Origin of the sequence: Acinetobacter sp. YQ_14 (assembly GCF_043102985.1) — a bacterium.
GTDB lineage: Bacteria > Pseudomonadota > Gammaproteobacteria > Pseudomonadales > Moraxellaceae > Acinetobacter > Acinetobacter venetianus.
The window spans coordinates 1-57,671 of sequence record NZ_JBICJJ010000004.1 but is presented as its reverse complement, the minus strand read 5'-3'; the positions used below and the strand labels follow the sequence as shown (position 1 = coordinate 57,671).

Below are 57,671 nucleotides of genomic sequence, written 5' to 3'. Positions count from 1 at the left end.
ATAATAGTCCCTAAACTTGATGCTGGTGCGCCTGCTACTGCCCCTTTATAACTCACATCCGCATTAGCAAACTCTGCCGTACCCAATGATGCATGACCACCTTGTGATTGGCCGATCGACATCCACTCACCTTTCAACTGCGTGCCATAATGATCTTTTACAGCTTTAACCGCAGCAAGTGCAGACTTCGCCTCACTAGATAAGTTTAAATATGGGTGAACCCCAGATGTCCCTAAACCCTCATAATCAGGAGCAACAATCACATAACCCGCCGCCAACAAACTATCTGCTAGGATTCTAAATCGAGGATTAATTAGATTATTACTTGGTGCACAGCTATCACCCACCCCAACCGTTCCATGCTCCCAAACAACAACTCTATAACCATCTTTCGGTTGGATCGCTTTTGGAAATATCACCATTGCCGTAGCTTCTGCTGTTTTCCCTTGAACATTCGTCATATTGTAGGTCATGACTTTAATCGAAGAAGCATTATCTATACTGTCCTTAGCATAGTTACTTTCATACAAATATGTCTTGTCGGAATCAGCACGCTTATTGTCATCTCCATTATCATTACATGCTGATAAAAACAGTGCTGAAATTGAGAACGTCATTGCCAATGCAATTTTTGACCGTTTCATAAAATATCCTTTTAGTCTTTGTCTTTTTTTTAAGCATGAAACTACATGCACTGTTATTAATACATAAAAAAAGTGCCCTTGTATAGGACACTTTTCAACTATTCAGTCAGATTAAGATATTAATTCTAAAAAAATTCCCGCAAAAATAATCATTCCAACCCATCGATTGTGACGGAATGCCCAAAAACAGATTTGTGGATCACGTTCTTTGGTTTTTATTGCTTGATAAATAAAATCCAATCCTACGAATATCAATGCGATTAACCCAAATGGCAGCAAAAGATTTTCTAAATATAGCGCAGTACCTATTAAGCCTAAACTAACAATTTGCAGCAATCCTATAATTTGAATATCAAATCGCCCAAACAAAATTGCGGTAGATTTCACACCAATTTTTAAATCGTATTCACGATCAGTAATTGCATATTGAGTATCGTAGGCAACAGTCCACGCTAAATTACCAAAATATAATAACCAACATGTCAAATCAGGCGTTTGCCCTACTGCTGCATAAGCCATAGGGATTGACCACGAAAATGCCGCACCTAAAAACACTTGTGGCAGATTCGTATAGCGTTTCATAAATGGATAAATAAAGGCTAAAAATAGCGCCCCAAATGACCAATAAAACGTTTCAATCGGCAAGAAAAATAATAAGCATGCGCTTGCTATAACTAAGCCCAAAAATACGAATACTGCTTCTTTTGCCTTAATCACACCTGTCGCTAAAGGGCGATTCTTAGTCCGTTCAACATGTGCATCAACTTTTCGATCAGCGAAATCATTAATCGCACAACCAGCCGCTCTCATAAAAAAACAGCCTAAAACCATGATTACAAGTACTTTTAAATCAGGAATACTCTTTGAAGCAATCCATAATGCCCACATTGTCGGCCACAAAACCAGTTCTGTACCAATTGGTTTATCAAAACGACATAAATAGTAATAGGCTTCTAAACGCTGCCGCCAAGAGATATGTTGCACTGTTTCCATGAAGAATCCTTAGAGTCAATGCTGTCGAATAAACTGTTCAAAAGCAGGCAAGAATGTTTCTTGCACAATAAATTTACAACCGTGCCACGTATAACAACTTTGCCTAGTCCAACCCTCTGCAAGATAGATCACACGTCGCTCACACTTAGGGTCTGTGCGCTGAAATAAGAACCACCCAATCGGTTTGTTCCCGATATGCTTAAATATACGCGCTTTTTTTTGCAAACTTAGAATCGGAAAAATACTTTTGGCTTTTACCCAAGCTTCGGACTCACTACCATAAAGATTGGTTTCTCTTACCCATGCGATATGCTGATAAGGCATCCGCATCCACTGGCTGTCCGTAAAAGTTAGACGTTGATAATGTTCTTTTATTCGCTCTACATGAAACTCACCATCACCTAGATCGGTGAGCTGCTGTGTTAGTGAACCTGATGCATACAACCATTTTTTTAATTCAGCTGGGATCTCTTTGCCCTTTATTCTGTTTGGTCGTAAATTTCGCATGCGTTGCTCACTAAAAACATCGCGTTTAGTTTACATGAATTTTTCAGTAAATATGTACAATCTTCCAATCTATTAATGACATAAAAAAAGCTCGCCGAAGCGAGCTTTTCTGAATAACAATGTATTACAAGCTATAGTACATGTCGAATTCAACTGGGTGAGTAGTCGTGTTAAGACGACGTACATCTTCAGTTTTAAGTTCGATATATGCTTCAAGCATTTCTTTAGTGAACACGCCACCTTTTAACAAGAACTCATGATCAGCTTGAAGTGCTTCAATCGCCATTTCCAAGTTGTGAGCAACTGTTGGGATTTTTGCTTCTTCTTCAGGAGGAAGATCGTACAAGTTCTTGTCAGCCGCTTCACCTGGGTGGATCTTGTTCTGGATACCATCAAGACCAGCCATCAACAATGCAGCAAAACCTAAGTATGGGTTCATCATTGGATCTGGGAAACGAGCTTCGATACGCTTGCCTTTAGGGCTAGAAACATATGGAATACGGATTGACGCAGAACGGTTACGCGCTGAGTAAGCAAGCATAATTGGCGCTTCATAGTGAGGAACCAAACGCTTATAAGAGTTCGTAGATGGGTTCGTAATCGCATTTAATGCACGCGCGTGCTTGATCACACCACCAATGAAGAACAATGCCATTTCAGATAAACCAGCATATTCATCACCAGCAAACAAGTTCTTGCCATCTTTAGAGATAGACATGTGAACATGCATACCTGAACCGTTATCACCTACCATTGGCTTAGGCATGAATGTCGCAGTTTTGCCGTATTGGTGAGCAACGTTCCAAACAGCATATTTGAACTGTTGTACTTCGTCAGCTTTGCGAACCATTGTATTGAAGCTCACACCAATTTCTAATTGGCAAGAAGCAACTTCATGGTGATGTACTTCTACGCGGCCAGGGCCCATGATGTCTTCGATACGAGCACACATTTCAGCACGCATATCTTGGTGAGAATCAACTGGAGGAACTGGGAAGTAACCACCTTTAACACGTGGACGGTGGCCTGAGTTACCAGCTTCGTAATCTTTACCAGTAGACCAAGCAGCTTCTTCAGCGATTAATGTATGGCGAGCGCCAGACATATCGATGTCCCATTTTACTTCGTCAAATACGAAAAATTCTGGTTCTGGACCAAAGAATGCAGTATCACCAATACCTGTAGATTTTAAATATTCTTCAGCACGACGAGCAATCGAACGTGGGTCACGCTCGTAACCTTGACCAGTAGATGGCTCAATTACGTCACAAGTTACAACAACTGTAGGCTCAGCAAAGAACGGGTCAAGAAAACCTGTTTCAGCATCTGGACGTAAGATCATGTCAGAAGCTTCAATGCCTTTCCAACCAGCGATTGAAGAACCATCAAACATTTTACCGTCTTCAAATGTGTCTTCATCAATCGTGTCAGCTGGGTAAGTTACGTGTTGCTCTTTACCCTTAGTATCAGTAAAGCGAAAATCGACCCATTTTGCGCCACTTTCTTTGATGAGTTGAAGGACCTTGTTCGCCATGCTCATTTGCTCCAATGAAATTTATATGCACTTGTTAAGTGCGTGTTAGTTGTTGGGATATAATTAGCAATTATCATACCAACAATTATAAAGCATACCTAAAACATTGAAATTCTTTACAGAAAAAATGCTTTAAGCTCCATATCCTATGTCCACTATAATGTTTATATTCGCAAATGCACCATATTCACACATTTCTATTTTAGCGCGTCCCCAAAAAAGACATTATGAACCAAAATAGTGCAGAACATATGATAAAGAACCAATGTAGTGCCAATTACGCCATCATTTGTTAGCATAAATTGGCTTTTTATATCATTCTTTTCAGCTTGATTCCAATCAATTCATTTAGACTTTAGATTCACTTTGTGTTTATTTTATCAAGTCTTTCAATTACAAAACTTTATTCTTCATTTTTTGTCGTTTTTTTGCTGAACAAAGTTTATAAACATTCAGACTCATTCTTGCGATTTCACTCACATTGATTCTTTGTTTTTGTTATGATGACTCTCCTCTATGATTCTATCATTTCTTGTTTTTTCAAATTTTAGAATTTAGAGTGAATCCACAAAGTCGAAAACACAATTAAAGTGTATATTTTCAAAAGGTTATAATCATGCTTCTAATGATTGACAATTATGACTCATTTACTTACAACATCGTTCAATATTTTGGCGAGTTAAATCAAGAAGTAAAAGTTGTTCGTAATGATCAAGTTACATTAGAGGACATCGAACGATGGCAGCCCAAATACCTTGTGATTGGCCCTGGCCCTTGTTCTCCAACTGAAGCTGGTATCTCAATTCCTGCAATTAATCATTTCGCAGGTAAAATTCCTCTACTCGGCGTATGTTTAGGGCATCAGTCTATTGGCCAAGCTTTTGGTGGCAATATTATTCGCGCCAAAACTGTGATGCATGGTCGATTATCAGATATGTACCATAGCGATAAAGGTATTTTCAGTAATTTACCATCACCTTTTTCTGCCACACGCTATCATTCACTTGTAATTGAACAAGAGACTCTTCCTGATTGTCTAGAAGTCACCTGTTGGACCAATCAAGCAGATGGAACAATTGAAGAAATTATGGGTGTAAAACATAAAACTCTTCCTGTGGAAGGTGTTCAGTTCCACCCTGAATCAATTCTCAGTGAACATGGGCATCGAATCTTTAAAAATTTCTTAGAAATTTATGCATAAGTCAGTTTAGATTTAAAATATACAGCCCTCTAAACGATGGGCTGTTATTATTTTGAGCATCTAAAAGTTGCTTTTCAAATCTATTTCTCCAAATGATTAAATGGATAGAAAAATATATAATCCACATAAATTTTAAATAATGATTCAATTTCAACAACTAAAAGATCTTTCAACTAATTAAAGTAATGTAAAACACTTACACGAAGCTTCTTTTTAGTTTTTATGATTAAGCTTATGAGTAGGAATGATTAATCCAAAAACTGCTTAAATGCTAGAATTTATAACTTAAATAACTCTCCCTCCTCCCTGAGCCATCTATCAGGACATTTATTGTGAATGCTCTCGTATTATTGAATATTCTCGTTTTTATTTTGCTTTTAGCAGGATTATTTTTTAGTTATCGCCAAGACTGGAGCCTCTCAAAGAAAGTTTTGATTGGTATGGTTGTCGGTATCGTTTTTGGGCTTGCATTAAAAACCATTTACGGTGATAACCCCATCATCGAACAATCTATTGCATGGTTTAATATTGTCGGAAATGGCTATGTTCAGCTCTTACAAATGGTGATCATGCCACTTATTTTTATCTCGATTTTAAGTGCTGTTGTAAAGTTACATCAAACAACTTCTCTTGGTAAAATAAGTGTATTCACCATTGGAATCTTGCTATTCACCACCGCAATTGCTGCCATAGTCGGGATTAGCGTGACCAATCTATTCGGCTTAACTGCTGAAGGTCTTGTTCAAGGAACCAAAGAAGCCGCTCGCCTCGCCACAATTGAAAGCCAATATATCGGTCAAGTTTCTGATCTCAATATTCCACAATTATTGCTGTCACTTTTTCCACAAAATCCTTTTGCGGATCTAACAGGCATTCGCCCAACAGCGATTATTAGCGTCGTTATTTTCTCTGCTTTCTTAGGCGTTGCAGCATTACAGCTTATGGCAAAAGATGCTGTAAATGGTGAAAGAATCAGACAAGGAATTGAGGCATTACAAGCACTCATTATCAGTTTAGTTCGATTAGTGATGCAGTTTACACCTTATGGTGTACTGGCATTAATGACGAAAATGGTCGCAAGCGCAAACCTAGCTGATATTGTGAAATTAGGTGAATTCGTTGCAGCATCCTATTTAGGGCTTGCAATCATGTTTATCGTTCATGGACTGATTTTATTATTTGTTCGTGTTAATCCGATCGACTTTTTCAAGAAAGTATTTCCAGTTTTAACCTTTGCTTTTACCAGTCGTTCCAGTGCAGCAAGTATTCCATTAAACATCGAAACACAAAGCAAACAGCTTGGCGTACCTGAAGGAATCGCAAGCTTCTCAGCTTCGTTTGGTGCAACGATCGGTCAAAATGGTTGTGCTGGTTTATATCCAGCGATGCTTGCTGTAATGGTCGCACCTACTGTTGGAATCAATCCTTTAGAGCCACTTTGGATTGCGCAACTGGTTGTGATTGTAACGCTCAGTTCTATTGGTGTTGCTGGTGTCGGCGGTGGTGCAACCTTTGCCGCTCTCATCGTACTCCCGGCTATGGGGCTTCCTGTGACTTTGGTGGCTTTACTCATATCAATTGAACCGCTAATCGACATGGGACGTACTGCACTTAACGTCAATGGTTCAATGACGGCGGGTACGGCAACAAGTCAATTATTAGGTGTTAGAAATCCAGACCATGAGATAACTTAACCAAACGAGTTTCCATATACAAAAGCCAATTCATTGAAATGAATTGGCTTTTCATAAAAACTAAGAATTAAACTCAACGAATAATTTTTACATCCTGCCCAATTGTAATATACCCTTCTCCACGGTGTAATGCATTCTGCCCCATCATGACTTTAGTGCCCTGTTTTCTATATTTGAGCATTGCTTGCATGATTTCAGGTTGCTTTTGACTCGTTTTCAAATCAATTGTTGGAATCACACATCGAGAACACTGTTTAACAAGATCAAAGACAATATCTCCAATTTGTATCTGTCTCCATTGATCCTCAGCAAATGCATCACACCCCGACACCACAATATTGGGTCTAAAACGCTGTACATCCAGCGGATAACCTACTTTCTCAGCTAGAAACTCAACAGATGCTTCACTAATAATCAAGAATGGAAAGCCATCCGCAAATCCTACGCGATCACCTAACTGTGCGTACTCTAAATCTACTTGGCGAACTGTCTCTTGTGGCATATAAATCAACTGTACCTCTCGTCCAAGTTTTTGGCTTAACCAAGCATTAACAGGATGATGGATACGATTCCCAGAAAGTTTATCCTGCCAGACAGTCACTAAGCGCTCATCTTTCTGACCTTGCGCTTCGATCATACTGAGCTCGATCTTCTCTGACTGATAATCAAAACATACGCGATCAGATGAAACCGTAACACCAATTTGTCCCATTTCTGCGACTTGCCTTTGGGTGATAAACCGCCCATCAGGATCAACAATCATCCAACGTCGATCCCATTTAGGACCAAAACCATCAATTTCCATTGTCGAAAGTCTATTTCCTTTACAGGACTTCACTGGATAATTAAAAAGCTGGCTGATCTGCATATTCTTGTTTCCATAAAGACAGAATTATATATTGATGAAATTATTTATTCGCTGATTATAATAGTTGAAAAATATAGCAATATGTCTAATTTTGAAGCACAAGATAGTTTTTATTTAAAGCGTATAAAATCTACATTATTTTCTGATAACATAACTCGCTAGCTTTTAGATCATGTATCACAGTCAAGTCATACCGAACCAATTGCGATCAATCTATTTATTTCTCAATTTTTTAATTAATCATAATGCTGTAACTCATGACTATGAATATCCAACAGGCTCTCAATCACATTACTAAAAACATTCATCTTACCCAACCCCAAATGGAAGATGTAATGCGCAGTATTATGCAAGGTGAAGCGACAGATGCTCAAATCGGCGCGCTGATGATGGGTCTGCGTATGAAAGGTGAAAGCATAGATGAAATTACTGCTGCTGCACGGATCATGCGTGAATTTGCAATTAAGATTGATGTTAGCGACATTCCACACCTCGTCGATATCGTCGGAACGGGTGGTGATGGACAAAATTTATTTAATGTTTCAACTGCCTCAAGTTTTGTGATCGCCGCTGCTGGTGCAACAATTGCAAAACATGGTAATCGTGGCGTTTCAAGCAAATCTGGCTCTTCTGATGTGCTTGAGCAAATGGGTATCCAACTTGATCTCGATATGAAGCAAACTGAACGTTGCATCCGTGAAATTGGTGTAGGTTTTCTATTTGCACCTAATCACCACAAAGCAATGAAATATGCGGTTGCACCACGTCGTGAGTTAGGTATTCGTAGTATTTTTAATTTATTAGGACCACTCACCAATCCTGCTGGCGTGAACCGTTTTGTCATTGGTGTATTCTCAGATGAACTTTGCCGCCCAATTGCAGAAGTACTGAAACAACTTGGTGCAGAGCATGTACTGGTTGTTCATTCTAAAGATGGTTTAGATGAAATTAGTCTTGCTGCACCGACGGCAGTCGCTGAACTAAAGAATGGCGAAATTACGGAATGGACATTAAGTCCAGATGATGTTGGTATTCAATCTCAAACTCTATCAGGTCTAACAGTCAATAGTTCTGAAGAAAGCTTAAAACTGATTAAAGATGCACTCGGTCGAGATAAATCAGAGATTGGCGAAAAAGCTGCCAATATGATTGCACTGAACGCAGGTGCAGGCATCTATGTTGCAGGAATTACTAGCACCTACAAACAAGCTGTTGAACTTGCTCAAGATATTCTTTATGGCGGTCAAGCCACTGAAAAAATGAGTATCCTGGCTGAATTCACCAAAACATTGAAACAATATCAAGCAGACTAAGGACTTCTCATGATCAATATTCAAAATACCATTTTAGGTAAAATTGTTGACCGCAAACATGAGGAACTTGCAGCACGTTTAAAACAACGTAACCTGCATGATGTTGAAGAATGGGCAAAAGCAGCGACACCTGTACGTGGTTTCGCCAATGCCTTACAACACAAACGTCCTGCTGTGATTGCTGAAATTAAAAAAGCCTCTCCATCTAAAGGCGTGATTCGTGCAGACTTTAATCCTGCTGAAATTGCTCAACAGTACGAACAAGCTGGTGCAGCGTGTCTTTCTGTTCTAACAGATGTAGATTTCTTCCAAGGTACAGATGAAAATATTGCCATTGCACGTCAACATTGTGCCTTACCTGCTTTGCGTAAAGATTTCTTAGTTGATCCTTACAATGTTGTCGAAGCACGTGCATTACAAGCAGATTGTATTTTATTAATCGTGGCTTGCTTGTCCGATCAACAATTAGAAGAAATGTCTAAAACCGCATTTGAACATCAATTAGATGTATTGGTTGAAGTACATGATGAATATGAATTAGAACGTGCTTTAAAACTTTCTGAACAATGTATTTTAGGCGTAAACAACCGTAATCTTAAAACCTTTGATGTTGATTTAGAGACATCCATTCGTTTGAAGAAATTACTCCCTGCATCTCGCTTGTTAGTCACTGAAAGTGGTATTGCCACACCTGACGATGTTGCAATGATGCAAGCCAATGATATTCATACGTTCCTTGTTGGCGAGAGCTTTATGAAACAGCCTAGGCCTGATGTGGCATTTGGTGAATTGTTTGGTCAGCCAAAACAGGTTTAAATTCAAAATAGATGAAAAGCCCAATTCTTTATCATTGGGCTTTTTTTATGCCTCATTTATTTTATTGAAAAAATAATATGGGCTTCGAATCAGTTACTATTTTACTCCCTCCAACAAGAAAAAATTTAAAAGGAATTTATTTATGGGAATTTCAATTAGAGGGTGAAGTTATATTGAGTGGTGAACGTTCTATAAAATATAGACTATATAAGCCATCAATATAAACTATGATTTTTATTTTAGAAAATGAATTGTTATTTATCGCTAATTATTCACCCCTCCTATCAAAGATCGCACGAATGCAATTCAGTTCAAATCATCACGGATTCAGACTATAATTTTACACTTCTCTCGTATCTTGCCTATTTTTCTAACATTATGAGTAAACATGATTCTTCGCTTTCTAAAGATCAGTTTAATTTACTGAAAGCCTTTAAAAAGCAAATCTCTAATCCACAATCCAGCGCGATTGCGAAGCAAGCCGAATCAAAAAAGGCGCAAGCTGCCGCTGAAGAATTGGAAGATACAGAACTTTTTAAAAAAGCCCTTCTTGGGGTCAAACCGATCGACAATAAAAATATTGCCGATACCAAAGTTATGCGTAGTAAAAAAGTCGATGCCCAAACTTTAGCAAAGCGCGCTGCTGCAGAAGGTGGTGCTGAGCAAGAACTTACTGAAATTTCAGATACGCAAGCCATTTTAAATCCTGTTGCCAGTCAAGCAGCATTGAGCTATCGCATTGCGACCCTACAACACAAAGTATTTGAAGATTTGAAAGCGGGTAAAATTCGTTGGTTCGAAGCAGTCGATTTGCATGGTTGTACAGTTGAACAAGCGCGCGCTGCAGTTTTACAAATCATTCAAATGGCCAAAGATGAAAATCAAAACGTCATTAAAATTGTTCATGGTAAAGGCCCAGAAGCAATTTTAAAAACCTATGTAAATGGCTGGCTCAGACAACATCGCGATGTTCTTGCTTTTGTCAGTGCGCCTGAAAATCAAGGCGGCACTGGTGCTGTTTTAGTCCTATTAAAACGAGCAGAAAAGAATCCAAAGTACAAACAATAATCGGCATTTGACTCAAAAGTAAGTTTTTGAATCGTTTTCTGATACAATTCCCGTTTTGTTCAACCCACCTAAGTGAACATTGTTATGTCTATGCAGCAATCGTACGCAAACATCTTAACTGCCGTTGGTGAAGATTTGAATCGCCCAGGCCTCAAAGATACGCCTATGCGTGCGGCTAAAGCTTTTTCTTTTTTAACTTCTGGTTATAGTAAAACGCTTGAAGAAGTTACAAATAGTGCGGTTTTCCCATCCGATAACCATGAAATGGTATTGGTTAAAAATATTGAATTTTATTCACTTTGTGAACACCACCTGCTCCCTTTTTATGGTCGTGTACACATTGCTTATTTACCAGAAGGTCAAGTTTTAGGTCTATCTAAATTTGCCCGTATTACAGAAATGTTTGCTCGCCGCTTGCAGATTCAAGAAAATCTAACCCAGCAAATTGCCGAAGCTGTTGCTGATGTAACGAAAGCACGTGGTGTTGCAGTGGTGATTGATTCAGCGCATATGTGCATGATGATGCGAGGCGTAGGTAAACAAGAATCTACGACTCGTACCGTTTCTTTTGTTGGTGATTTTAAGACTGATAAAGATGCACGTCGTGAATTTTTAAGTGCTGTACCAGAAAGCTACTAAGTAATATGGCTCTTAAAGCCTCAATTCAATTGAGGCTTTTTTATTTCTAATTTTTCTTAATCAAATTCATTTTGTCATTTTAGTAAGCTTAACTTAGACGTATAAAGATGCTTTATAATTAGCTTAATTTAAGCACACCCATCATGAAATATGACAGCTACAGCATTATTACTCGATCCATCTAGTTTAGAGCAGACGAATGCAGCGATAGACTATCCTCGACCACATCGACTTGTAAAAGGTAATCCGCAACGTTTGACACACAGCCTCTATGAACATCCCAATATGAGTTGTGGCATTTGGCAATGTGAAGTGGGTGCGTGGAATATTGTATTTGCTGACAACAAACAAGAGTTTTTCCAAGTCATCGAAGGAATTGTTCGCTTGCATGATACTGACAACAAGTCTTTTGTTGAAATATCAGCAGGTCAAGCGGGTATCATTCCGCCATCTTTTGTCGGTACATTTGAAGTCGTTGAGGCTGTAAAGAAATATTATGTCGTGGTTGAGGCATAGTATTAGTATTCTCTTTTATTCAAATAGATTATGACTAGACTTCTTTACCATAGAGGAACACAGTCCATTAGAAACGATGAACTCTCTAAGAGAAGTCTAAGATCTAGAAAAAACGAATATAACCTAAACCGACTTTATTCCACTCCTTATGATCTTGTTGTTCAAAATCCCAATTCAATCGCATGGCATTATTTGAGTCAAAACTATATTGAAATTGAGAACCCAGTTTCAGATTCCACTGATTTTGATCTTGCCAATACGGCAATTCAACTTGTAAGACACTATTGATTCGATCCGTCCATCGATTCATACAACCCACCGTTGGCCCAGCGCCAACACGCCAACCTTTATCTAAGTTTTTTCCACCTTGCACATGCCCTTGTAATTGGGCATAACATAGATGACGTCGATCATAATCTGCCAAACTATAGCCCGCCTGCATGTTTAAGTTCATTACACCATGCTGCTGATCTTCACTAAATTGTCCATCATAGACTGCTTCTTGCTTCCAGCCAAAATTAAAGCCCCAGCTGATTGGTGATTTAAAGGGTTGAATCGGATTATAAGAATTCACCGAAAGTAAATCCAAATGCTCAAGTTTGAGCTGATCATCTCGATATTGAACACTTCCATCTAAAAACAAAAGCTGTGTACCTAGGCGATAGCCACCTTGAGGATCAATCAAATCATGGTAGGCTTGGCGATGTCCTAACTCAACAAACGCCTTGCCTTGTGACTCTCCTCCATTGACTGAGATATTACGCGCATAGTGTCCTTCAACAGGTTGCATCTTCGGGCGAGTCGGTGCTTGACGTTGTTTATCAACTTCTATTTGACTACGCAATGCTAATAATTGTCGTAATCGCGGTTGAGCAATTTCTGTTTCAACAACGCGACTGACAAATTGCAAATATAAGTCGTCGTATGCCATCTCTAAAATTTTAGCTTGATCTTGAATGTTATAAGCACTTAGAACAGCTTGAATTTGATCTGATGGTAGTAAAGCAACTTTGTGCGCAACTTTAGCCAAATGTGTCCCATGCTGCTTCGCCTGTGAAAGCAATTGAGTTTCAAGTGCTGGACGATAAACGACATCTTTCACTAAGTTCTGATCATCAACCGCTTTTAATGTCTCAATTGGAATCGCAGCATAATTAAACTGTTTTTTTAAATTTAGCTCTGGCCGAACCAAATCAATCAGTCCTAACAAACGATAAGCACAGTTATCACTGACAAAATAATAAGGGAAACTCACATGCTGCATTTCCCAAATATGTTCCACCAAGAAGCGTGTTTCCTCAGGAGTTAAGTTGAGTTCATATTCCCACAAATCACGACTTTCAAAATCACCATATTCTTTGACTTTACGATAATAAGGCATTAAGGAATATTCACCAGGATATTGCCCTGTTAGCCCTTTCCAAGCATATGACCAGTTATCTTGACCATTTACAGTAGCAGCATAATTCACAGCATAAGAAACTAAATTAAGTTGTTTCTGATCTTTGGGGTCTAATCGCAAAAGTGTATGCCCAAACATCGAACTTGGATTACCCATAAAGTCTGTTGCATAAATCAAGGTCGCTTTATATGGCTTGATCTGATTAATCCATGCTTCAAACTCATCGCAGTTCACATTTGGAAGTTGTTGAGCTGGGATTTGCAACTGCTCGATCAACCAACGGCTACGCGCAGGAAATTTACAGCGAATAGACTGATTATTTTCGGTTTGTTGAAACAAAGTTTGAATATCTGCATGAAGCTCATTTTTTATATTGGTTTTACCATCAATCGCATAAAAATAGCCGTCATAATTCACCTCACTGGTTTGTGACTGATCAGCATACATCAATCGTTGCCAAGTCATGTCTTGATCCAATTTTTTTTGTTCAGCTAGATTTATATAGTTTTGAATATCAGATGGAGCTACAGCATAAGCAGCTTGACATAATATAGAAGCGACAATACAAGTAACAAATTTCATTCAGCAACAAACATTTTTAAGAATTATCAATCTGACAACAAATCACGTCTCTCATCCATCAGCTTTTTATTGCGAACCAATAAAATGATCGAAGCAATCTATCGAATATAAGAAAACCCTGCCAAATGACAGGGTTCCAAAGTATCAAAGATTAGACATAAGCTTTCAATACAGCATCTTTTGCCATAACGCTTTGTAAAGAGTCTAAAACTTGAAGTGTATTTTGATTTTTGCTTGAGTAAATTTCAGCAAAGTTCGCTTTTGAAACTGCGAAGAAACGTGCTTTATCTTGAGCTTTAATCTGCATAAGCTCAGCAAGAACATTCAAGCTTTCACCTTGACCAACAGCCATATCACGTGCCAGAGCTTCCGCATTTTCATTAGTAAATGTCACCACTTGAGCAGTCACTGTACCACCTTGACGGCATCCTAAAGTACCAAAAGTGATCCCTAATAATTGGTTTGTAAAAATACCGTTAGTTGTTGCAGCAAGAATTTTAGGTGCAACACCCTTTTTACCTGCCCAAACTTGTGTACCAACACCACAACCAACATCATTATCTGCCATTGCTACAGTTGAACCAGCTGCCAATAGAGCGGCCAATGCAATTTTTTTTAACATAGGAAAGATCTCCAGTATCAATTATTTTAACTATTCTTTATCACTATTTTAATGTGCAAAATTTTTACACAAGAATTAAAATAACGAGGTTATTCCTTTTTAGCAAATAGATTTTGAAATAAAGTTGAAATATTTATAAACCGAGCTTTGTAATCACCATATTCATCTAAAAATACAGTTTATTTTAACTGCCACTTTCCACTTCCATTGCGATTACCTAGAATTTTAAGTACCAATACCAGACTTAATAGTAATAATAAATACCATGAACCTAACTTGCCCCATCCCACCATATGCCATGCATCAACTTGGCTTGGATACAACCATATTTTATAAAATGTACTAATATTTTCTGCGATCCAAATCAAGAAGGCCAATAATAATAAAACAGGTAACATTGGAATTTTAAAATGCTTCTGCTGAAGCTGAAAATGTAGTTTTGTTTTCCAAAAAATGATGATACTCCAAATAAATAATGCAATACGAATATCTGCAATAAAAAACTTAGTCATGAAATTTAAATAAGATAAAACAGCGAGGCACAACATATTGCTGAATCTTGGTAAGTTCTCAAATGCAACTTGGTATAATCTAAGAGATCTCGCAAAAAAGCTACCTACAGCCGAATACATAAATCCAGCAAAAAGTGGCACTGTAAGTAATTTAAATACAGCAGGTTGCGGATACTGCCAAGAAGCAATTGCTGGATGTGTGAGAAAAATCTCCATCCCCATCGCTATGATATGAAACAAAGCAATGACTTTTGCTTCTGCCCATGACTCGAGCTTCAAATAGATCAGGCAAGCTTGAATGATCAAAGCATAAAAAAGCAGATAATCATAACGGAAGAAACCAAAATACTCATTGCTTCCCATCGGTGCTGTTAATGCAAAAGCAATTAAAAGTAATAATCCAAATAAGGCAGCCGAAGCTGCCTTAGCGATAAAATGTAGCGGTAAAACAATCAACTGCACAAGATTGATCCTAACATCAGATATTGATTAGAGATTTAAAATCAACCTAAATATTTCGCACTATATTCATGAACAGTATCGACAAAGATTTTCGGCTGAGCAGGATCAACCCATTGCGTAATACCATGCCCTAAGTTAGCAACATAACCTGTTTTTTCGCCATTCGCATAAGCATCATCGAGCATTGCTTTTACTGATTTTTCAATGGATGCTGCTGAACCATACAGTACTGCTGGATCGAGATTGCCTTGTAATGCTGCGCGACCAGCAATCACATCTCTCGCTGTATATAATGGCGTGGTCCAATCCACCCCAAAAGCATCTGCACCAGTACCCACCATCGCTTCTAGCCATTGTCCACCACCTTTGGTAAAGACAATAATTGGAATACGACGACCATCTTTTTCACGTTGAAGACCTGCAATAATTTTCTTCATATAATTGAGTGAAAATTCAACATATTCTCGATGTGCTAATGCACCACCCCAGCTATCAAAAATTTGGATTGCTTGTGCACCAGCATCAATTTGTGCATTCAGATAATCAATAACGGAATCTGCAAGATGATCTAATAACGCATGCAATACTTCTGGCTGTGCATACATCATATTCTTCGTAAAACGGAACTCTTTACTTGAACCACCTTCAACCATATATGTTGCAAGTGTCCAAGGGCTACCAGAAAAACCAATTAAAGGGACTTGGCCATTTAAAGCAGATCGAATGGTTGTAACAGCATTCATGACATATGCTAGATCCGACTTCGCATTTAACTTAGGCAAATTTGCAACATCTTGTTCAGTACGGACTGTTTTATGGAACTTTGGCCCTTCGCCTGTTTCAAAATACAAACCTAAACCTAAAGCATCAGGAACTGTTAAAATATCTGAAAAAAGAATTGCGGCATCAAGTTCATAACGGCGTAATGGCTGTAAAGTCACTTCGCAAGCAAAATCAGTATTTTTACACAAAGAAAGGAAATCACCTGCTTGAGCACGAGTTTCACGATATTCTGGTAAATAACGACCTGCCTGACGCATCATCCACACGGGAGTTGTATCAACAGGTTCACGTAATAAAGCTCGTAAAAAACGATCATTTTTCAACGTTGTCATTACCAATCTCTAAATTCTTTCATGTAGCGCGCATGATAGCAAAGTTAGCCTAGAAATTATAATTCCATACAAAAAATCTGCCTTGGGCTAAAAATTTCGCTTTGACACAAAACAGCTACTGCAACTCAGCTTATTTTCTGTAATACTTGCAACATCTTATATCTCAATATGAATAATTCTTAAGGTTGAATTACATGTTTGTTCGCTCATTACTCGCTATGAGTTTAAGTTGTATTATTGCTAATGTTGCTTTCGCTGCTCCAACAACTGAGCAACCTTTAAATCCAAAAATAATCTCAGCACCAATCCAAGATCCAATAGATCCTTTGGCAATTGATCGTGCAGCATCAAGTGTTGTAGCTCAACCAGCTTCACAACCTGTCATAAATACAAGCCCAGCTTCTGCTGTTGTGGCTCAACCAGCTTCACAGCCGCAAGTAAATACTGCATCTGTCGTATCTAAAAACTTAGACAAAGCTCCAGATACTACAACAGCAGCTTTACCACCAGAAATTCCAACGTCATGGAAAATGGATGCGATTAATAATGCAGAATGGCCTGAAGGCTTACCAAGAGGTAAGCACCCAGCCTATGCCCGCGCCCATGTTATGCTAAATAATGCGCACGCTTCACCAGGTGCGATTGATGGTTCAAGTGGTAAAAACACCTTAAAAGCGATTGCTTCATTCCAACAAATGAATGGAATTACACCAACAGGTGAATTGACCAAAGAAACATGGGATGCATTGGTCGCAAAACAGACCAAACCTGCTTATGTTGAGTACACCATCACTGAAGATGACCTAAAAGGGCCATATGCAGATTCAATTCCTTCTGACTATGCTTTACAAGCAAAAATGAAAGGGCTTTATTACACTCGCGTAACAGAAATGTTAGGCGAAAAATTCCATATGGATGAAAATTTCCTAAAACAACTTAACCCTCGCGCGAACTTTAAAAAAGTGGGTGAAAAAATCGTTGTTGCGAATGTTCGCAACGATTTACCTGAAGACATTCACTTAATCGTTGCACACAAAGGCGCTAGACAGCTTTATTTGTTCAACAGCCAAAATCAAATGATTGCCTCATTTCCTGCAACTATTGGTAGTACAGACACACCATCACCAACAGGAACCTATAAAGTCACAGGTGTTGCTAAAAACCCTTGGTATAGCTACTCACCTTCTAACTTTGTACAAGGTAAGAATCTTAAACCTCTCTCGTTACCACCTGGTCCAAATGCTCCAGTCGGCAATATCTGGATTGGTTTAAGTAAAAAATCATTTGGTATTCATGGCACACCAAACCCATCTTTAATTTCTAAGACCGCATCACATGGTTGTATCCGCTTAACCAACTGGGATGCAAATGATTTAGGTGCTAAAGTCCGTTCAGGTGTTACAGTTAAATTCTTAGAATGATTTTGACAATCGAGCGACATAAAAACCGAATATAATTTATATTCGGTTTTTTTATTCTACGATCGGTAAGGGTTGATAATAGATTTGATTCCGACCTAATTGTTTAGCGCGATACAACGCTTTGTCAGCGGTATGAATCAAGACATCTTGGCTAATTTTGGGATTACCATTAAATACCGTAATTCCTAGACTAATAGTCACATGATTGGATACTAAAGATTTTTCATGTGGAATCATAAGCCGATCAATGGCTTTATAGATATTGGTTGCAACGGCATAAGCGCCTTGTGCGGATGTTTCGGGCAATAAAACAACAAACTCTTCTCCACCATAGCGTGCAATAAAGTCCATATGTCGAATCGAACTTTTAATTGTTTTCGCAATTGCTGAAATTACTTGATCACCCATCTGATGACCATAGAAATCGTTATAGTTTTTAAAATAATCAATATCAATAAAAAGCACAGACATTGACTTGGTTTCACGACATGCCAAGTCATAATAATAACTAAACATCTCTTCGAAAGTACGTCGATTTGACACTTTGGTTAATTCATCATGCTGGCTTAAATGAAGTAACTCAGAAGCCTGTAAACGTAAAATTCTTTCATCTATTTCTGAAATTTTAGTTTTTAAAAATAGCTTTCGTTCTTTAGATGTCAGCATCACACTAATAGAAAAACCTAAAAGTAAACTACCAATAAATGTCCGCCCCAACATTAAAAAATCGCAGGGTATTTCTAGTAAATATAAAGATACTAAAATACTAATCGCAGCAATTGAACCCAGCCATAACATATGTGTAGGTCGTATGCCACTTAGGATAAATCCCAACATATATAAAAAGGCAATCATCACCATTGCCTGATTTTGCAGGACAACATTGGTGATACTCATCATAAATAACGATGGAAAAACGATCGTAGAAAATACGATGCAACAAACGGCAGGATAAAATAGTTTATTGAGCCTGCGAAAACGAGCAAATACCCAAAATAAAAATAATGCACCGCCTACTATGAGTAGGCTCAAAATACTATAAACAAAATCGGCAATAAAATTGGGACTAGAACGGATAACTAGAAAGTTTGAAGGCAATATGAGGAGAACAAAAATCGTATAAGTAATCACACCCTGACCAAAAAATTGGATTGCATTAATCCGCGTTCTATCAATATTAAATTGCCAGAACTCATTTTCTAGTTGAGACGGTAAAGTCTTTTGTGTTTTCTTCCCTTTAAAATGTTGAAAAACAAGCTGCTCTAACTCTTCTTTCGACCGCCTTAACTGTTCAAGATCATACTGATTTTCCATCCCTCTAACTCTTCTTATAATGCTGTATTCTTGTGCCGCATAAAAATAACACAATTTGTCATTTTGTCGTGCACTTTGATTAACCACTTATCCGTAATTGTAGTTACCATTTTCACACTTTATGCATTATTATTTGTATTATTTTTAAGTTTGAAGTGCACCTTGAACACGATTACCCTTTTACAACCAGATGATTGGCACGCCCACCTGCGTGATGGTTTAGCCTTAGAGCGTACTGTACCTGATTTAGCTAAACAATTTGCGCGCGCAATCTGTATGCCAAATCTAGTTCCACCTGTAAAAACGGTAGAAGAAGCTTTAGCTTACCGTGAACGTATTCTAACTCACGTACCTGAAGGTCTTCATTTCGATCCGCGCATGGTACTTTACTTTACTGACTTCACCTCACCTGATGAAGTTCGTAAAATTAAAGAATCTGAATTTGTTAATGCCATCAAACTTTATCCTGCTGGCGCAACAACCAATTCGGATAATGGCGTGAGTGATATTCGTAAAGTATATGCCGTCATCGAACAATTAGAAGAACATCAAGTTCCATTACTCTTGCATGGTGAAGTCACTCATAATCATGTCGATATTTTCGATCGTGAAAAACGCTTCCTTGATGAAATTTTATCTCCACTGTTAAAGCAATTTCCAAAACTAAAAGTTGTTTTAGAACATATTACAACCAGTGATGCAGCTAACTTTGTTCTTGAACAAGATCGTAATGTTGCTGCAACAATCACACCGCAGCATTTACTTTTCAATCGTAATGATTTATTGGTCGGTGGTGTTAAACCGCATTTCTACTGCCTGCCAATTTTAAAACGTCAAACGCATCAAACAACGTTGTTGGAAGTTGCAACAAGTGGTAATCCAAAATTCTTCTTGGGTACTGATAGTGCACCACACTCTCAAAATGCCAAAGAAAACGCATGCGGTTGTGCAGGCTGCTACAGTGCACCAAATGCAATTGAGCTTTATGCACAAGCATTTGATCAAGTGGGTAAAATTGAACGCTTAGAAGGTTTTGCAAGCATGTTTGGTGCAGACTTCTATGGTTTACCACGTAATACGTCTACGATTACTTTAGTTAAAGAAGAAAATACTGTAGCCGAATCGCTTGACTATCTTGATGGTCAAAAAATTATTCCACTTCATGCAGGCAAAACACTGCAATGGAGAAAAGTGTGACCCAAGAAGAAAACAAAGCTCCTGTCATTGGCCAGCGTTTTCGTGGATTTTTACCTGTTGTTGTCGATGTTGAAACAGCAGGTTTCAATTCGCAAACCGATGCTTTACTCGAAATTGCTTGTATTCCGATTGTCTATGATGAACAAGGACAATTTGTTCCAGGCCCTTCATTCCATGCACATATCAATCCATTTGAAGGCGCAAATTTAGATCGTCGTTCTTTAGATTTTATTGGTATCGATCCATCTAACCCAATGCGAATCGCAATGGCTGAAGATGAGCGAACAGCATTACGCCGTATATTTAAGTCATTGAATGAAGTTCGTAAGGCCCAGCATTGTACGCATGCGGTCTTAGTGGGTCATAATGCTCACTTTGACTTGGGTTTCTTACAAGCTGCGATTGCACGTTCTGGTACAAAAAATCAGAATCCATTTCACAGCTTTTCAGTCTTTGATACCGTGACGCTGAGTGCAGTGATGTTTGGTCAAACTGTCTTAGCTCGCGCATGTATTCAAGCTGGTATTGAGTTCGACGGTAAAGAAGCGCACTCTGCTTTATATGATACTCAGAAGACAGCTGAACTGTTTTGCTATATTTTGAACAAACTGTCTCCTCACCTTCTTGACACTTTGGTGACAGAACCCTAATATACACCCACCTCAAGAAGTCCCTATCGTCTAGAGGCCTAGGACATCGCCCTTTCACGGCGGTAACCGGGGTTCGAATCCCCGTAGGGACGCCAAATTCAAAAAAGCCACTGCATCTTTCAGACAGTGGCTTTTTTATTGTGAGTATCAAAATAAAATTTAAGATATTTTTTTGCTCATTGGTATCTGTTTCAACAATAAATGCATCTGATACTAAATGTGTTTTTGGTTCAACTAAAGGTGCTTCAACGAGTTCAGCAACTTTAATAATTCCGAAATCTTTTTGTACTTGCTCTAGGTCAGGCGTTCTTTTATAACGGATCACACGATAACCAGCCTCAGCAATTAATGCATCTCGGTCAGCATCTTTTTCTTCCTTACCTTTATGTGAAGCATCATCGAGTTCAACAATCGCAACTACATTAAATTGTTTATCTAAGACAACAAAATCAGCAACTTTACGATTAAATAAATTACGTGTTGCATATCCTTTTGCTGTCATAAATGCACTAAAAGCAACTTGTGCTAAAACAATATGCTCAGGCAAAGCTTCTCGTAATCTTAAAAAAGTTGGTTGTTCATTCATTGTGATGATGCGTTTACCTTTGATTGGGTTGCGCTCACCTCTATTACCTTTAGCCTTATTCACATTCGCTAAAAAGAATAAAATGACTGCAAAAACAGCAATCAAAATAATAATCATGGTCATCTATTTCCCCTACTTATAAAAATTATTGTAAATGAAGTTATTGAAACTCTAAGCTCAAACGACTTTATCAGCAACATATTCTATAGGGTATGAAGTGATTTTTTATTTTTATTCGAAATAAAAAGGACGCCGAAGCGTCCTTAAAATATTATGCTGATTTTCGAGAATTAACACGCCCTTTGACAACCGCTTTAATATTTCCTTTTGCATAATTTAAGAACACAATTAGAGGTGATAATTTTGGATTTGGTTTCTTACCCTGACCAATCGCCTTAAATTGTGCCGCATACCAAATGATTTCCATAATTGCCATTTTATCAACAAAAGGAATTCCTGTTTTAATCTGGTTCACTGCATAACGTACATCATTGCCTGCGATTAAACGATTAGTTAAATCTGTTTCAACAGCAAGCGGTCGCGCAATACCAATGAAATCACATGCACCGCTTTCAAGCGCGGCGTTCATACCAGCAACAGTACGGAAGCCGCCTGTCACCATCAATTTGCATGATACATGCTGACGAATCTTTTCAGCGAACTCAAGGAAATACGCTTCTCGTGCAATCGTACTTGCCTTACGTGACTCGGCCTTTGCTCCAGCCATTGCAGGTGCTTCATACGTACCACCAGAGATTTCGATAATATCAATCCCTGCCTCATCAATGGTTTTAAACACTGTAATCACATCATCTTCAGTGATTCCACCACGTTGGAAATCAGCAGAGTTTAATTTGACTGAAATGATAAAGTTTTCTGAGGTTGCAGCACGAACTGCTTTATAAATTTCCAATAAAAACCGCGTACGATTTTCAATTGAACCACCCCATTGATCAGTACGCTTATTGGTCAATGGTGACAAAAATTGGCTGATCAAATAACCGTGCGCACCATGTAACTGGACACCTTCAAATCCTGCCTTTTCACAAACGGCAGCGGCTGTTGCAAAACGTTGGATAATATCGAGGATTTCATCATGTGTTAGTTCACGCGGTGTACCAAACATGGTTGCAAGCATTGGACTAAAAGGGACAGCAGATGGTGCAACTGTTTCTTTGTTTAACCCTTTTGGACATTGACGCCCTGGATGAGACAACTGAATAAGTTGCACCATACCGTATTTCTTCCCAACTGCGGCCCATTGTTGCAATTTAGCTAAATCACGTTCGGTTTCAATCGCAACCACACCAGGTTCATTTTTAGCAGCAATATTCACCATGACATTGCCTGTGATCGCACAGCCCAAGCCACCTTTTGCCCAAGCTTCATACAAACCAATATGCAATTCATTTGGCTGCCCTTCGTGATTGGCGAGCGCCTCACTCATTGCTCCTTTGATAATGCGATTTTTAAAAATGGTATTGCGAATTTGGATACTGTCTGCAATCTGACTCATGGTCATCCTCTGCTACAATTAGAGTATTTACTCTAATTTAATCTGATTATTGTTTGTGTCAAGATATCTTCCGATAAATTGACAATAACATATGTCAATTTAATTACAATGCTAATATTCGCTCGCAGAAATCAGCTGACGCGTATATTCAGTTTGAGGAGATGAAAATAACAATGCCGTGTCTTGATATTCCAATACTTTGCCCTGCCGCATTACCATTATTTTTTGACAAAGCGCTTTTATGACTTGTAAGTCATGACTAATAAACACATAACTCATTTTTTCTTGTTGCTGTAACCGACGTAGCAGTTGAATCATAGCCCTTTGCGTCGAACGATCTAGTGCTGATGTAGGCTCATCTAAAATAATGAGTTTAGGCTGTAAAACCAAAGCTCGAGCCAATGCAACGCGCTGTCGTTGCCCACCAGAAAGTTCATGTGGATATTTATGTTTATCCTCAACAGACAATTCTACTTTTTCTAAAACTTGTTCAATTTCTAACGCGATCTGCGATTTCTCAATCGCACGCAAATTTAATCCTTCCGCAATAAGCTGCTCAACATTCATCCTTGGGTTCAAACTACTCATAGGATCCTGAAATACAATTTGTAAGTCAGTTCGGATAGAACGTAATTGATTTTGGTTTAATTGATTGAGTTGAATCTTCTCAAAATGGATTTCACCTTCACTTTTGATTAATCGTGCAATCGCTAAAGCCAAAGACGATTTTCCTGATCCACTTTCCCCTACGATTCCGAGTGCTTTTCCTTGCATAAGGTCTAAGTTGATAGAATCCACAGCGAGCTGAAAACTTTTAATTTGATTAAACAAGCCACGTTTGATTGGATATTTTACTGAGACATGGTTTAAAGCCAATAACATTTCAGTCACATCTAAACTAAAAGCTTGACCAAAATCATGATCCAGTAAATGACAGGTATACGCGGTTTTAGGATGGGTAAAAATTTCTTCAACTGTGCCCTGCTCTGCTGTATGACCTTGATTTAAGACCAGAACATGATCGGCATATCGTTTCACCAAATTTAGATCATGGCTAATCAAAATCATGCACATTTGACGTTGCTGTTGGATTTGCTTTAACAGATCCAGAATTTGGGCTTGCAACATCACATCCAAAGCGGTTGTCGGCTCATCAGCAATTAAAATATCAGGTGCTAATGCTAATGCCATCGCAATCATCACACGCTGGCGTTGCCCACCTGACAGCTCATGTGGATAACGTTTTAAAATTTGTTCTGCATTTTCTATCCCAACATCTTGCAATAAACACAGTACTTTTTGTCGAGCTTCAGCTTTAGATTGACCCGCTAAGATCAAGCTTTCACCTACAATTTTTTCAACTTGATGTAATGGATTCAGTGCTGTCATCGGCTCTTGAAAAATCATCGCAATTTTTTTGCCACGTATCTGCTGTAATTGCATGCTATTCAATTGATATAAATCAGCGCCCTCAAGTTGCACTGAACCACTGATGCTCAATGTTTGAGGTAATAACCCCAACAAAGCCAACATGCTTACGGATTTACCTGAACCACTTTCACCAACAAGCGCAAGTGTTTTTGCAGGAAACAGATCAAAGCTAAGATCACTCACGAGTGGCTGCCCTAACTCATTACAAATACTGAGTTTTTCTACTTTCAATACAGCCTGATTATTGTCTTGGGTCAAATGCATCACGTGCAGCCTCCCCGATATAAATTAACAAAGAAAGTACCAGTGCTAAGCTAAAAAATCCTGATAGCACCAACCACGGCGCATCTAAATTATTTTTGCCTTGTAATAATAATTCACCCAATGACGCTGCATCTGGTGGTAAGCCATAACCCAAAAAATCCAATGCAGTCAAAGCCACAATATTAGCCGTCAACATAAAAGGAATTTGCGATAAACTTGAACTTACAGCATTCGGTAAGATATGTTTAAAAATAATTTGATAATCACGTAAACCTACAGCTTGTGCAGCACGCACATAATCCAAATGGCGTGCGCGTAAAAACTCAGCACGAACCAATCCAACCAACTCAGTCCAGCCAAACAGCAGCATAATCACAAATAACCAATACACATTTGGACTAAAGAAACTGACCAAAATCATCACAATGAAAAGCATGGGTAAACCGCCCCAAACTTCTAAAATACGTTGACCGATCAAATCAACCCAACCACCGTAATAACCTTGAATTGCCCCTACAATGATTCCGAATACCGCAGAACACAGCGTTAAAGCCAAACCAAATAAAAGAGAAATGCGTAAACCATACAAAATACGCGCAAACACATCACGACCTTGATCATCCGTACCCAACCAATTTTGTGCCGTCGGCGGTGATGGAACAGGCACTGCCAAGGATAAATTTGGTGTTTGATAAGCAAATGCAACTGGAGGAGAAATCATCCACCCCTGCGCTTGGATAAGCTGTTTAACCACAGGATCTTGATAGTCTGTCGTGGTTTCAAACTCACCACCAAAGGTCGTTTCAGGATAATCTTGAATAAATGGAAAATAAAAAGATTGTTGATAGCGCACCAGTAATGGCTTGTCATTTGCAATCAGCTCAGCGGCAAGTGACAGGACAAAAATCACAATAAATACAATAAAACAGCCAAAACCAAGTTTGTTCTGTTTAAAACGTTTCAGTCGTCCTCGCATCAATGGTGACATCACTTTCCACCTCTTGACTCAAAATCAATCCGTGGATCAATCAATTGATAGAGTAAATCTCCAATTAATCTTAAAATGAGTCCAAACAAGGTAAAGATAAACAACGTTCCAAAAACCACTGGATAATCCCGTTGAGTAATTGCCTCAAAACCAAGTAAACCAATCCCATCTAAATTAAAAATAATTTCAATAAACAGATTACCGACAAAAAAAAGCCCCACTAAAGTCTCGGGCAAGGATGCAACCACAATTAAAATCGCATTTCGGAAAACATGCCCATACAATACTTGATGTTCATGTAGCCCTTTTGATCGCGCAGTTAATACATAAGGCTTTTTTAATTCTTCAACAAATGAATACTTCATTAAATAAGCACGCGCAGCAAAGCTTCCCAAAACCATGCTTAAGATTGGCAAACACATATGCCATAAATAATCTTTAATTTTGGCAAAGAAACTGAGTTGAGCAAAATTTTCGGAAACCAATCCTTGTAACGGAAACCACTGTAAATAGCTCCCACCTGCGAAGAAAACAATCAGTAAAATCGCAAAAACAAAAGATGGAATGGCATAGCTCACAGCAAGTAACAACGAAGTCGATTGATCAAATAAAAAACCATTATTTCTGGCTTTTTTAATTCCAAGTGGAATCGCAATCAAATAAATTAAAAAAGTACTCCATAGCCCTAAAGACAGCGTAACAGGGAGTTTTTCATAGAGCAGTTGCGTGACAGGTTTATCTTTAAAAAAGCTCGTTCCAAAATCAAAACTCAAATAACCTTTAAGCATTAACCAAAAACGTTCATGTGCGGGTCGATCAAATCCATACTGTACTTTAATTTTCTCAAGCATTTCAGGACTGAGTCCACGTGCACCTTGATACTGTGCTAAATCACTTAAATGTGCGCTATTATTCCCATCTGTACCTAAACCTTGTGCATTCTGGATTTGCTGAATGGCTTGCTCGACAGGTCCACCCGGTGCAACCTGAACAATCATAAAGTTGATCAACAAAATGAAAAATAATGTTGGGATCATCAATAACATTCTTTTCAGAATATAGTTCATCATTAAAGAGAATCCCTTATTACGTTATTTGATCGAAATTTTAGAACACTGTTCATAATCATTCTAATTAATGTTTTTGAACCGACTGATGCAACTTCTTGGCTTTCTCAGCGTCAACCCACCAATATTCCCAACCCACGGATAACTTTGGCTTAATCACAGGTTGCTGGTAAATATTCCAATAAGCAAACCAACGCTCAGGCTTTCCATAAGTCAAAATTTGGTAGTAACCGGCACGTAATAAACGATCGAGCACACGCGTATATAAAACCACTTCTTCACGACTTTTTGCAGCAACAATTTTCTCGATCATGCGATCAATCACAGGATTTTTAATCCCTGAATAATTATAGTTATTGGCTTCATCTGCCGCGACGCTTCCCCAAAACTGTGCTTGCTCCTTACCTGGCGTAAGCGTTTGAGGCATATTAAACACCATCATATCAAAATCATGTCGACGAATCCGCTCCATATATTGCGGTACATCTACCTGTCTTAGATTGACTTGGATACCAAGTCGATTCAAATTACGAACAAATGGCATCAACTCTCTTGGCTGATTTTCTTGCTGCATCAACAACTCGATCTGAACCAGCTCGCCTTGGCGATCATATAACCTATTCTTTCGAATTTGATAGCCCGCATCTTTTAAAAGCTTTTGTGCAGTCAATAAGTTTCGACGATTAAAACCACTAGCATCAGACACAGGATAATGCCAATCCTGTACTACACCTTGACGCATGATTGGATTGAGTTGAGCCATATAAGGCTTTAACACACTCAACTCAGCAGCACTTGGTCGACCTTTTGCGGCTAAATCCGTATTATCAAAATAGCTTTGTAAGCGACGATTTTGATTGAAAAATAGTGCCTTGTTCTGCCATTCAAAGTCGTAGGCATAAGTTAATGCCTGACGTAAATGGATGTCGTTTAGGGGGGCACGCCTAGTATTAAAGACTAAACTTTGAATATCTAAAGGCGTATGAAGATGGGCTTTATACTTTTTAATTAAACCAAATTGCACCGCAGGAAAATGATAAGCGGTCATCCAATTACGGATATTTTTCTCTTCGTATAAGGTAAATTGTCGAGACTTAAAACCCTCAAAGCTGACATCTAAATTTCGATAATACACATATTTGAGTCGATCAAAATTATAGCGACCTTTATTTACAGCCAAATCTTTTGCCCAATAATGCGGACTGCGTTTATAACTAATACTTCGTCCTGCATCAATTCGATCAATCACATAAGGCCCTGAACCCACAATTGGCTGCAAAGTCACGCGACTAAAATCTCTGTTGATCCAATCTTGTTTTGAATAGATCGGCAAGCTCGCCACAATCAATGGCATTTCAACATTGTTGTCGGACTTAAAAATAAATTTGACTTGATGTTTAGATAATACTTGTGTTGTCGCCAAATCAGACAAATACATTTGCAAACCTAGATTTGCCTTGGTTTGGTAGGTATCAAAGGTAAATTTTACGTCTTCAGCTGTCAGTGGCTGACCATTATTAAAGCGTGCCTTGGGATTCAAATGAAAAATGACATACTTTAAATGATCAGGGTCATAACTCACTTTTTCTGCGAGTAATGGATACATGACCCTCGGCTCATCCAAAGAGCGATCCATCAAAGTATCAAATAGATAATTTACCCCTTCTGTCGAGCTGCCTTTGCCATTCATACTATTCAAGTTATCAAAAGTACCAAGGCTCGACTGACTCAATACCCCACCTTTCGGTGCTTGTGGATTGGCATATGGCATGACCTGTAGCTTTGCATACTTGGGCTGCACATGCATGGCGAGATATGGTGTTGTTTGTACAGCTGCACACACAATCTGAGTAAAAAAGCTTAGTCCATAAAATAGACTAAGCTTTTTATAAAGAATAGATCGAATCATAGATCAATTATAAGTTTGGTACTTTAATCACATCACCAATTCGTAACTGAGTACTTGGTTTAAAGTCATTCAATTCAGCAAGTGCACTCGTATCTAAACCAAATTTACTTGCCAAACCAATCAAAGTATCACCACGCTTAACTTTGTATTCAGTTACTAATTTTGGAATCACAATACTTTGACCCAGTTGTAAGCCCGTGTTTGGACGTACACCATTTAGATCTGCTAACTCACGACCAGACATACCTAAACGATTGGCAATACTATTTAGGGATTCACCAGACTTAACTGTGTATTTCTCAGTGTTTTTGCTTGAAGCCGTTTTCGACACACTTCTCGTATCATCAGCTTTGGCAGACTCATTGCTTGGTACGTCACCTGACAACTTAAGCTTTTGCCCAACACGGATACTACTGTTACGAGATAAACCATTTAAAGCAGCAACATAATCAAGTTGTAAATAATAACGGCTTGCAATATTGCTCAGGGTATCACCAGACTTTACGGTATAAATATCTGGAGCACTTTCCTCTTTCTGATTTGATTTGCTATTTGATGCTGTTTTTGCTGGCGCATCACCCGTCAATTTCAAACGCTGTCCAATGCGTACCCCAGAATTTCGGTCTAAACTATTGAGATCAGCCAAATCACTTAACTGTAGATCGTATTTATTTGCAATCGCGATCAGGCTATCACCTGATTGAACGACGTAAGTTTCAGGCGTTTTAACTGTTGCAGGGATTTTCAAGCTTTGTCCAAAGCGCAAACCACTGTTCACCTTGATATTATTTAAATCTGCTAACTCATCTAAAGTAATTTTTGACTGTGCCGCAATACTTGTTAATGTATCACCACGTTGTACCGTATAGCTCTCTGTTTTATAGCTGGTAGAAGCCGTAACGTTGTCATATTTTACTGAGGTTTTCGTGTCTGAAACATCATCACTTTGATTCACTTCATTTACAGGCACATTAATTTTTTGTCCAACTAATAGGCTGCTTGTAGCACTTAGATTAGGAGTGAGATCAGCCAACTCTTGATTAGATAATGCATATCGATCTGCAATCAGTTTTAAGTATTCACCACGCTTCACCGTATACGTTTTAGTTGCAACTTTATTCGTCACTTTACTGTCTGTATTGCGTACAGATTGTTGTGAACCACCTTTAGGCTCTTTCAAAGTAAGCTTTTGACCTACAAATAAGCCATCTGTAACAGAGAGGTTATTGTAGTCTGCTAGCTGTTTTAGGCTTAAATCAAAACGGGATGCTAACGTCGTCAAACTGTCTCCAGACTGCACCACATAGCTTTCTGGTTTTTCAGCAATTTTAGCAGTCTCAGGCTGTGGTTTTGCATCGTAGAGATATAAACTTGTTCCTACAAATAAAGTGCCTGTTGGATCAATTTGGTTCCACTTTGCAATGTCACGCCAGTTCACACCATTTTTTTGTGCAATAACCGCCAATGTATCTCCTGGCAGAACAACATACGTTGAACGTTTACCCTTCGGCGCAACGACAACGACATCGGTATCCGTTTTAATATACGGTTTACCCTGATTTCGCTTAGCGTCATCACTGTTTGCTGTAGTAGTATCTTCTACTAAATTCTTAGGATAAGCGAAGCCTTTAGTAACTTCTTGACCTTTTTCATCAGCAACAGATTGACTTGTTTGAATCGCTGTTAACTTAATTTTGCCATCAAATGGATCAACAATTTCAGTTCCTTTCGGCGCAATCGCTTTAATTTCAGCAACAACTTGGTCTTTCTCAGCTTGAGTTGCTTGTGGTTCTAAAACTTGAGCAACAGTTTCCTTTTTACCCTCTTCTTTTACGGCTGCAATAATCTGCTCACGCTCTTTACTCGAAATCGGTGGTTCAACCTTTACAGGTTGTACATTTGGCGCAGGAGTAATCGCAACAGGAATCCGCGGTGCACTTGGTACATTAGCCGCCGCTGCAAATGAAGCTAAGGCATCCGAACCTTTTGGTGTCGTGATTCGACTATTTGACGTCGTTGTCGTTGGTCGAGATGTACTCGCTGTTAAATTAGGTGGAGTCTTGGTTGATGGCGTAATTGTTTGACCTGAACTAGAGCTTGTCGTTGTTCGAATCGTTGTCGATGTACTGACATTATTGTTCATCGCTGGCGGGTTATTGTTGCTGGCTAAGAAACTACCAGAGCTAGCTTTTCCTGAACGCAACTTAGCGTCAATTGATGGACTTAAATCTGCTGGAATCAAGATACGCATTGGGCTTGTTGGATCAACCATCTCACCACGATAAGCAGGGTTCAATGCATACAACTCTGCACGGCTCAAACCTGTTATAGAAGCAATTTGGTTAAGCGATAAAGGTGCAGACAGATTAATTTCACGAAAGTGTGGTCTATTCGCAATTGGCGGTAAGGCTACCCCATAAGCACTTGGATTTTTGATAATTTGCGCTACAGCCAAGAAACGAGGCACATAGTTCATAGTTTCTTGCGGTAAACGAAGTGACCAATAATCTGTTGGCAGACCTGCTGCTTTGTTTCGGTTAATCGCTTGTTGGATACGTCCCGGACCTGCATTGTATGCTGCAAGTGCAAGCTCCCACGAACCAAATTGATTATATAGACTACCTAAGAATTCATAAGCGGCACGAGTTGACTCTACAACATCACGGCGACCATCATACAAGCTTGTTTGTTGTAAGCCATAAATACGGCCTGTACTTGGAATAAACTGCCATAAACCTGCCGCAGCGGCGCTACTGGTTGCCGCTGGGTCGTAAGAACTTTCAATAACAGGGAGTAATGCCAATTCAGTTGGCATACCACGGCGCTCAGCTTCTTTTACAGTGTGATATAAATAACGGCTGGCACGTGCGCTTAAACGATCTAGATAAGGTTGACGAGAAATAAACCAACCACGTTGTGCTTCGATACGAGAGTCCCAGTGATTCAAGTCCATCTTAAATCCAACGGTCATACGTTTCCACACATCACCATGTTTAAGAACTAATAAACGATCTCCCTCTACAGCACGCATATCTGTTGCAGAGAGTAAATCTTCAAGCGAATCTAAACTGTTTGCATCTAAGAATCCAGAACCCACTTGCTTTGAAGATGAGGTCTTTGATGATTGTGGCGTCGATGAACAGCCCGTCGTAATTCCTAGCGCAGCTAAAGCAGAAGTAAGTACAGTAATTTTAAAAAATGATGTAGCCGATGCTTGCCACACCAATGTGGTCGATTTATACATAAAAACTTCCAGTCAACTCACGCTAGTTTATTTCTTCGATTTGCCATTGTAGTAAAGCATGTCACTTAGACAAGGCAATAATTTAACGTGATTTGCATGGAAATGTTACAAGAAATTTAAAAATATGAGTTTTGTAACGCTCAGAAACCGAATTTAGCTTTACAATACAAGTTGTCATAAGGGAGTGCTACACTTTCTAAACGAGTACACTCAAATAAAACTTTGCTTTTATTCGATCGCCCTTATTCTTGTAACACAGTTCAAATTCATTTTTTAGGTTCATTTATGTCTCAAACAATCACACTTTATGTTGATGGCGCATGTAAAGGCAATCCCGGATTAGGTGGTTGGGGTGCGTATATCATTACCGAACAAGGTGAACATAAAATTTGTGGTGGTGAAGCTGAGACAACCAACAATCGTATGGAACTCACTGCGGCAATCGAGGGTGTTTCATTTTGTCCAACAGATGCTCATCTGATTATTTGGACTGACTCCAACTATGTGAAACAAGGGATTACTGAATGGATTCATGGTTGGAAAAAGAAAAACTGGAAAGATGTTAAAAACCCAGACTTATGGCAAAAACTAGATGCAGTTTGTGCCAATCGAAATATTGAATGGAATTGGATCAAAGGTCACGCTGGTCATGCGGGCAATGAAATGGCTGACCAACTGGCAAATCAGGGTGCTGAACAAACGGCTCAACAAATGAAAATGACAACACAGGCTAACGCTGATACAAAAAAGCCTGAATCAGACTGGTTACTTAATGATCCTTTTGGTCTGGATATAGGAACTGAGTCTGAAGAAATCGAGGAGGAGCCAGAGGAAATTATTGCTGAAGAATCCAGTGATGATGTCTCAGACGTAATTACTGAAAATGCAATACCAGTGAGCAACTCGCATCCTCATGTAGTGATAACCGAAGCAAAACTTAATCTGCAGGGTCCTCGCCAACTAATTCTAGATACCGAAACGACAGGTTTTTATTATCAAGATAGTGATCGAATCATTGAAGTTGGCGCGATTGAAATGATCAATCGCAAACTAACAGGTAGCTCGATCCATATCTATATCAACCCAGAAAAACCTGTTGGCGATTCTGTCGATGTCCACGGTATTACGGATGAGTTTCTAGTTGATAAACCCAAATATGCTGAAATCGCAGATACACTTTTCGCATATTTAAAAGGCGCTGAAATCATTGCACACAATGCAACCTTCGATATGAACTTCTTAGACATGGAGTTTAAACGTGTAGGTCTGCCTTTACTTTCAGATGTATGTGACGTTACTGATACCCTAGCCCTTGCAAAAAACAAACACCCCGGACAGAAAAACTCATTAGATGCGCTGGTGCGTCGTTATGAAATTCCTGCACGAGATCGTACTTTTCACGGTGCGTTACTCGATGCTGAAATTTTGGCAGATGTTTACCTTGCAATGACAGGTGGGCAGGTTTCTTTTGATATGGACGCACTGTCTGAATCAGAGGAAGGTCAAAACAAAACCTCACGCCAAAGAATCGAAGTCGATTTACCAGTGATTTATCCGAATGATGATGAAATCAACCAACATGAGACGTGGGTCAAACAATTCGAAGAAAAACATGGAAAGCCTTGCTTTTTTGCAAAATAAATTTCCCAATCCATGTGTTTTTTTGTATCTCAAGTTTTAAAACTTACGTTATATTAACTATTAAAGATTTAAGCCTCCTCTAATTAGGAGGCTCATGGATATAACAACTCAGGAAAGGTGTAGGTCACATGTCTTACCAAACCTCGATTCACTTCGACCCCACGGCATTACTAATAATAAAAAATGAGATCGACAACTCGATTAAATTAGTAGAGACAGCAGTTAATACGCTTGCCGAAGAACAAGCCCTCCCTTTTGGTATTGATGATGCACTCAATCAATTCGAGCAATGTACACAAGTTCTTGCATTGATTGATATGCCACATCTCTCGCAAATTACCCAATACTCAGCTGAGCTCATGAGAAAAATCATGGCTCAACCAGAGCAAATCAATACTGGTGATGTTGTTGCTTTAAGTGAAGGCACAACAATGTTAAAGCGGTACATTGAGTTTATTTGTCTTCGTGAAGTTAAAGTTCCACAATTCTTACTCGATACGCTGAACCGCTTAGAAAAAGCTTTGGGCAAACCAATTACGCAAGAAGGTCAAAGCATCCAACCACTACTGGACTGCATCACCCCGAACTTCAATCTGCCTCAAGCTCCAAGCCTTGAGCAATCACAATACATTCACCAACTCTATAAACTATGTTTGAACAAGTTGATCAAACAAGCTGAATCACCTTTAGATTTACAAGGTATTAAACTAGTTGCAGTGTACATGGCAGGTCTGGCGGCTGATTTACCTAGCCAACAATATTGGCAACTTGTCAGCGTTGGTCTAGGTCATATTGAAGATTTATTAATTACTGAAGCACGTCTGCGCACTTTAATTAAAATTGAAACTAATATTGGGCAATTCTTGGCTCAGCCTACGGCATTCCAAAGTAACCTTGTTGATCTTGCAGACATTCTAAGTATTTGTATTAGTCAAGAAGATGATTTATCACAACATATTCGTGAACAATTGAATATCGGTGATGAACTATTGAGCGATACGCAACTACAAGTTTTGAGTCGCCATCTATATGGTCCTGATTACGAAACTATTCATACAATTAGCCAGCTAATGACCAATGAAATGGCTCAAATTCGTAATGAAATTGAATACAATCACCAAAACATGTCAGCTGAGAAAACACAGGAATTACAAGAAAAGCTCAAACAGCTTTCAAACGTATTCAAAGTACTCAACCTGAATGAAGCGGCGAATGAACTCACTCAACAAGCAGAAAAGTTAAGTCAGCCAAATACGCTTACTGATGCAACCTCTGTTCAACAATTGATGAATAGTATTCTGGCTTCAATGAACTCTATTGGTATTTTAGAGCGCAATTACACCTCTAGCCGTTTACAGCTACGTGTAAATAATATGCAGATTTCTCTAGATCGACTAGATGAAGCACATAAAGCACTATTAACTGAAACGAAGACGCTGATTGAAACATTAACCCAAACTCTCAGTTTATACGTTCAAGATCCAGCAGCGCATAGCTTAGAAGCACTGCCAGAATATTTTAATCAATTGGCTGGTGCTGCGTTATTCTTAGGTAGTTCTGCCCAACAGACTGCATTATTAGGTGCTGCACATTTTGCTCAATACCGTCTTTCACAAAATGAAGGATTCGATGCTGAACAAATCAATTGTATGCTAAATGTTGTTGCTGGCTTAGATTTACTCGTTGATAACTTGAAGAACAAGCAACCAGTATTGCAATCTATGTTTGATGTGGCATTATCAAACAGTCAACAATTACAAAGCGTAGCGGCATAATGACTCAACTATCACTTGCTTATATTTTTCAACATCAAAAACTGTTAGTAGACGAAAAATTTCAACTACCACAAGTCGAAAAAATAGCAAGTGACCTTCCTATACATCATAGCGATCAAGTGATTGCTCGTGATTTGCTAGAAGATGAAATCATTCCTGATGGGTATCAACTCGTACCCATCCGCGAACTGATTCAAACATGGTCAAATACAGAATTTTTACAAGCGAGCCGAGCAATTCAATTGCTTGAATGGCGTCGCAATCATAAATTCTGTAGCCATTGTGGTCATGCTACTGAAATCCACCCGCGTGAATATGCCATGATCTGCCCTGCTTGTGCATATCATCAATATCCGCGTGTACAGCCTTGTATTATTACGATCATTACCAAAGGCGATGATGAAATCTTGCTGGCCAAGTCTGCACACAACAAAAGCAATATGTACGGCTTAATTGCTGGATTTGTAGAAGTAGGTGAAACTTTAGAAGAAGCTGTACAACGCGAGGCTTTCGAAGAGGTTGGATTAAAACTCAAAAATGTTCGCTATCTATCAAGCCAACCTTGGCCTTTTCCAAGCAATTTAATGATCGCCTTTCATGCTGAATATGAATCTGGAGATATTGAATTGCAACTTGAAGAAATTAGCGATGCACAATTCTTTAAATTTGATCAACTACCAGAAATTCCATTCAAAGGCAGTATCGCACATGCCATGATTACGCAAATGGTAGAAAATAAAAAAGCATCTTAAATAAGATGCTTTTTTTAATTTAATCTTCTAATGCTTCTTCTAAAAAATGCACAATAGTGCGCTTCGTTTTAAAGTAGTGACTTACAAAACTCGCTAGGGTTGCAACAATGGTAATATGTCCTGTTTTTGGAATCACCATAATATGACTATGGTTGCCCTTTTCTCTTAATGCTTTATCAAGATCAAAACTATTGTGATTCCCCACCAACTGATCATTTTCAGCCATTAATAAATAATGCTTGATCTTATTCGGATTTACAAAATAATATGGCATCACTTGCTGATAAGGAATGTGTTGATCAAATGCATGTTCAGACAGTGGATCATCTTTATAATCAAAGTGATAAGGCCCAGCTAAGCCAACGATTGCCTTAATATTATCTGTATATTTAAATGGCTGAGATTGTGCTGAATACACAACCGACATGACATTAAAAGCACCTGCCGAGTGCCCCATCAAGATAATATTCTCAGTCGAAATATTAAGCTTTTTCTGATTTTGATTTAAATAATGTATCGCTTGGGATAAATCATCAATGAATGCAGGAAAAATATTTTCTGGTGCAAGTTGATAATTAATGACGGCAACATCAAAGCCTTCGCGAGCGAATGACTCCCCAATAAACAAATAGTCTCTTTTATTGCCATGTTGCCATGAACCACCATGTACAAAAATAATCAGTGGTCTTTGCTTCTTCGGGTTCTTAGTACGATAAAGATCAAGACGATTTCTTGCTTTTAATCCATATGCAAGATGCTCTTCCTTTTCATAAGTATCTTTGGGTGTCAGATAATTGATTGAATAACTTGCTAAATCATACAGGCGAAATTCCTGATAGAAATTTTTCGCCCGTATAACATTTTCTTGTACTTGTTGAATAAGTTGCTTCATAAATTAAGGTGTGGTCGGAGTAATAGTCGCAGGTTCAGCCTGATCAGGATCAATCGCAACTGGAGTCTCAACTAAAGGTTGTGTCGATGCAGTTCCCACCATAGGTGTTGCAGCTGTCGAACTCGCCATAGTTCCAGAAGACTGATCAATGTTATCAATCAGTGTAACAATTTTACTCACATTACCAACTTTTTGTAAGACATCATCTAAATCTCTTATTTCAGCAGTATTTAGACGACCCATCACATAAAGCACGCCATTTTCAGTATGAACAAGCACTTTACTATCAGAAACAACGGGTGCTTTCATCAACAAACCACGTGTATTCGCAGTCACTGTTGCATCTTGCATAATCGTGTTATAGCCAACTTTGTCGCCAACTGTAATGTAGTTATGGACTGCTTTGACATCACTCATCGCACGAACATTATCTTCAGCCAACTGTTTTAAGTACGGATCAGGCACCTGACCTGTCAGCAACACATTGCTATGAAAACTTTCGATATTGATTCGAGATTGTTTAAAACGATGATCTAATTTATACAAATTAATGTTTGCAGTACGCTTAATCGAAGAGTCAATAAAAACCTGCCCTAGACTACGCTCTCCGCTGTTGGTTCCCACAGGAGAAGTCCCTGTACCACCTGAAATAAAACTCGCACATCCCGATAAACTTGCAGCGCAAAGTAACGTAATCGTTAAACGTTTCAACACTTGGCAAGACTCCCTATCTACAAACTTGTTCAATCTTGGGCATTTATCTTAAAAAAGTTCAGATATTGACTTCATCTAAAGTAAACGCATGTTCAATCCATTGCTGATCATACTTCAATTTTGAAAAGTCTGGTTGTACTGTTTTTGCAATTTTCTGTGGAAAATCAAAACAAATCACATCAAAACGACAATCAAAATCATAATAATCAGGGTTTTCTTGTAAAAAGAGTTGTGCTGTTTTTATGATTTTACGTCTCTGAGAAGACGTTATCACCTCGCATGCCGCTGCATAACTTCCTGCTGACCTTGCCTTTACCTCAACAAAGATCAGCTCATTTTTTCGTTTTACAATTAAGTCAATTTCACCATATCGGGAATGATAATTTCGGCTTATATATTCACATTGATGTGTTTGTAAAAAAGTCAGGGCGCATTGTTCCGCCCATTGCCCTAGCTCGTTTTTCTTTTTCTGCATGAGGTTTTAACTTAGTTTGAGAGTCTGAATACCATTTTTCTGCTGTTGATAACATGCTGGCTGACGGCGTATTTTACCATCGTTGATTTCAATTAGTCCCGTGCGACCTGAAAATGAAAAATGCTCATCATCTGAATGATTAAGGAATTGCTCCGTAATCGTCCACGCATCTCCTCCAAATGCCAGGAGGCGCTGAAATGCCATATTTTCTGGTTGCTCTTTATATGCTTCGATCAAATCGGCCCATTGCCCATTGTACAAAGCTGGTGTATCGCAAAAACTCAGACCTAACGGGATTGACCGTCCTTGTTCAATGCTAATCGGGGTCGCGTAAATATTTCGCTCGGGTAATTGCCCTAACTGTTCTATCCAATTGTGATTGCCTAATAGCAGCAAACCTTCTTTTCTAGATAATTTTTTAGATTGTTCATTGATAAACTCAATACCATCACCGAACTCTGTCATCAATGCCATCATAAAAAGTTCAGTTGCAGACTCTAAACCAGACTGACGTAAAACATATAATTTCTTAATTTTATCTTTCTTCAGCAATCGATTGAGCGTAGCCGCATCATCCTGTTTGGCTAAACTAAATTGCCAAATATGATTAGCTTCTTTGTTAACATCATTGAGCGCCAAAACAGGAACTTTAGGACTCAATTCCATCATTTGTTCAATATGCGGTCTAGCCAATGGTCCAACAATTAATTTTGTCTTATTGTTTGTTTTTTTCTTGATAATGCTATCCATACTATTAGTTGTGGAATCAACAAAAATCAGCTTTTCTTTGCTACCAGATGCTGTATAAGCGCTCAAGAAACCACGTTTGATGCTGTCACCAGCTCGCGCCATTGCACCAGATTCGGGTAGAATCACCAAGACGTCCGCATAAGCTGGACTGATAGATGCTGCCAAACACAGTAGCAACCAATATTTTTTCAAGTACATTATGGAGTTACCTTATATGAGTGCTCAATTATTTGTTGTAGCAACCCCGATTGGGCACTTAGATGACATGACCTTTCGTGCAATTGATATTTTAAAGTCGGTTTCGGTAGTTGCCGCAGAAGACACTCGTCAGTCTGCTCAATTATTTAAGCACTATAATATCTCAACTCCGTTAACAGCGTGTCATGATCACAACGAAAGTAACAAAATTGATCAACTTCTCCAAAAAATGCTAAATGGTGAAAATGTTGCATTAATTAGTGATGCAGGTACACCGCTAATCAGCGACCCCGGTTTTAAGTTAGTTCGCGCAGCACAACAACATGGGATTCGAGTTATTCCTGTACCGGGTGCATGTGCAGCAATTGCTGCTTTAAGTGCAGTAGGTTTACCAAGTGATCGTTTTAGCTTTGAAGGCTTTTTACCATCTAAAGCATCTCAACGTATTGGCCAACTTGAAAAATTAAAAGATGAAACTCAAACGTTGATTTTCTACGAAGCACCGCATCGTATCTTGGCTTGTATTCAAGATATGGTTCGAGTTTTTGGTGAAAACCGTCCTGTTGGTTTTGCTCGTGAAATCACAAAGACCTTTGAAACCATCAAAAAAATGACACTAAAAGAGTTAGTAACTTTTATTGAAAATGATCACAATCAAGAAAAAGGTGAAATTGTAGTTGTGGTTGGTGGTGCATCTGCTGAAAAAGACTTGGAGCAAGATAAGCTGGATGAATTGTTAAAGCGCTTATTACAAGATTTATCAGTAAAAGCCGCGTCGCAATTGGCTGCTGATTTGACTGGTATTAAAAAGAAAGTGGCATATCAGCGTGCTTTGGAATTAACGCAAAACGATAATTAAAACACCATAACAGACTTAAAATCGCAATAGAGCTTCCGTCAACCTTAGGCACTCACGAAGGTAGAGAACTTGAGTTACTACTTTCGTGTGAAAAGCCTATTGCCCTTTTTTATGAGGAAGTCCAGATGAGTTCTTATCCCATTTAACTTCAGGCAATTTAAAAAAATTACTAAGACTTTTCCTGTACAGCATGTTAATCAAACTATAACGCTTTGTTTAATTTATAAGAATGCTCCAAAATCTCATCTTAATGAATTGCTATCGATACTAGAGCATTCTTTACGACAAAAAGGTTTTCAACCCACTATTGAACGTAGAATCGGTCAGTTACTAGGTTATAGAGAAATTGATATTGAATACTACCTGAATCATATCACACGGAGACCCCAGTAATTTTTTCAACGTTGCTAAGCTTTTGACATAAGCTTACTTTGATCAATTTTTCTTTCAGCCCTCGCCTGTTTAATCACGCTCAAACCAGAAGAAACACCCAAATAAGCAATAATAAAAGCAACCAATAAATCAGGGAACATTGTTCCAGTACCAAACACTCCAACGGCAGCAATAATGACTGCAATATTCGCAATCGCATCATTACGACTGCATAGCCACACCGAACGCATGTTTGAATCACCATCACGGAAAGCATAAAGCAACAATGCCACGCTGACATTTACAATCAATGCAAGAACTCCAATAGCTCCCATCAACATCGGTTCAGGTGTTAAACCTAACCACCATGACCAGATCACTTTTGCAATCACAAACACACCAAATGCGGTCATGGTAATTCCTTTTAACAAAGCTGCTGTTGCTCTCCAATACAGCGTCATCGACAAGACAGCCAAGGAAATAGCATAGTTGGCCGCATCCCCAGCAAAATCAAGAGCATCTGCCCATAAGGATACTGACCGTGCATGAGATCCCCCGATCATTTCCACAAAGAACATTGCTGCATTAAGAACCAAAGCAATCCACAATGCCTTTCTAAATTTTGGACTAATCTTTTGTGTTGGTGCAGTCGTTGTATTGCATCCACATCCCGCCATGACTTTTCTCACATTATCTTTTATAGTCATTAAAAACCCTTGAGTAACTCCAGAGTCAAGTATGATTAATTTTACAATTGGGCAACTCGCTAAAAAATCAGGCGTTTCTGTTGATACCATTCGATATTATGAAAAAATTGGATTATTAGAAAAGGCAAAGCGAACAGAAGGAAATTATCGATATTATTCGGAACAAATGCTGTCAGAGCTATTGTTTCTAAAGCATTGTCGTGAATTGGGCATTACTTTACAGGATATTCAAAAGCTCAAAGATTTAGCGAAAAACCCGAGTCAAACCTGTATTGAAGTCGATCATCTTATTGATCAATATCTCAAAGACGTTGCTCAAAAAATTAAAAATCTTCAACATCTACAGCAAGACCTAACTCATCTTAAACAGCAATGTTCTCAACACAGAACGATTGAGCAATGTGGCATTCTCAAAGAATTACATCAACCACATGAATGTGAACATGAATCACATCAGCAAAAAAAAGCACCACAATCGTGATGCTTTTTTGATGTCTTTATTCGACATTCGACTTAATCTTGATGTTCATCTGGTGGCACTTCGGTAATGCGTCCACCGCGCGCAAGAAATGCAGCCACTTCATCTTCTAAAGCTTGACGTTGTTTTTGCTTTGCAGTCACGGTTAATGTCTCAGCTTCAGCAAGATCAGCGTCATTCGCACTAGACTCTTCATTATCTGCACCACTTTCGGCTGCTTTCGCCTCTTCATCGTCTACAGCAGAATCTTCTGTATTTTCGTCGTAATCATTCATTTCCGTCATATTACTCTCCCCACAATGACTAAATTCTCATCATCGCTATTTGGTCATCAGAACTTGGTGAAATTTAGCAAGCTCTTCTCATTTCGCAAAGCATAATGTTTGTTAAATCGTATTTTTTACGACCAAATTCACTCTGATTTATAAATGATTGTTTAAAAAATATCTACTATTTTTTAGCAAGCGTAACGTGTCTGCTTCAATGCACCTAAGCCATTCGCCTGTTGCATAAAACGATCCTTAAACCAATCGAACTGTTCAACCTGTTTTAAACCAAAATTTCTTGCCCATACAAATGGAAATAATTCCGAGCTTTCCAACCAACCAATCGCCGACATGCTGTGCATCATCGCATCATTTTGCCCCTTACGCTGATGCTCATAACGCAACAAAGTTTGCTCGTTAGCCCATACACCTCGTTTTAAATCGTGCAGTAATACATCACATAACACAGCAGCATCGAGACAACCTATATTCACACCCTGTCCAGCTAAAGGATGAATCACATGTGCAGCATCACCAATCAATGCTAAACCTGATTTAATATAGCGTTGCGCCGCACGTGCTTTGAGTGGGAACTGCGCTCTAGAGCGAACATCGACAACTTCACCTAACATTTGTAAGCTTTCCTGAGTAAGCAATCGCATAAAATCGTAATCAGTTAGTGCTGAATACTCATCAGCATAATCATCAGGTAAAGTCCAGACAATCGACTGCCAATAACCATTTTCCTGTGCATCTAGACTCGCCATTGGTAAATACGCCAATGGGCCTGTAGGAAGGAAAATTTGACGAGCGACATATTGATTGGGTTGCGCCGTTTTAATCGCACAACTGATCGCAGCTTGTTTATAGTTCAACACATCTAGATCAATATAAGCCTGCTCACGTACAAATGAGTTTGCGCCATCCGCACCGATCAATAACTTGGTTTTAAGAATTGTGCCATCAGCAAGTTGAATCGACCAACCTTGTGGAATTTGCTCAATACGAATGACTTTGACTTGGGTGCGATAGTCTTTAAGTTGTTGCAGCATTTTTTGCTGAATCGCTACATTCAAGACACTTGGCTCGACCATTGAACCTAGAGCCTGATCTGATTGAGGTTGCTGTTCAGAGACATGACCAAAATTGATTTCACCATAACCATTTTTGTTCCAGACTTGCATACCTGAATAGGGCATTTGGCGGGCTAAATCATTCCAGACATCAACTGTTTTCAATAAATGAATGGTCGCCTGACTCAGTGCCAATACACGCGGATTCATCACAGCTAAAGTTTTCTCTTGATCTAACACAGGTGCAGCATCCAATACTGTCGCTTGAACGCCACCCTGAGCAAGCAGTAATGCCGTTAGACCACCGACCAAGCCACCACCAACGATCACAACGTCTAACATTTCACTCATGCTTTTAGTCCCATCGCATAGTTGGCAACCAAAGGCTTAATTCCAGGGATCACATCAAATGCAATCAACCCAGTATTTCGTAATAATTTTAGAATTGGATTCTGATTACTAAAACCACGTACCACAGAATCACAGAACTTAATCACACGTTGTTGATCAGTTAAACGTGCTTGTTCATAAGCGAGTAAATTATCTGGGTTGCCAATATCATCTGATTTCGCCAATTGCTCCATCAAATAACGCACCAATACATCTGCATCACGTAAGCATAAATTGAAGCCTTGCCCCGCAACTGGGTGAATGGTATGTGCAGCATTACCCATCAGTACCACACGTCCAACCGCCTGCTTATCTGCTAACACTTGCGACAATGGATAGCTAAAACGTTTGCCTGTTTTTTCAAACTTTCCTGCACGATCACCATAGGTTTCCTGTAAAGCATCAAGGAAATGTTGATCATTTTCTTCACCTAACCACTCGGCTTCAGTGCCTTTTTTCACAGGCCACACCACTGAACGGCGGTATTCACCGGGTAACGGCAACAGTGCTAACGGCCCCAACGCACTAAAGCGCTCAAAACCGACTTGTTGATGTGGCTTAGAAGTTTGAACCGTGGTCACGATGGCGACTTGGTCATAATCATGTTCATCTACACCGACACCAATCGCTTGGCGACAGAATGAATCACGACCATCGGCAGCAATGACCAATTTAGACTTTAGGGAGTGAATATATTCACCATTACGCATGGCTTCAATGTGTACAGCATCATCATCTTGTGTCAATGAAGTGACTTGAACACCATCAATCAACTCAATCAGCGATTGTTGGCGAACCTGAGTAAGTAAAACACGCCCCAACCAAGCATTTTCAATTACTTGCCCAAAGCTTTCGACTTTTTCTTGTTCTGCAACTAAACGTGCCTTTCCAAAGCTGCCTTGCTCGGTGATATGCACTTGTAGAATTGGTGTTGCATGTTGTTGTAAAGCTTCCCATAAGCCTAATTTTTGGTAAATCTGTACACTACGGCGTGACAATGCGGTGTTACGCGCATCAAAACTGGAATGGTAAGGTGCAACATTTTCGTCATCATAATTTGGATATTTCACAGCTTCTAATAGCTTCACGGCGATATTAGCTTTTGCCAACATTAAAGCAAGGCTGAGTCCAACCATACCTCCACCGACAATGATGACTTGTTGCTGCATAATATTATTCCTTATCAGTTTTTCATGACTTGATGTTTCGGGACCTATCATCTTACTCTAACTCAAATCAGTAAGGGAATTTGTACTTTGTTTGGTCTATGTTTTTAAAATATATTCAAAAGTTGTCTGCATTATCAAACTAAATAAAAAGGCCTATCTATTGATAAGCCTTTTCTCAATCTTACTTTAATTACTCGCCATCAAACTTTCAATCTCTTCAACGGTTTTCACCACATTTTTGGTTAGAACCAATGGTCCATTTTCCGTAACAACAATATCGTCTTCGATACGAATCCCAATACCGCGCCATTTCGCATCTACTGTTTCATCATCAGGTGCAACATATAAACCGGGTTCAACCGTAACCACCATACCGGCTTCATAAGCACGCCAGTCTTCGCCAGTTTTATACGCGCCAACATCATGCACGTCCATACCAAGCCAATGTCCTGTACCATGCATAAAGAATTGACGGAATGCTTCACTTTCCACCAGCTCATCCACATCACCGCTCAATAAACCAAGATCAACTAAACCTTGAGTTAATATCTTTACTGCAACTTCATGTGGATATTTATAATGATTGCCTATACGGGTTGCATCAATTGCTGCAATTTGTGCATCTAAAACAATATTATAAAGTGCCTTCTGTTCAGGGCTGAACTTACCATTGACTGGGAATGTACGGGTAATATCTGACGCATAGAACTCATATTCACAAGCCGCATCAATCAAAACTAAATCGCCATTTTTTAACGGCTTGTTATTTTCAACATAGTGCAAAATACAGGCATTTTCACCACCACCTACAATGCTATTATAAGCAGGTACACAACCATTTTTACCAAAGATATAATTCAGTTCTGCTTCAAGCGCATATTCCATTATCTCTGGTTTTACGCTTTGCATTGCACGGGTATGCGCTTCAGCACTGATATTCGATGCAATCTGCATCAACTCAATTTCTTGTGCCGATTTTTTCAAACGCATCTCGTCAACAATACGATCCAATTGAACCACTTCTGCTGGCGCTGCACCACCACGGCGCTGTTGTGCATCCGCCTTTTGAATCCATTGGCTTACTCGCGCATCAAACTCTGAAGTTTGTCCGATACGATAATAAAGGCGTTGTTTGTTTAATAGCTTGTCGATAATTTCTTCATCAAGCAAATCAATCGCATAAGCTTCATCAGCATCATAAATATCAATCGCACCATCAATCCCAGCACGATAGCCATTCCAGATTTCCATTTCACGGTTACGTTCACGGCAGAATAAGCTATAGCTATAATCTTCACCTTCTTCAAAGGTTTCAATGATCGCAACCGCTTCTGGCTCTGCAAATCCAGTTAGATAATAAAAACTACTGTCCGCTCGATATTTATAATCAGCATCACGATTACGATACATTTCTGCTCGCGTCGCAATAATAGCGATACTGTTATTTCCTATTTTCTGTGCGAGAAGATCACGGCGTTGTTTGAAATCGGCTTGACTTAGTTTCATATTATCCTACAGCTAGAAAGTCCCTCTTTTATAAAGAGGGATTTAGGGAGATTTAAAACCGTCTTAACTCGGACGATGTGGGGTAAACATTTCTACAACCGTTTGCGGATCTGCTGCTTGATTGTCTTGATTTCTGCTTTTTGCATGGAAATTTTTCAACAAAGAACTTTCACTTACAGGAATCTTGGTACGGCCAATTGACAAGCTCACAGGAATTAAACGAACAAACTCATACAATTCCTGATAGCTTTCTTCACCTTCTTCATCATTATCCGAGTCTTCAAACTCAACTGCTGCAACATCTTGTAAATGTTCAATCAGCTCTTGTTCTTCTCCACGAATATGACCAGAAGCCAAACCGAAACCAAGCACAACGCCTGCACACCAATCAGCTAATGCTTGAACACGATCTACAAGTAAATGGCTATCATCTGGAAGCATTGGCAAATAATCAAGTTCATCATCTGACAGAGCATGTGCCACGTCTTCAGCTTCGTCAGTTAAACTTTCGAGTGCTTCTGGTTGTAAAACAGGCACATTTAAGGTGTTTAAGATTTGTGACCATTCATCAGAGGTCGGTGCTTGTGTCACACAAACTATACCTGTTAGTAAACCATGTAACTCACTTGGACTTGAAATTTCTTCAATCCCATCAAAATGGGCATTCCATTCCGTCCAACCTGAAATATCGTCTTGCATTCGTTTATCCAATCTCTATACTGCTGTATATATTACCTTTGATTGCAACTCTGTGCGACCTTCGTTATGTTAGAACAATTACAGCGTCTACAAGCGCATATTGGTGTTTTAAAAACGCGCTTACACCATTTTGAGCGAGAAAATACATCGCTCACTGAGGCTAAACAATTAGCTGAAACTGATCATCATGCACAAATCGTGCAAAAAAATAGCATCATCACGCAAAAGCAGGAAGAAGTTGATAACTTAACTGAACAACTGACTCAGTTACAAGATCAATTTAAACAACTGAATACTGATGCGACAACTTTAGCTGAACGTTACAGCCGTTTAGAAAAAAGTACCACTGATCTTAAAAACCGCTTCCAAGAAATATTGGCTGAGCGTAATGATTTACGTGTTAATAAAGAAAAATTACAAGCACAACAGAGACACAGTCAGCAAGAAATCCAAGACTTACAGCAGGATCGTGATCGATTATTGCAAAAGAATGAATTGGCAAAATCTAAAGTTGAAGCCATCATTCAACGTCTTGCCATTTTAGGCACCGCTCAAGATCAACACGCACAAGAAATTCAGCAACTTGCTCACCCGAATGCTGAAACACAAGAGGAGATTTGATCATGAGTGAAGCGATCGTTGTTGAGCTACGTTTAATAGAACAAACTTTTCGTCTCAATACAACTGAAGACAAGCGTGAAGAGTTAGAGCGTGCTGCAGAATTACTAAATCAGAAATTTCATGATATGCGTCGTAATGCACCGCGTGTTGAACACAACAAACTTGTGATCATGGTTGCTCTACAAATGGCTCAAGAAGTGTTCAGTTTGAATAAGTCTTTGCAAGAATATGCACACTGCGAACACCTACTCCAAACGATTTTGGAAGATGTTGAACAAACTGTTGAGTAAAATTGCACAAAGCCCCATCAATTAGTAAGTATCTTTACAGATATGTGGCCTGCAAACATTGCCATCGTGTAAAGATCAGTTATACTAAAACTGTCTCTAGGGTGTTCGCCAGTACGTCTAGTCCCCTGCCGATACTTAAATTTATGGATGTGTTCTGTATATTTTGAGTGTATGCCTACCTTGAGTAGGAAACCCGTTAAATATGCGTCACCTCCACCTTGAACTCATCGGGTTCAGGGTAACGACCATGCAGCGGCATCTCTGGAGCAATTTATTTTCTATAATATTTAAAATAAAACGAATAACTTAGAATTACTTCCTTTTTAAATTAATACTTATCATCAAGTTAAAAAGATATCTTATTCATTTTCTACCGCTAAATATAACATTAGCAAAGCTATCTAGCTAAAGTTGTCATATTAATTCGCTATAATTTTATTAGTTTTTTTAAATAAATTTTAAATAAAATAAAAAGACAGAATGATTATTTTTCTAAACAATCATCCCATCTTTATAAGCATTTATATCACTCACTCATCTTTTAAAGCACACTCATAATTCGTAGGATCTTGCGAACAACGAATCTGTTTAAGTAGCTTCATCATATCTGGATCATAATAACCTTCTTTGGTCATTTGAATGCGTGCCTCGCGCATTAAGCGCACATAACCCGGCTTATCGCTTTCATTTAAGGTCATCCAATATTTATCAGGGATGCGACCTTCAAGCTTATCTACAAAGTTAAATGCTGGTGTTAATTGTTTTGAAATGATTTCACGGGCGATTGATCCCATCCCAGCAGGAAACTTATTACGATGCATAATTAAGGTTCCAGTGACCTGAATGACTGGAAACTTAATAATTCCACCAACAACTTTACCTGATTTGTCCGTCATACCCCGATGCAATTCCATTGGTTCAAATAGAATTGCTGGTGCAGCCATGATATCAACTTCTTTATTATTGAATTTTGGCCCGACAGTTAATAAGTCGACTGCAACTGGCTGCGCCCCAACATTTTGAACCAGTTTCTTTTGAGTTTCATCGAATTGTAAAACCGCAATCTTCTTGCCTGCTGCCTTTGCCAGTGTATTGATATTACGATCTCCCACCATAATATACGCACCACCTAATGGCACTACGCCAACAACCTCAAAATCTTTATTAACCATTTTGTCATCAAACTTTGGGTTGGCTAAAGTTTGAATCACAGCAGTTAATTGTTTATATGTCTGCACCGCACCAATTGCATCGATACTACCAACAAACTTATTAAACTGTTTCGCTCTTAAATTACTGATACCTGCGCCATCACAACGTTTGCTACGGAAGTCTTCAGTTAACACACTTTCATTGGTATAAACTTTTAAAGTCACCAAAGTAGACGCTGTTTTTTTGAGCTTTGGATAATCAAAACTTAAATTCATTTGAAGATTAGATGGACGTGTCACATTCATATTCACGCCATACTGCTTTGCAATTCGCACAATACGAGGAATCTCTGTTAAATAGCTAGTCGCCTGCTCAAATGCCTCACCATGTTCGCCACTTGGGGAATACACACATAATGTCACTTGCTTGGGAATTTGATCCCAAACCTTCGGATCATTAAGCAGTTTTTTGATTTTATTCTGCGAATAGGTAGAAAGGGTTAAATCTAATTTTTCTGCGGGTGCTGCATGACCAACATTCATTACCATTAAACTTGATGCAATCACACAAGAAGTCACTAAAGGTTTAATCAACCTTGTAAATTTATTATTTTTCATTTGCCATTCCATCCTTAGCTATTTCCCAATAGTTTTTATTCACGTTAAGGATAAAGCATAAAAATAGAATTGACTGGTTTCATTTTGATGATGTCAATTGAGTCAAAAATAAACGTGGCTCTACTCTCAATTTATGAGAATAGAGCTAAAACAAAAAGGATTATGATTTATTCAATCGCAACGCATTAACTACCACAGATAGCGAACTTAATGACATTGCAACAGCTGCGAACATTGGCGTAAGTAATAAACCAGTGAGTGGATAGAACAAACCTGCCGCAACTGGCACACCTAATCCATTATAAACAAATGAGAACGCAAGGTTCTGCTTCATGTTTTTCACACCAAGTTTTGCCATATGTAAAGCGTGCGCTACGCCTTGTATGTCCCCTTTCACCAACGTCACTTGTGCAGTTTGTTTGGCAATATCTGTTCCTGTGCCCATTGCAATGCCGACATTGGCTTGAGCAAGTGCGGGTGCATCATTGATACCATCTCCTGCCATTGCAACCACTTTACCTTGTGACTGTGCTTGCTTCACAATTTCAAGCTTCTGCTTCGGATCACAATTGCCGAATACCTGTTGAATACCTAGTGCAGCTGCAACCATCTGTGCATTTTTTTCATGGTCACCTGTCGCCATGATCACGTCGATCCCATCGGCATGAAGTTGATCAATAACGGCTTTGGCATTTTCCTTAATCGCATCATGAATCGAAACATAAGCAATTAATTCTTGCTCAGACATTAGGAAACTAATGACATCTCCTTGAGATCGTTTTTGGTCTAGCTCTTGCATCAACGTTTCGCTACTAAACGTTAAACCGAGCTGTTCAACTAATTTTTGGCTACCTATATAAAGCGCCTTACCTTCTATCGTGCCTTTTACACCAAAGCCAGTAACATCTTCAAAATCAGAAACATTCAACAATTGATCTGAATCAACAAGTTTAGTGAGCGTCTGGGCAATAGGATGAGTCGAATATTGCTCGATTGATGCAATCCACAACTCGATCTGACTTTGGCTATACACATTTGATAACGGTTGAATCTCTTTTAAGCTCGGCTTACCCTCAGTCAATGTTCCTGTTTTATCAATGATTAAGGTATTCACCTTGCTCAAAGATTCAATTGCTTCTGCATCTTTAAATAGTACCCCTTTCTGTGCGGCACGCCCCGTTGTCGCCATCACAGACATTGGTGTTGCCAAGCCCAAAGCACACGGACAGGCAATAATCAGTACAGCAACAGCACACATCAATGCCAAATCAAATTGGGCTTTACCAAAAACCATCCAAGCGATAAAAGTCAACACACTAATACTTAATACAGCAATCACAAAATACTTCGCCACAACATCGGCAATACGCTGTAAAGGCGCTTTGGAGCGTTGCGCATCAGCTACCGTCTGAATCATTTTGGCGAGTGTTGTATTGGTACCAACTGCCGTAGTTTTAATACGAATCGAACCTTGTTGATTAATCGTACCGCCAATCACTTGATCGTCCTTTTCCTTTTTTACTGGAACAGGTTCACCTGTCATCATCGATTCATCAACATAGGTTTTGCCATCAACCACAAGACCATCCAATGGAATCTGCTCCCCAGAAGAAATCTGTAAAATATCGCCTTGTTTAATCATGGCAATATCGACTTCTTTGACTTGATCATTTTGAACAAGTTTGGCTTTGGCTGGTTGTAAGCGTAACAATGCTTTTAACGAGTTTGCAGTTTGTGAACGCGCTTTAAGCTCTAGAATTTGCCCGAGTAAACTCAATGAAACGATCATACAGGCTGCTTCATAATAAACAGCGACACCATGTCCAGTTTTAGCTTCAACTGGAATGAGTGATGGGAAAATCGTTGCAACCACACTATAAATAAATGCAGCGAGTACACCGACACCAATCAAACTCCACATATTGAGATGTCCAGTTTTATAAGACACCCAGCAGCGCTGTAAAATTGGATAACCTGCCCATAACACTACAGGCAAACTTAAAATCAATTCGATCCACGGTTGAATATGCGGAGAAATAAAAGCATGAATATGCGAACCCATTGCCAAGATCATCACCAACAAACTCAGTGGCAATGTCGTCCAAAAACGCTTACTAAAATCAACTAATTCAGGATTCGGCCCATCATCTAAAGTAGGTTGCATTGGCTCAAGCGCCATACCACAAATTGGGCACGTACCAGGTCCCTTCTGCACAATTTCAGGGTCCATTGGACAGGTATAATCCATATCCATTGCACCTTCAGGTACAGGACGCTGATCAGGTGGAATAAGATAGAACTCAGGATCATTGTTGAATTTATCCAAACAAGATGGATTACAGAAATAATAAGTTTTATCCTGATACGTTGTTTTTAGATCAGTCGTGGTTTTAACTGACATCCCACAAACAGGATCAATCTCTGTATCTCCATCAGCAACTTGATGTATATGCCCGCCACCACAACAGCTAGATTTTTTTACTTCAGGTTGCGCTATTTGTGGCTTTTTTTCACCTCCGCAACATGAACTTTTCTTTTCCTCATTTGGCTTCGGTTCACAACAAGAAGATTTTTCCACAGATGCAACAACAGGCTGTTCTTTTGACGTTCCGCAACAACTTGATTGTTTTTGTGGCTTCTCCTTAGCACAGCAAGAAGATGACGTTTTGTCTGTTTGATTTGCTTTTAAATAAGCATCAGGCTGTGCACTAAATTTCTGTTGACAACCTGCTGAGCAAAATAGATATCGAATATCTTGGTAGTCAAAATAATACGCTGATGTTTCAGCAACTTGCATACCACATACTAGATCAATAAATTCATACACAATCGCTGCCTTATTGCCAGAGCAGCATGATGACGTTTTTTGATGTTCCACGACAACACCTATCTTTTCTTTTTGGATAGGTTTAGCATAAAGTCTGTACCTAGGTACAGAGTCAAGTATTATTTTGGCAATCGATGAGGCACAAAAAATGAATCTTACTATTGGGAAATTGGCAAAATCCTGCAATATCAATGTTGAGACCATTCGTTATTATCAGCGGATTGGCTTAATGCGGATTCCTGAAAGCACCCAAAGTTATCGTTATTATCATCAACAAGATTTGGAAACATTAAGCTTTATTCAAAAAGCCAAAGATGCTGGATTGCAACTGAATGAAATTAAGGAGCTATTAACCTTAAATTTAGAAGATCGAGTGGAAGTACGTCATGTCATCGAACAGCGATTAAATAAAATTGATGAACGTATTCAAGAGTTACAAGGACTCAAACTACGTCTTTCAACATGGTTAGATGAGTGCAAAACCACTGAAAATGAATGTTGCCCGATTCTGATGGATTTAAAGCAGCAAGCAAGTACGAGCACCTAAGTTTTTTGAATTGAGGTGCTCTTGATATAACAATACATATTTAAATAAAAGACCAAACTATATTTTCATCTTGGCGTTTTAAAAGAAAGCTCGTCTGCTGATCATCCTCTACAACAATATGATGATTTGAAAAAATCTTTACTTTGAGCAAAGTATTATTTTCATAAACCAAATCGTTTTTCCCCTCTTTAGTTAAGACAAGCATTTGATCCAATACAACTAAGTTTTTTGAGTCCAACATATCTTTCCCCTTGAAAGCCTCTATAAAAATGAAGCATCGTTAATCAGCTTTTGGAGTCGAGAGAAATGATTCATTCACTCTACTGATGAGATACTTTCTTTAATTATTGAAATACATGAAATTGACATCGAAACATGCTATTTCATAAATAGCGGATTTTAGTTTAATTTTTAATCAAAAACATCATTATTGTCCAACAGTTCACATATTTTTGAAATTAGCCGACAAAATGCAATTAAATTTAAAATGTTGTTCTCAAAAGAAAACCGCATGAGATTTAGATATAAAAAAGGCTACCTCACGGTAGCCTTTTTCAAGACAAGTAAATTACCAACTGACATTCACACGACGATTTGGAGCTAAACAACCAACAAGACGGTTATTAGCTTTGTTACCCGCACATTGTTGGTATAAATCAGTTTGGCTATTGGCTTGGATCTGAATGCGATTGACATCAATGCCTTCATTTACCAAAAGCTTTGCTACTGTATTCGCTCGCTGTGCTGAAAGTTGATGGTTGTATGAAAATTTACCCAATGGATCAGCAAAACCTGCAACTGTAATCGGACCTGTTGAATTACTTTGCTTAATTCGCTCAGCAATTGCTGCCACAGAACTTGAACCTTGTTCGATTGCATTTACATTTGAACGATCAAATGCAAAGAACACGCTTCCTGATCTTGCTCCAGCTAAATTCGCATCACTTGGTACTTGATTGTTTGAACCCCACGCCATTAAGCCCTCACAAGCTTCTCCTCTCCAAGATAAGAGCTTGGATAGGTTTTTCTTGTCAAAGTCTACGCGCAACTGGCAACGTAAATAATCTTGGCTATTTGGTTGGCGAATATCTAACACATAGTTCCACGTTTTTACAAAAAATACCCCTTCGCTAAATTGAGGATTGCCCAAAATATATCGAATTTGGTCTTTAGTTAAACCTGTATCTAAGCGTGCAACATTGTCATATTCATAACGCTGTACTTGTTTAAGGTAACTTTTTTCAACCGTAGGAAATTTAATTTCCTCTTGCTGAACAACCACTTCATCATCTGCAATTGCAGTGATTGCTATCGTAGAAACCATCCCAAATACTAATGCTTTTATCATATTTTTCATTTTTTACTCTCTTAATCTGTTGGAAGCTAGGAGAGTCAAATGACTCTCCTCGACAATGAATTAGTCGATTACGCCGCTGATACCGATACGTACACTTGGGTCACCTTGTGATGCTGCTGCAACACCACCTGTGATTGACCAACGTCCATTGTCTGCAGTTTTACGTAAGGTCACACCCACTGCATTTTCACCACCATGATAAGAAGCGCCTGCTGCATAAGTATATTTACCAGCTACAAACGGTGCTGCTTCTAAAGCCATTGCCGCCGCAATACCCGCATTCGCACGTTTTTCTACATCATCAATACGTTGGTTTGTTGAGTAGAAAGCTTGCTCTAGACGGTTACTTACATTGTCAATTTTGGTATTCAATGCTTGATCTGCTTTGTTTAAAGCATCTACTGCACCGCCAACATTGTTGTAATCTTTACCACCTACGTTATATGTAGGATTAGTAAAGCTTTGCGTAATGTTGTCATACCCAGCTCCACCACCAAGATACTCAGCAATTTTTTGGTTCGTTGTATTCAACTGTGAACCATTTACAGCATCTTTAGAATCAGCTTTTATAGCACCATCTTTAACGCCAGTTACAACACGATCACCATCGTTACCTGCAACATTTACTGTAGTACCACCAGTATCTTTACCAACTGTGATTTCACCATTTGGTGTTTGTTGTTGAACAAGACCAGACTTACCACTGTTGATATTGTCGATATTGGTTTGGATGTTAGAAATCTCACTTGTGTTTTGGTTCACTTGTTGTTGAACATTCCACAACTGACCGCCATTCACAGCATCTTTAGAGCCTTGAGCAACTTCACCATCTTTTACATTACTGATGGTTGTGCCATTAGCACCACCTAATGTGATTTTGTCTTTATTTACGTCATCGTATTTAACCGCATTATTCGCAAGCTCATTAACATTGTTATTTACATTGCTAATTGCTGTGTCTAATTGACCTTTATTCACAGCATCTGTAGCGCTTGTACCTGCTGCAACATTGGTAATTTGTTTATTACCTGCATTGATTCCTTGTGTTGTTACACTCGGACCGCCTGCAATCACTAAACCAGTGTTGTTTAATACAACAGCATTATTACCAATGTTAATGCCTGAATTGTTCAGAACAGTATCACCTGCTGTAATAGAATCGACTGTTAAGTCCTTAGCAGTTGAAACTTCATAGTTATCTGAACCATCCGCATTTTTCGTCTTATTCACAACAATGTTTTCACCATTTGACACTGTTGTTTTAGACGTGGTTGCAGCATTGCCAATTGCTTGATCAAGTGCTGTTAATGCATCACCAACGTTAGTTTGAGTACCTTGAGCCACATTATAAGTTGGGCCTGTGATCGTACCATCAGCATTTACCTTCCCATTACCACCAAGGCTGTCTACAAGTGCAGTTTGTGTTTCAACCACTTGATTACCGACAGCTTTCAATTGAGCAACGTTAACTGCATCTGCATCGGCTGTACCAGCCGCAACGCCAGTAATTTGACGGTAGATACCATTTGCAGCATCACCAACTGCGACTGCACCAGTTGTAGATGTAGTGTTGCTAATTGCAGTTTTGTCAGCTGTAGTTGCTGCTGATAATGCATAACCTGCAACACCAGCACCTGTAGTCGCTGCCGAACCCGTACCTAAAACAACTGAACCAGCAACTGTTTGAGTTACATTGTTTCCAAGTACAAAGGTATCGTCTGTCAATACTTGGTTGTTGTTACCCACAGAGTAACTGTTGCTGCCATCAACAATCGTTGGGTCACCAATTGCTCCTGAATGATCGCCATTCACTTTGTTACCAGTACCGATGCTGATAGATTGAGTACCTAATGCTTCTGCACCGTTACCAATCGCAATTGACTGAGCGCCAGCAACTTTCGTGTTGTGACCTAGTGCAACAGAACTATCTGCACCCGCTTCAACGATCGCGTTGACACCAATTGCAGTTGAGTTCAATCCACCTGCACTTGAGTCATTTGTCGTACCTAAATCACCTTTAGAAGTGTCTGCATTGGTATGGAAGAATTTCACACCTTCTGTATTCATCTTCTGAACAGTCTGAGCAATCGTCAAACGATCGGTCGTTTCTTGACCTTGCTTATCATAAGTAAGGAACAATGAGTCCTGATTTTTATTGTCTGGTTGAGTATTTACAACCTGATCAATAATGTTGACTTTATTACCATTACCATCAACAACCTCTGTAATGTTGTTGCTGATCACTTGTTGTAATTGCTCTTCAGTCGCTGCACGACCTTGAGTTGCGAAGTCAGCAGCCGTTAAGTCTTTATTACTTAAGCCTTTGACAGTATTTGTCGTACTATCGATTGCAACATTTCCAACCGCTAATTGACCAGTTGTTACGCTATCCAAAGTCAGGTCTTTACTTAAAGCAAATGCAACATTATTACCTGTCTTAGTTGCTGTTAAATTGCTATCTGTTGGATCAGCTACACCGATATCAACAGTATCACCCGCTTTGATTGCGTCTGCATTCGTACCATTGGTTTGTAAGTTGAAACCACCTTTCAATGTTGTGATTTCATTACCTTGGTTCTCTACAGTCGTATTCAAGGTACTGATGTCTGATGCATTCTTAGTAATGTTTGTCGCATTTGTCGCGATATCAGAAGTGTTCTTATCTACATTCTGATTTGTTGCAAATAATTGACTTCCATTTACCGCATCAGTAGAAGTTGATGAAACATCACCTGCTTTAACATTTGTCAATGTCGTACCAGTTGAACCAGCTAAAGTCACTTTATCTTTCGCTGTTGCATCATCGTATTTAACTGCGGCATTGTCAGTCGTTGTTTGTTGTGCCGCTAAAGCATCTAACTGACCTTTATTTACAGCATCTTTAACGTCTGTACCTGCTTCAATACCACTGATCTTGTTTGTTGATTTATCAATGATTACATTTCCAACAGTCACTTTATCTGTCGTAATGCCTGCATTATTCATCACAGTGTTGCCAGTCGTTACGCTATCTAAAGTCAAGTCTTTACTTAAAGCAAATGCAATATTATTACCTGTCTTGGTTGCTGTTAAGTTGCTATCTGTTGAATCAGCTACACCGATGTCAACAGTATCACCTGCTTTAATTGCGCCTGCATTCGTACCATTTGTTTGTAAGTTGAAACCACCTTTAAGTGTTGTGATTTCATTACCTTGGTTCGTTACAGTCGTATTCAAGGTATTAATGTCTGATGCATTCTTAGTAATGTTTGTCGCATTTGTCGCGATATCAGAAGTGTTCTTATCTACATTCTGATTCGTTGCAAATAATTGACTTCCATTTACCGCATCAGCAGAAGTTGCTGAAACATCGCCTGCTTTAACATTTGTCAATGTCGTACCAGTTGCACCAGCTAAAGTCACTTTGTCTTTCGCTGTTGCATCATCGTATTTAACTGCGGCATTGTCTGTCGCTGCCAAGTCAGATGCT

At 39.0% G+C, this 57,671-nt stretch carries 49 protein-coding genes, 1 tRNA gene, 1 other RNA gene and 1 pseudogene (1 of these 52 running past the window's edge); 20 read left to right on the top strand and 32 right to left on the bottom strand.

The genetic code is table 11. The features are described from left to right. The 4 genes from ACF8D3_RS02550 to glnA form a co-directional block, all read right to left on the bottom strand. On the bottom strand, positions 1–644 hold the 5' end (the start) of the coding sequence (locus ACF8D3_RS02550) for an alpha/beta hydrolase family protein (RefSeq protein ID WP_392469946.1). 802 nt of this gene lie to the left of the window's left edge; only the first 644 of its 1,446 coding nucleotides appear in the window; the start codon lies at positions 642–644; its stop codon lies off the left edge, out of view. 111 nt (positions 645–755) lie between these two features. Next, positions 756–1,637 (bottom strand): 4-hydroxybenzoate octaprenyltransferase, encoded by an 882-nt coding sequence (ubiA, locus tag ACF8D3_RS02545; RefSeq protein WP_392469944.1) that lies wholly within the window; start codon positions 1,635–1,637, stop codon positions 756–758. A 15-nt stretch (positions 1,638–1,652) separates the two neighbouring features. After that, positions 1,653–2,144, bottom strand: a complete 492-nt coding sequence (locus ACF8D3_RS02540) for a chorismate lyase (protein WP_019384948.1) — start codon at positions 2,142–2,144, stop codon at positions 1,653–1,655. A gap of 124 nt (positions 2,145–2,268) precedes the next feature. Then, positions 2,269–3,684 carry a type I glutamate--ammonia ligase gene (gene glnA / locus ACF8D3_RS02535; protein ID WP_171054769.1) on the bottom strand — a complete coding sequence of 472 codons (1,416 nt, stop codon included), beginning with the start codon at positions 3,682–3,684 and terminating at the stop codon, positions 2,269–2,271. A 610-nt stretch (positions 3,685–4,294) separates the two neighbouring features. Here glnA and ACF8D3_RS02530 point away from each other — a divergent pair. Then, a complete protein-coding gene (locus tag ACF8D3_RS02530) occupies positions 4,295–4,879 on the top strand; it encodes an anthranilate synthase component II (RefSeq protein ID WP_392469942.1) in 585 nt (194 codons plus the stop codon). A gap of 332 nt (positions 4,880–5,211) precedes the next feature. Next, positions 5,212–6,573, top strand: coding sequence for an L-cystine transporter (locus tag ACF8D3_RS02525; protein ID WP_392469940.1), 1,362 nt, complete (start codon positions 5,212–5,214; stop codon positions 6,571–6,573). Between the two features lie 73 nt (positions 6,574–6,646). On the opposite strand, the gene ACF8D3_RS02520 is transcribed toward ACF8D3_RS02525, so the two are convergent. After that, complete coding sequence (locus ACF8D3_RS02520) at positions 6,647–7,441, bottom strand: MOSC domain-containing protein (RefSeq protein WP_392469938.1); 795 nt, start codon at positions 7,439–7,441, stop codon at positions 6,647–6,649. A 263-nt stretch (positions 7,442–7,704) separates the two neighbouring features. On the opposite strand from ACF8D3_RS02520, the gene trpD reads away from it, so the two are divergent. The 5 genes from trpD (at position 7,705) to ACF8D3_RS02495 (ending at position 11,793) form a co-directional block, all read left to right on the top strand. Beyond that, positions 7,705–8,754 (top strand): anthranilate phosphoribosyltransferase, encoded by a 1,050-nt coding sequence (trpD, locus tag ACF8D3_RS02515; RefSeq protein ID WP_081104360.1) that lies wholly within the window; start codon positions 7,705–7,707, stop codon positions 8,752–8,754. Between the two features lie 9 nt (positions 8,755–8,763). Continuing rightward, on the top strand, positions 8,764–9,570 hold the full coding sequence (gene trpC / locus ACF8D3_RS02510) for an indole-3-glycerol phosphate synthase TrpC (RefSeq protein ID WP_004880769.1): 807 nt from the start codon (positions 8,764–8,766) through the stop codon (positions 9,568–9,570). A 378-nt stretch (positions 9,571–9,948) separates the two neighbouring features. After that, complete coding sequence (locus tag ACF8D3_RS02505) at positions 9,949–10,638, top strand: Smr/MutS family protein (protein ID WP_007482739.1); 690 nt, start codon at positions 9,949–9,951, stop codon at positions 10,636–10,638. 90 nt (positions 10,639–10,728) lie between these two features. Further along, positions 10,729–11,277 carry a GTP cyclohydrolase I FolE gene (folE, locus tag ACF8D3_RS02500; protein WP_019384954.1) on the top strand — a complete coding sequence of 183 codons (549 nt, stop codon included), beginning with the start codon at positions 10,729–10,731 and terminating at the stop codon, positions 11,275–11,277. Positions 11,278–11,427: 150 nt separating this feature from the next. Further along, positions 11,428–11,793 carry a cupin domain-containing protein gene (locus ACF8D3_RS02495; protein WP_392469936.1) on the top strand — a complete coding sequence of 122 codons (366 nt, stop codon included), beginning with the start codon at positions 11,428–11,430 and terminating at the stop codon, positions 11,791–11,793. A 103-nt stretch (positions 11,794–11,896) separates the two neighbouring features. Here ACF8D3_RS02495 and ACF8D3_RS02490 read toward each other — a convergent pair whose 3' ends face one another. From ACF8D3_RS02490 to hemE, 4 genes are all read right to left on the bottom strand, one after another. Further along, the gene (locus tag ACF8D3_RS02490) at positions 11,897–13,777 is read right to left on the bottom strand and encodes a DUF4105 domain-containing protein (protein ID WP_392469935.1); all 1,881 of its coding nucleotides are present in this window, start codon (positions 13,775–13,777) and stop codon (positions 11,897–11,899) included. 151 nt (positions 13,778–13,928) lie between these two features. Further along, positions 13,929–14,399: a DUF3015 family protein gene (locus tag ACF8D3_RS02485; RefSeq protein ID WP_007482736.1), complete on the bottom strand. Its 471-nt coding sequence runs from the start codon at positions 14,397–14,399 to the stop codon at positions 13,929–13,931. 179 nt (positions 14,400–14,578) lie between these two features. Beyond that, entirely contained in the window at positions 14,579–15,373 is a 795-nt protein-coding gene (locus tag ACF8D3_RS02480; protein ID WP_392469933.1) for a DUF817 family protein, read from the bottom strand. 41 nt (positions 15,374–15,414) lie between these two features. Continuing rightward, complete coding sequence (gene hemE / locus ACF8D3_RS02475; protein WP_392469931.1) at positions 15,415–16,488, bottom strand: uroporphyrinogen decarboxylase; 1,074 nt, start codon at positions 16,486–16,488, stop codon at positions 15,415–15,417. Between the two features lie 194 nt (positions 16,489–16,682). Here hemE and ACF8D3_RS02470 point away from each other — a divergent pair, with 194 nt between their 5' ends. Then, positions 16,683–17,909 carry a L,D-transpeptidase family protein gene (locus ACF8D3_RS02470; protein WP_392469928.1) on the top strand — a complete coding sequence of 409 codons (1,227 nt, stop codon included), beginning with the start codon at positions 16,683–16,685 and terminating at the stop codon, positions 17,907–17,909. Between the two features lie 51 nt (positions 17,910–17,960). Here ACF8D3_RS02470 and ACF8D3_RS02465 read toward each other — a convergent pair whose 3' ends face one another. Beyond that, positions 17,961–19,223, bottom strand: a complete 1,263-nt coding sequence (locus ACF8D3_RS02465) for a diguanylate cyclase (protein WP_278395961.1) — start codon at positions 19,221–19,223, stop codon at positions 17,961–17,963. Between the two features lie 162 nt (positions 19,224–19,385). Between ACF8D3_RS02465 and pyrC the strand changes: the two genes are divergently transcribed. The 3 genes from pyrC (at position 19,386) to ACF8D3_RS02450 (ending at position 21,165) form a co-directional block, all read left to right on the top strand. Next, entirely contained in the window at positions 19,386–20,420 is a 1,035-nt protein-coding gene (gene pyrC / locus ACF8D3_RS02460; protein ID WP_004880787.1) for a dihydroorotase, read from the top strand. Beyond that, positions 20,405–21,070, top strand: a complete 666-nt coding sequence (gene rnt / locus ACF8D3_RS02455; RefSeq protein WP_026094137.1) for a ribonuclease T — start codon at positions 20,405–20,407, stop codon at positions 21,068–21,070. Before pyrC ends, rnt begins: the two co-directional genes overlap by 16 nt. Positions 21,071–21,089: 19 nt before the next feature. Further along, positions 21,090–21,165: transfer RNA gene (locus ACF8D3_RS02450), tRNA-Glu, on the top strand. A gap of 74 nt (positions 21,166–21,239) precedes the next feature. On the opposite strand, the pseudogene ACF8D3_RS02445 reads toward ACF8D3_RS02450, so the two are convergent. From ACF8D3_RS02445 to ACF8D3_RS02415, 7 genes and pseudogenes are all read right to left on the bottom strand, one after another. Beyond that, positions 21,240–21,779 (bottom strand): annotated as a pseudogene (locus ACF8D3_RS02445) (DUF2726 domain-containing protein); the annotation flags it as partial. Positions 21,780–21,927: 148 nt separating this feature from the next. Then, on the bottom strand, positions 21,928–23,172 hold the full coding sequence (locus ACF8D3_RS02440) for an NADH:flavin oxidoreductase/NADH oxidase family protein (RefSeq protein WP_061392867.1): 1,245 nt from the start codon (positions 23,170–23,172) through the stop codon (positions 21,928–21,930). A gap of 111 nt (positions 23,173–23,283) precedes the next feature. After that, positions 23,284–24,867 carry a dipeptide ABC transporter ATP-binding protein gene (locus tag ACF8D3_RS02435; protein WP_392470133.1) on the bottom strand — a complete coding sequence of 528 codons (1,584 nt, stop codon included), beginning with the start codon at positions 24,865–24,867 and terminating at the stop codon, positions 23,284–23,286. Continuing rightward, the gene (locus tag ACF8D3_RS02430) at positions 24,845–25,855 is read right to left on the bottom strand and encodes an ABC transporter permease (protein WP_392469927.1); all 1,011 of its coding nucleotides are present in this window, start codon (positions 25,853–25,855) and stop codon (positions 24,845–24,847) included. Before ACF8D3_RS02430 ends, ACF8D3_RS02435 begins: the two co-directional genes overlap by 23 nt. Beyond that, positions 25,855–26,925 carry a microcin C ABC transporter permease YejB gene (gene yejB, locus ACF8D3_RS02425; protein ID WP_392469926.1) on the bottom strand — a complete coding sequence of 357 codons (1,071 nt, stop codon included), beginning with the start codon at positions 26,923–26,925 and terminating at the stop codon, positions 25,855–25,857. Before yejB ends, ACF8D3_RS02430 begins: the two co-directional genes overlap by 1 nt. A 64-nt stretch (positions 26,926–26,989) precedes the next feature. Continuing rightward, positions 26,990–28,831: an extracellular solute-binding protein gene (locus ACF8D3_RS02420; RefSeq protein ID WP_392469924.1), complete on the bottom strand. Its 1,842-nt coding sequence runs from the start codon at positions 28,829–28,831 to the stop codon at positions 26,990–26,992. A 7-nt stretch (positions 28,832–28,838) separates the two neighbouring features. Beyond that, complete coding sequence (locus tag ACF8D3_RS02415) at positions 28,839–32,075, bottom strand: LysM peptidoglycan-binding domain-containing protein (protein ID WP_392469923.1); 3,237 nt, start codon at positions 32,073–32,075, stop codon at positions 28,839–28,841. A gap of 285 nt (positions 32,076–32,360) precedes the next feature. Between ACF8D3_RS02415 and dnaQ the strand changes: the two genes are divergently transcribed. From dnaQ to nudC, 3 genes are all read left to right on the top strand, one after another. Beyond that, positions 32,361–33,716, top strand: a complete 1,356-nt coding sequence (gene dnaQ / locus ACF8D3_RS02410) for a DNA polymerase III subunit epsilon (protein ID WP_392469922.1) — start codon at positions 32,361–32,363, stop codon at positions 33,714–33,716. 128 nt (positions 33,717–33,844) lie between these two features. Next, on the top strand, positions 33,845–35,491 hold the full coding sequence (locus tag ACF8D3_RS02405; RefSeq protein WP_004880808.1) for a hypothetical protein: 1,647 nt from the start codon (positions 33,845–33,847) through the stop codon (positions 35,489–35,491). After that, complete coding sequence (gene nudC / locus ACF8D3_RS02400; RefSeq protein ID WP_061397690.1) at positions 35,491–36,243, top strand: NAD(+) diphosphatase; 753 nt, start codon at positions 35,491–35,493, stop codon at positions 36,241–36,243. Before ACF8D3_RS02405 ends, nudC begins: the two co-directional genes overlap by 1 nt. A gap of 19 nt (positions 36,244–36,262) precedes the next feature. On the opposite strand, the gene ACF8D3_RS02395 is transcribed toward nudC, so the two are convergent. From ACF8D3_RS02395 to ACF8D3_RS02380, 4 genes are read right to left on the bottom strand one after another with little or no spacing between them, the layout of a single operon-like run. After that, positions 36,263–37,135: an alpha/beta hydrolase gene (locus tag ACF8D3_RS02395; RefSeq protein ID WP_392469920.1), complete on the bottom strand. Its 873-nt coding sequence runs from the start codon at positions 37,133–37,135 to the stop codon at positions 36,263–36,265. A 3-nt stretch (positions 37,136–37,138) separates the two neighbouring features. Further along, on the bottom strand, positions 37,139–37,849 hold the full coding sequence (locus ACF8D3_RS02390; RefSeq protein WP_004880814.1) for a BON domain-containing protein: 711 nt from the start codon (positions 37,847–37,849) through the stop codon (positions 37,139–37,141). A gap of 58 nt (positions 37,850–37,907) precedes the next feature. Continuing rightward, positions 37,908–38,324, bottom strand: a complete 417-nt coding sequence (locus tag ACF8D3_RS02385) for a YraN family protein (RefSeq protein ID WP_392469918.1) — start codon at positions 38,322–38,324, stop codon at positions 37,908–37,910. Between the two features lie 6 nt (positions 38,325–38,330). Then, a complete protein-coding gene (locus tag ACF8D3_RS02380; protein WP_392469916.1) occupies positions 38,331–39,272 on the bottom strand; it encodes a penicillin-binding protein activator in 942 nt (313 codons plus the stop codon). Between the two features lie 16 nt (positions 39,273–39,288). Between ACF8D3_RS02380 and rsmI the strand changes: the two genes are divergently transcribed. Next, a complete protein-coding gene (gene rsmI / locus ACF8D3_RS02375) occupies positions 39,289–40,131 on the top strand; it encodes a 16S rRNA (cytidine(1402)-2'-O)-methyltransferase (RefSeq protein WP_392469914.1) in 843 nt (280 codons plus the stop codon). A gap of 407 nt (positions 40,132–40,538) precedes the next feature. On the opposite strand, the gene ACF8D3_RS02370 is transcribed toward rsmI, so the two are convergent. After that, on the bottom strand, positions 40,539–41,180 hold the full coding sequence (locus ACF8D3_RS02370; protein WP_023012433.1) for a cation transporter: 642 nt from the start codon (positions 41,178–41,180) through the stop codon (positions 40,539–40,541). A gap of 61 nt (positions 41,181–41,241) precedes the next feature. Here ACF8D3_RS02370 and ACF8D3_RS02365 point away from each other — a divergent pair, with 61 nt between their 5' ends. Beyond that, positions 41,242–41,691, top strand: a complete 450-nt coding sequence (locus tag ACF8D3_RS02365; RefSeq protein WP_061518863.1) for a MerR family transcriptional regulator — start codon at positions 41,242–41,244, stop codon at positions 41,689–41,691. Positions 41,692–41,723: 32 nt separating this feature from the next. On the opposite strand, the gene ACF8D3_RS02360 is transcribed toward ACF8D3_RS02365, so the two are convergent. From ACF8D3_RS02360 to ACF8D3_RS02340, 5 genes are all read right to left on the bottom strand, one after another. Further along, a complete protein-coding gene (locus ACF8D3_RS02360) occupies positions 41,724–41,972 on the bottom strand; it encodes a hypothetical protein (protein ID WP_004880831.1) in 249 nt (82 codons plus the stop codon). Positions 41,973–42,145: 173 nt separating this feature from the next. Continuing rightward, on the bottom strand, positions 42,146–43,378 hold the full coding sequence (locus ACF8D3_RS02355; protein WP_392469913.1) for an FAD-dependent monooxygenase: 1,233 nt from the start codon (positions 43,376–43,378) through the stop codon (positions 42,146–42,148). After that, positions 43,375–44,586 (bottom strand): 2-octaprenyl-6-methoxyphenyl hydroxylase, encoded by a 1,212-nt coding sequence (ubiH, locus tag ACF8D3_RS02350; protein ID WP_392469911.1) that lies wholly within the window; start codon positions 44,584–44,586, stop codon positions 43,375–43,377. Before ubiH ends, ACF8D3_RS02355 begins: the two co-directional genes overlap by 4 nt. 186 nt (positions 44,587–44,772) lie before the next feature. Beyond that, the gene (gene pepP, locus ACF8D3_RS02345) at positions 44,773–46,092 is read right to left on the bottom strand and encodes a Xaa-Pro aminopeptidase (protein ID WP_392469910.1); all 1,320 of its coding nucleotides are present in this window, start codon (positions 46,090–46,092) and stop codon (positions 44,773–44,775) included. Between the two features lie 63 nt (positions 46,093–46,155). Then, a complete protein-coding gene (locus tag ACF8D3_RS02340; RefSeq protein WP_392469908.1) occupies positions 46,156–46,791 on the bottom strand; it encodes a UPF0149 family protein in 636 nt (211 codons plus the stop codon). 66 nt (positions 46,792–46,857) lie between these two features. On the opposite strand from ACF8D3_RS02340, the gene ACF8D3_RS02335 reads away from it, so the two are divergent. From ACF8D3_RS02335 to ssrS, 3 genes are all read left to right on the top strand, one after another. After that, entirely contained in the window at positions 46,858–47,412 is a 555-nt protein-coding gene (locus ACF8D3_RS02335; RefSeq protein WP_007483593.1) for a hypothetical protein, read from the top strand. A gap of 2 nt (positions 47,413–47,414) precedes the next feature. After that, positions 47,415–47,702 carry a cell division protein ZapA gene (locus tag ACF8D3_RS02330; protein WP_007483594.1) on the top strand — a complete coding sequence of 96 codons (288 nt, stop codon included), beginning with the start codon at positions 47,415–47,417 and terminating at the stop codon, positions 47,700–47,702. Between the two features lie 90 nt (positions 47,703–47,792). After that, positions 47,793–47,974: non-coding RNA, 6S RNA (gene ssrS / locus ACF8D3_RS02325), on the top strand. 258 nt (positions 47,975–48,232) lie between these two features. Here the strand turns inward: ssrS and ACF8D3_RS02320 are convergent. Continuing rightward, positions 48,233–49,471, bottom strand: coding sequence for a putative solute-binding protein (locus ACF8D3_RS02320; protein WP_136458709.1), 1,239 nt, complete (start codon positions 49,469–49,471; stop codon positions 48,233–48,235). Positions 49,472–49,631: 160 nt separating this feature from the next. Then, the gene (locus ACF8D3_RS02315) at positions 49,632–52,349 is read right to left on the bottom strand and encodes a heavy metal translocating P-type ATPase (protein WP_392469905.1); all 2,718 of its coding nucleotides are present in this window, start codon (positions 52,347–52,349) and stop codon (positions 49,632–49,634) included. Positions 52,350–52,446: 97 nt separating this feature from the next. Between ACF8D3_RS02315 and ACF8D3_RS02310 the strand changes: the two genes are divergently transcribed. Then, complete coding sequence (locus ACF8D3_RS02310) at positions 52,447–52,845, top strand: MerR family transcriptional regulator (protein ID WP_007483597.1); 399 nt, start codon at positions 52,447–52,449, stop codon at positions 52,843–52,845. 40 nt (positions 52,846–52,885) lie between these two features. On the opposite strand, the gene ACF8D3_RS02305 is transcribed toward ACF8D3_RS02310, so the two are convergent. From ACF8D3_RS02305 to ACF8D3_RS02295, 3 genes are all read right to left on the bottom strand, one after another. Then, positions 52,886–53,086 (bottom strand): hypothetical protein, encoded by a 201-nt coding sequence (locus ACF8D3_RS02305; RefSeq protein WP_392469903.1) that lies wholly within the window; start codon positions 53,084–53,086, stop codon positions 52,886–52,888. 327 nt (positions 53,087–53,413) lie between these two features. Then, positions 53,414–54,202 (bottom strand): OmpA family protein, encoded by a 789-nt coding sequence (locus tag ACF8D3_RS02300; RefSeq protein ID WP_392469901.1) that lies wholly within the window; start codon positions 54,200–54,202, stop codon positions 53,414–53,416. A 60-nt stretch (positions 54,203–54,262) separates the two neighbouring features. Next, the coding region (locus ACF8D3_RS02295) for a YadA-like family protein (protein ID WP_392469899.1) at positions 54,263–57,671 on the bottom strand (3,409 nt) is incomplete at its 5' end.

Excerpts from the sequence above, each read along its gene's own strand:
- ubiA (WP_392469944.1), bottom strand. The coding sequence starts at position 1,637 with ATGGAAACAGTGCAACATATCTCTTGGCGGCAGCGTTTAGAAGCCTAT.
- ACF8D3_RS02540 (WP_019384948.1), bottom strand. The coding sequence starts at position 2,144 with ATGCGAAATTTACGACCAAACAGAATAAAGGGCAAAGAGATCCCAGCT.
- glnA (WP_171054769.1), bottom strand. The coding sequence starts at position 3,684 with ATGAGCATGGCGAACAAGGTCCTTCAACTCATCAAAGAAAGTGGCGCA.
- ACF8D3_RS02530 (WP_392469942.1), top strand. The coding sequence starts at position 4,295 with ATGCTTCTAATGATTGACAATTATGACTCATTTACTTACAACATCGTT.
- ACF8D3_RS02520 (WP_392469938.1), bottom strand. The coding sequence starts at position 7,441 with ATGCAGATCAGCCAGCTTTTTAATTATCCAGTGAAGTCCTGTAAAGGA.
- trpD (WP_081104360.1), top strand. The coding sequence starts at position 7,705 with ATGAATATCCAACAGGCTCTCAATCACATTACTAAAAACATTCATCTT.
- trpC (WP_004880769.1), top strand. The coding sequence starts at position 8,764 with ATGATCAATATTCAAAATACCATTTTAGGTAAAATTGTTGACCGCAAA.
- ACF8D3_RS02505 (WP_007482739.1), top strand. The coding sequence starts at position 9,949 with ATGAGTAAACATGATTCTTCGCTTTCTAAAGATCAGTTTAATTTACTG.
- folE (WP_019384954.1), top strand. The coding sequence starts at position 10,729 with ATGCAGCAATCGTACGCAAACATCTTAACTGCCGTTGGTGAAGATTTG.
- ACF8D3_RS02495 (WP_392469936.1), top strand. The coding sequence starts at position 11,428 with ATGACAGCTACAGCATTATTACTCGATCCATCTAGTTTAGAGCAGACG.
- ACF8D3_RS02490 (WP_392469935.1), bottom strand. The coding sequence starts at position 13,777 with ATGAAATTTGTTACTTGTATTGTCGCTTCTATATTATGTCAAGCTGCT.
- ACF8D3_RS02485 (WP_007482736.1), bottom strand. The coding sequence starts at position 14,399 with ATGTTAAAAAAAATTGCATTGGCCGCTCTATTGGCAGCTGGTTCAACT.
- hemE (WP_392469931.1), bottom strand. The coding sequence starts at position 16,488 with ATGACAACGTTGAAAAATGATCGTTTTTTACGAGCTTTATTACGTGAA.
- ACF8D3_RS02470 (WP_392469928.1), top strand. The coding sequence starts at position 16,683 with ATGTTTGTTCGCTCATTACTCGCTATGAGTTTAAGTTGTATTATTGCT.
- ACF8D3_RS02465 (WP_278395961.1), bottom strand. The coding sequence starts at position 19,223 with ATGGAAAATCAGTATGATCTTGAACAGTTAAGGCGGTCGAAAGAAGAG.
- rnt (WP_026094137.1), top strand. The coding sequence starts at position 20,405 with ATGGAGAAAAGTGTGACCCAAGAAGAAAACAAAGCTCCTGTCATTGGC.
- ACF8D3_RS02440 (WP_061392867.1), bottom strand. The coding sequence starts at position 23,172 with ATGAGTCAGATTGCAGACAGTATCCAAATTCGCAATACCATTTTTAAA.
- ACF8D3_RS02435 (WP_392470133.1), bottom strand. The coding sequence starts at position 24,867 with ATGCATTTGACCCAAGACAATAATCAGGCTGTATTGAAAGTAGAAAAA.
- ACF8D3_RS02430 (WP_392469927.1), bottom strand. The coding sequence starts at position 25,855 with ATGTCACCATTGATGCGAGGACGACTGAAACGTTTTAAACAGAACAAA.
- yejB (WP_392469926.1), bottom strand. The coding sequence starts at position 26,925 with ATGATGAACTATATTCTGAAAAGAATGTTATTGATGATCCCAACATTA.
- ACF8D3_RS02420 (WP_392469924.1), bottom strand. The coding sequence starts at position 28,831 with ATGATTCGATCTATTCTTTATAAAAAGCTTAGTCTATTTTATGGACTA.
- ACF8D3_RS02415 (WP_392469923.1), bottom strand. The coding sequence starts at position 32,075 with ATGTATAAATCGACCACATTGGTGTGGCAAGCATCGGCTACATCATTT.
- dnaQ (WP_392469922.1), top strand. The coding sequence starts at position 32,361 with ATGTCTCAAACAATCACACTTTATGTTGATGGCGCATGTAAAGGCAAT.
- ACF8D3_RS02405 (WP_004880808.1), top strand. The coding sequence starts at position 33,845 with ATGTCTTACCAAACCTCGATTCACTTCGACCCCACGGCATTACTAATA.
- nudC (WP_061397690.1), top strand. The coding sequence starts at position 35,491 with ATGACTCAACTATCACTTGCTTATATTTTTCAACATCAAAAACTGTTA.
- ACF8D3_RS02395 (WP_392469920.1), bottom strand. The coding sequence starts at position 37,135 with ATGAAGCAACTTATTCAACAAGTACAAGAAAATGTTATACGGGCGAAA.
- ACF8D3_RS02385 (WP_392469918.1), bottom strand. The coding sequence starts at position 38,324 with ATGCAGAAAAAGAAAAACGAGCTAGGGCAATGGGCGGAACAATGCGCC.
- ACF8D3_RS02380 (WP_392469916.1), bottom strand. The coding sequence starts at position 39,272 with ATGTACTTGAAAAAATATTGGTTGCTACTGTGTTTGGCAGCATCTATC.
- rsmI (WP_392469914.1), top strand. The coding sequence starts at position 39,289 with ATGAGTGCTCAATTATTTGTTGTAGCAACCCCGATTGGGCACTTAGAT.
- ACF8D3_RS02370 (WP_023012433.1), bottom strand. The coding sequence starts at position 41,180 with ATGGCGGGATGTGGATGCAATACAACGACTGCACCAACACAAAAGATT.
- ACF8D3_RS02365 (WP_061518863.1), top strand. The coding sequence starts at position 41,242 with ATGATTAATTTTACAATTGGGCAACTCGCTAAAAAATCAGGCGTTTCT.
- ACF8D3_RS02360 (WP_004880831.1), bottom strand. The coding sequence starts at position 41,972 with ATGACGGAAATGAATGATTACGACGAAAATACAGAAGATTCTGCTGTA.
- ACF8D3_RS02355 (WP_392469913.1), bottom strand. The coding sequence starts at position 43,378 with ATGAGTGAAATGTTAGACGTTGTGATCGTTGGTGGTGGCTTGGTCGGT.
- ubiH (WP_392469911.1), bottom strand. The coding sequence starts at position 44,586 with ATGCAGCAACAAGTCATCATTGTCGGTGGAGGTATGGTTGGACTCAGC.
- pepP (WP_392469910.1), bottom strand. The coding sequence starts at position 46,092 with ATGAAACTAAGTCAAGCCGATTTCAAACAACGCCGTGATCTTCTCGCA.
- ACF8D3_RS02340 (WP_392469908.1), bottom strand. The coding sequence starts at position 46,791 with ATGCAAGACGATATTTCAGGTTGGACGGAATGGAATGCCCATTTTGAT.
- ACF8D3_RS02335 (WP_007483593.1), top strand. The coding sequence starts at position 46,858 with ATGTTAGAACAATTACAGCGTCTACAAGCGCATATTGGTGTTTTAAAA.
- ACF8D3_RS02330 (WP_007483594.1), top strand. The coding sequence starts at position 47,415 with ATGAGTGAAGCGATCGTTGTTGAGCTACGTTTAATAGAACAAACTTTT.
- ACF8D3_RS02320 (WP_136458709.1), bottom strand. The coding sequence starts at position 49,471 with ATGAAAAATAATAAATTTACAAGGTTGATTAAACCTTTAGTGACTTCT.
- ACF8D3_RS02310 (WP_007483597.1), top strand. The coding sequence starts at position 52,447 with ATGAATCTTACTATTGGGAAATTGGCAAAATCCTGCAATATCAATGTT.
- ACF8D3_RS02305 (WP_392469903.1), bottom strand. The coding sequence starts at position 53,086 with ATGTTGGACTCAAAAAACTTAGTTGTATTGGATCAAATGCTTGTCTTA.
- ACF8D3_RS02300 (WP_392469901.1), bottom strand. The coding sequence starts at position 54,202 with ATGAAAAATATGATAAAAGCATTAGTATTTGGGATGGTTTCTACGATA.